The sequence below is a fragment of the Arthrobacter sp. ov407 genome (assembly GCF_900102895.1).
Classification (GTDB): Bacteria; Actinomycetota; Actinomycetes; order Actinomycetales; family Micrococcaceae; genus Arthrobacter.
The window spans coordinates 112,061-166,632 of sequence record NZ_FNGD01000007.1 but is presented as its reverse complement, the minus strand read 5'-3'; the positions used below and the strand labels follow the sequence as shown (position 1 = coordinate 166,632).

61 protein-coding genes and 1 pseudogene (1 of these 62 cut by a window edge) are annotated in these 54,572 nt (G+C 64.5%); 29 read left to right on the top strand and 33 right to left on the bottom strand.

Annotation, left to right across the window (positions count from 1 at the left end; translation table 11 throughout):
- Window positions 1-850, top strand: partial view of an anthranilate phosphoribosyltransferase gene (gene trpD / locus BLS42_RS11080; RefSeq protein WP_090580903.1) — the 3' portion only. 212 nt of this gene lie to the left of the window's left edge; only the last 850 of its 1,062 coding nucleotides appear in the window; its start codon lies beyond the left edge, outside the window; it ends in the stop codon at window positions 848-850.
- 110 nt (window positions 851-960) lie between these two features.
- On the opposite strand, the gene BLS42_RS11075 is transcribed toward trpD, so the two are convergent.
- Both BLS42_RS11075 and BLS42_RS11070 read right to left on the bottom strand, forming a co-directional pair.
- A complete protein-coding gene (locus BLS42_RS11075; RefSeq protein WP_090580900.1) occupies window positions 961-1,242 on the bottom strand; it encodes an Lrp/AsnC family transcriptional regulator in 282 nt (93 codons plus the stop codon).
- Window positions 1,243-1,330: 88 nt separating this feature from the next.
- Entirely contained in the window at window positions 1,331-1,774 is a 444-nt protein-coding gene (locus BLS42_RS11070; protein WP_090580897.1) for a DUF3054 domain-containing protein, read from the bottom strand.
- Window positions 1,775-1,915: 141 nt separating this feature from the next.
- On the opposite strand from BLS42_RS11070, the gene BLS42_RS11065 reads away from it, so the two are divergent.
- The 3 genes from BLS42_RS11065 to BLS42_RS11060 all read left to right on the top strand — a co-directional run bounded on the left by BLS42_RS11065 (window position 1,916) and on the right by BLS42_RS11060 (window position 3,210).
- Window positions 1,916-2,392 carry a VOC family protein gene (locus BLS42_RS11065; protein ID WP_090580894.1) on the top strand — a complete coding sequence of 159 codons (477 nt, stop codon included), beginning with the start codon at window positions 1,916-1,918 and terminating at the stop codon, window positions 2,390-2,392.
- A 122-nt stretch (window positions 2,393-2,514) separates the two neighbouring features.
- Window positions 2,515-2,670, top strand: a complete 156-nt coding sequence (locus BLS42_RS20230; RefSeq protein WP_018773067.1) for a hypothetical protein — start codon at window positions 2,515-2,517, stop codon at window positions 2,668-2,670.
- A gap of 156 nt (window positions 2,671-2,826) precedes the next feature.
- Window positions 2,827-3,210: an SHOCT domain-containing protein gene (locus BLS42_RS11060; protein ID WP_371129557.1), complete on the top strand. Its 384-nt coding sequence runs from the start codon at window positions 2,827-2,829 to the stop codon at window positions 3,208-3,210.
- 6 nt (window positions 3,211-3,216) lie between these two features.
- On the opposite strand, the gene BLS42_RS11055 is transcribed toward BLS42_RS11060, so the two are convergent.
- The gene (locus BLS42_RS11055; protein WP_176803358.1) at window positions 3,217-3,603 is read right to left on the bottom strand and encodes a hypothetical protein; all 387 of its coding nucleotides are present in this window, start codon (window positions 3,601-3,603) and stop codon (window positions 3,217-3,219) included.
- Between the two features lie 142 nt (window positions 3,604-3,745).
- Between BLS42_RS11055 and BLS42_RS11050 the strand changes: the two genes are divergently transcribed.
- The 4 genes from BLS42_RS11050 (at window position 3,746) to BLS42_RS11035 (ending at window position 7,549) form a co-directional block, all read left to right on the top strand.
- Window positions 3,746-4,138, top strand: coding sequence for a VOC family protein (locus tag BLS42_RS11050; RefSeq protein ID WP_090580888.1), 393 nt, complete (start codon window positions 3,746-3,748; stop codon window positions 4,136-4,138).
- 111 nt (window positions 4,139-4,249) lie between these two features.
- Complete coding sequence (locus tag BLS42_RS11045) at window positions 4,250-5,440, top strand: Fic family protein (protein WP_090580885.1); 1,191 nt, start codon at window positions 4,250-4,252, stop codon at window positions 5,438-5,440.
- Between the two features lie 155 nt (window positions 5,441-5,595).
- The gene (locus BLS42_RS11040; RefSeq protein WP_218122102.1) at window positions 5,596-6,045 is read left to right on the top strand and encodes a cupredoxin domain-containing protein; all 450 of its coding nucleotides are present in this window, start codon (window positions 5,596-5,598) and stop codon (window positions 6,043-6,045) included.
- A gap of 130 nt (window positions 6,046-6,175) precedes the next feature.
- Complete coding sequence (locus tag BLS42_RS11035) at window positions 6,176-7,549, top strand: FAD-binding oxidoreductase (protein WP_090580881.1); 1,374 nt, start codon at window positions 6,176-6,178, stop codon at window positions 7,547-7,549.
- Window positions 7,550-7,565: 16 nt separating this feature from the next.
- Here BLS42_RS11035 and BLS42_RS11030 read toward each other — a convergent pair whose 3' ends face one another.
- Complete coding sequence (locus tag BLS42_RS11030; protein WP_090580878.1) at window positions 7,566-8,390, bottom strand: SDR family NAD(P)-dependent oxidoreductase; 825 nt, start codon at window positions 8,388-8,390, stop codon at window positions 7,566-7,568.
- A gap of 309 nt (window positions 8,391-8,699) precedes the next feature.
- Here BLS42_RS11030 and BLS42_RS11025 point away from each other — a divergent pair, with 309 nt between their 5' ends.
- Window positions 8,700-8,981: a DUF3311 domain-containing protein gene (locus BLS42_RS11025; protein ID WP_090580875.1), complete on the top strand. Its 282-nt coding sequence runs from the start codon at window positions 8,700-8,702 to the stop codon at window positions 8,979-8,981.
- Window positions 8,978-10,672 (top strand): monocarboxylate uptake permease MctP, encoded by a 1,695-nt coding sequence (mctP, locus tag BLS42_RS11020; protein ID WP_090580872.1) that lies wholly within the window; start codon window positions 8,978-8,980, stop codon window positions 10,670-10,672. Before BLS42_RS11025 ends, mctP begins: the two co-directional genes overlap by 4 nt.
- 81 nt (window positions 10,673-10,753) lie before the next feature.
- Here mctP and helR read toward each other — a convergent pair whose 3' ends face one another.
- Window positions 10,754-12,946, bottom strand: coding sequence for an RNA polymerase recycling motor ATPase HelR (gene helR, locus BLS42_RS11015; RefSeq protein WP_090580869.1), 2,193 nt, complete (start codon window positions 12,944-12,946; stop codon window positions 10,754-10,756).
- Between the two features lie 252 nt (window positions 12,947-13,198).
- Here helR and BLS42_RS11010 point away from each other — a divergent pair, with 252 nt between their 5' ends.
- Window positions 13,199-13,537 carry a YqfO family protein gene (locus BLS42_RS11010; RefSeq protein WP_090580867.1) on the top strand — a complete coding sequence of 113 codons (339 nt, stop codon included), beginning with the start codon at window positions 13,199-13,201 and terminating at the stop codon, window positions 13,535-13,537.
- A gap of 46 nt (window positions 13,538-13,583) precedes the next feature.
- Here BLS42_RS11010 and BLS42_RS11005 read toward each other — a convergent pair whose 3' ends face one another.
- The 8 genes from BLS42_RS11005 to BLS42_RS10970 form a co-directional block, all read right to left on the bottom strand.
- On the bottom strand, window positions 13,584-14,123 hold the full coding sequence (locus tag BLS42_RS11005) for a dihydrofolate reductase family protein (protein ID WP_090580864.1): 540 nt from the start codon (window positions 14,121-14,123) through the stop codon (window positions 13,584-13,586).
- A 33-nt stretch (window positions 14,124-14,156) separates the two neighbouring features.
- Complete coding sequence (locus tag BLS42_RS11000; protein WP_143019183.1) at window positions 14,157-14,663, bottom strand: DUF1772 domain-containing protein; 507 nt, start codon at window positions 14,661-14,663, stop codon at window positions 14,157-14,159.
- Window positions 14,664-14,802: 139 nt separating this feature from the next.
- The gene (locus BLS42_RS10995; RefSeq protein WP_090580859.1) at window positions 14,803-15,831 is read right to left on the bottom strand and encodes a S66 family peptidase; all 1,029 of its coding nucleotides are present in this window, start codon (window positions 15,829-15,831) and stop codon (window positions 14,803-14,805) included.
- Between the two features lie 29 nt (window positions 15,832-15,860).
- Entirely contained in the window at window positions 15,861-18,509 is a 2,649-nt protein-coding gene (locus BLS42_RS10990; protein WP_090580856.1) for a PEP/pyruvate-binding domain-containing protein, read from the bottom strand.
- Between the two features lie 147 nt (window positions 18,510-18,656).
- Window positions 18,657-19,004, bottom strand: a complete 348-nt coding sequence (locus tag BLS42_RS10985) for a hypothetical protein (RefSeq protein ID WP_090580853.1) — start codon at window positions 19,002-19,004, stop codon at window positions 18,657-18,659.
- A gap of 27 nt (window positions 19,005-19,031) precedes the next feature.
- Window positions 19,032-19,478 carry an Hsp20/alpha crystallin family protein gene (locus BLS42_RS10980; RefSeq protein ID WP_090580850.1) on the bottom strand — a complete coding sequence of 149 codons (447 nt, stop codon included), beginning with the start codon at window positions 19,476-19,478 and terminating at the stop codon, window positions 19,032-19,034.
- A gap of 310 nt (window positions 19,479-19,788) precedes the next feature.
- Window positions 19,789-20,055: a GlsB/YeaQ/YmgE family stress response membrane protein gene (locus tag BLS42_RS10975; protein ID WP_090580847.1), complete on the bottom strand. Its 267-nt coding sequence runs from the start codon at window positions 20,053-20,055 to the stop codon at window positions 19,789-19,791.
- A gap of 197 nt (window positions 20,056-20,252) precedes the next feature.
- A complete protein-coding gene (locus tag BLS42_RS10970) occupies window positions 20,253-20,741 on the bottom strand; it encodes a MarR family winged helix-turn-helix transcriptional regulator (RefSeq protein ID WP_090580844.1) in 489 nt (162 codons plus the stop codon).
- Between the two features lie 302 nt (window positions 20,742-21,043).
- Here BLS42_RS10970 and BLS42_RS10965 point away from each other — a divergent pair, with 302 nt between their 5' ends.
- The 4 genes from BLS42_RS10965 (at window position 21,044) to BLS42_RS10950 (ending at window position 24,139) form a co-directional block, all read left to right on the top strand.
- Window positions 21,044-21,874 (top strand): ATP synthase subunit B family protein, encoded by an 831-nt coding sequence (locus BLS42_RS10965; RefSeq protein WP_090580841.1) that lies wholly within the window; start codon window positions 21,044-21,046, stop codon window positions 21,872-21,874.
- Complete coding sequence (locus BLS42_RS10960; protein ID WP_090580838.1) at window positions 21,871-22,284, top strand: phage holin family protein; 414 nt, start codon at window positions 21,871-21,873, stop codon at window positions 22,282-22,284. The genes BLS42_RS10965 and BLS42_RS10960 overlap by 4 nt, the downstream gene beginning before the upstream one ends.
- Window positions 22,285-22,302: 18 nt before the next feature.
- Window positions 22,303-22,899 (top strand): DUF3618 domain-containing protein, encoded by a 597-nt coding sequence (locus BLS42_RS10955; protein WP_090580835.1) that lies wholly within the window; start codon window positions 22,303-22,305, stop codon window positions 22,897-22,899.
- A gap of 82 nt (window positions 22,900-22,981) precedes the next feature.
- Window positions 22,982-24,139, top strand: a complete 1,158-nt coding sequence (locus BLS42_RS10950) for a YihY/virulence factor BrkB family protein (RefSeq protein ID WP_090580832.1) — start codon at window positions 22,982-22,984, stop codon at window positions 24,137-24,139.
- Window positions 24,140-24,151: 12 nt separating this feature from the next.
- Here BLS42_RS10950 and BLS42_RS10945 read toward each other — a convergent pair whose 3' ends face one another.
- The 9 genes from BLS42_RS10945 to BLS42_RS10910 form a co-directional block, all read right to left on the bottom strand.
- Window positions 24,152-24,784, bottom strand: coding sequence for a CG0192-related protein (locus BLS42_RS10945; RefSeq protein WP_090580827.1), 633 nt, complete (start codon window positions 24,782-24,784; stop codon window positions 24,152-24,154).
- 65 nt (window positions 24,785-24,849) lie between these two features.
- Window positions 24,850-25,386 (bottom strand): P-loop NTPase family protein, encoded by a 537-nt coding sequence (locus BLS42_RS10940; protein ID WP_256336409.1) that lies wholly within the window; start codon window positions 25,384-25,386, stop codon window positions 24,850-24,852.
- A 75-nt stretch (window positions 25,387-25,461) separates the two neighbouring features.
- Entirely contained in the window at window positions 25,462-25,809 is a 348-nt protein-coding gene (locus BLS42_RS10935) for a DUF6510 family protein (RefSeq protein WP_218122101.1), read from the bottom strand.
- A complete protein-coding gene (locus BLS42_RS10930; protein WP_090580823.1) occupies window positions 25,806-26,543 on the bottom strand; it encodes an FAD-binding oxidoreductase in 738 nt (245 codons plus the stop codon). The genes BLS42_RS10935 and BLS42_RS10930 overlap by 4 nt, the downstream gene beginning before the upstream one ends.
- A 10-nt stretch (window positions 26,544-26,553) precedes the next feature.
- On the bottom strand, window positions 26,554-27,147 hold the full coding sequence (locus BLS42_RS10925; protein ID WP_090580820.1) for a sulfite oxidase-like oxidoreductase: 594 nt from the start codon (window positions 27,145-27,147) through the stop codon (window positions 26,554-26,556).
- A gap of 106 nt (window positions 27,148-27,253) precedes the next feature.
- Complete coding sequence (locus tag BLS42_RS20815; protein ID WP_090580817.1) at window positions 27,254-27,553, bottom strand: muconolactone Delta-isomerase family protein; 300 nt, start codon at window positions 27,551-27,553, stop codon at window positions 27,254-27,256.
- A 32-nt stretch (window positions 27,554-27,585) separates the two neighbouring features.
- Complete coding sequence (locus BLS42_RS10915) at window positions 27,586-28,953, bottom strand: dihydrolipoyl dehydrogenase family protein (protein ID WP_090580814.1); 1,368 nt, start codon at window positions 28,951-28,953, stop codon at window positions 27,586-27,588.
- The gene (locus BLS42_RS20225) at window positions 28,950-29,117 is read right to left on the bottom strand and encodes a hypothetical protein (protein WP_176803357.1); all 168 of its coding nucleotides are present in this window, start codon (window positions 29,115-29,117) and stop codon (window positions 28,950-28,952) included. Before BLS42_RS20225 ends, BLS42_RS10915 begins: the two co-directional genes overlap by 4 nt.
- A 26-nt stretch (window positions 29,118-29,143) precedes the next feature.
- Window positions 29,144-29,644, bottom strand: coding sequence for a VOC family protein (locus BLS42_RS10910; RefSeq protein WP_090580810.1), 501 nt, complete (start codon window positions 29,642-29,644; stop codon window positions 29,144-29,146).
- Between the two features lie 388 nt (window positions 29,645-30,032).
- On the opposite strand from BLS42_RS10910, the gene BLS42_RS10905 reads away from it, so the two are divergent.
- From BLS42_RS10905 to BLS42_RS10890, 4 genes are all read left to right on the top strand, one after another.
- Entirely contained in the window at window positions 30,033-30,974 is a 942-nt protein-coding gene (locus BLS42_RS10905) for a DUF5996 family protein (RefSeq protein ID WP_090580807.1), read from the top strand.
- Between the two features lie 133 nt (window positions 30,975-31,107).
- Window positions 31,108-31,455 carry a UBP-type zinc finger domain-containing protein gene (locus BLS42_RS10900; protein WP_090580805.1) on the top strand — a complete coding sequence of 116 codons (348 nt, stop codon included), beginning with the start codon at window positions 31,108-31,110 and terminating at the stop codon, window positions 31,453-31,455.
- An 86-nt stretch (window positions 31,456-31,541) separates the two neighbouring features.
- The gene (locus BLS42_RS10895; protein ID WP_256336405.1) at window positions 31,542-32,975 is read left to right on the top strand and encodes an MFS transporter; all 1,434 of its coding nucleotides are present in this window, start codon (window positions 31,542-31,544) and stop codon (window positions 32,973-32,975) included.
- A gap of 204 nt (window positions 32,976-33,179) precedes the next feature.
- Window positions 33,180-33,593: a MarR family transcriptional regulator gene (locus tag BLS42_RS10890; protein WP_256336421.1), complete on the top strand. Its 414-nt coding sequence runs from the start codon at window positions 33,180-33,182 to the stop codon at window positions 33,591-33,593.
- 201 nt (window positions 33,594-33,794) lie between these two features.
- On the opposite strand, the gene BLS42_RS10885 is transcribed toward BLS42_RS10890, so the two are convergent.
- Window positions 33,795-34,307, bottom strand: a complete 513-nt coding sequence (locus BLS42_RS10885) for an SRPBCC family protein (protein ID WP_176803356.1) — start codon at window positions 34,305-34,307, stop codon at window positions 33,795-33,797.
- Window positions 34,308-34,483: 176 nt separating this feature from the next.
- Window positions 34,484-35,332, bottom strand: coding sequence for an amino acid-binding protein (locus BLS42_RS10880; protein ID WP_090580794.1), 849 nt, complete (start codon window positions 35,330-35,332; stop codon window positions 34,484-34,486).
- A 212-nt stretch (window positions 35,333-35,544) separates the two neighbouring features.
- Here BLS42_RS10880 and BLS42_RS10875 point away from each other — a divergent pair, with 212 nt between their 5' ends.
- The 6 genes and pseudogenes from BLS42_RS10875 (at window position 35,545) to BLS42_RS10850 (ending at window position 41,364) form a co-directional block, all read left to right on the top strand.
- Window positions 35,545-36,735, top strand: coding sequence for a carboxylate-amine ligase (locus tag BLS42_RS10875; protein ID WP_090580791.1), 1,191 nt, complete (start codon window positions 35,545-35,547; stop codon window positions 36,733-36,735).
- Between the two features lie 427 nt (window positions 36,736-37,162).
- Window positions 37,163-37,627 (top strand): hypothetical protein, encoded by a 465-nt coding sequence (locus BLS42_RS10870; RefSeq protein WP_090580788.1) that lies wholly within the window; start codon window positions 37,163-37,165, stop codon window positions 37,625-37,627.
- Window positions 37,620-38,670, top strand: a pseudogene (locus tag BLS42_RS10865) (LLM class flavin-dependent oxidoreductase). The gene BLS42_RS10870 and the pseudogene BLS42_RS10865 overlap by 8 nt, the downstream one beginning before the upstream one ends.
- 259 nt (window positions 38,671-38,929) lie before the next feature.
- Complete coding sequence (locus tag BLS42_RS10860; RefSeq protein ID WP_090580785.1) at window positions 38,930-39,886, top strand: SDR family NAD(P)-dependent oxidoreductase; 957 nt, start codon at window positions 38,930-38,932, stop codon at window positions 39,884-39,886.
- A gap of 274 nt (window positions 39,887-40,160) precedes the next feature.
- A complete protein-coding gene (locus BLS42_RS10855; protein ID WP_090580782.1) occupies window positions 40,161-40,511 on the top strand; it encodes a DUF6616 family protein in 351 nt (116 codons plus the stop codon).
- 160 nt (window positions 40,512-40,671) lie between these two features.
- Window positions 40,672-41,364 (top strand): alpha/beta hydrolase, encoded by a 693-nt coding sequence (locus tag BLS42_RS10850; RefSeq protein WP_090580780.1) that lies wholly within the window; start codon window positions 40,672-40,674, stop codon window positions 41,362-41,364.
- Here BLS42_RS10850 and BLS42_RS10845 read toward each other — a convergent pair.
- Window positions 41,361-42,272: an NmrA family NAD(P)-binding protein gene (locus BLS42_RS10845; RefSeq protein ID WP_090581178.1), complete on the bottom strand. Its 912-nt coding sequence runs from the start codon at window positions 42,270-42,272 to the stop codon at window positions 41,361-41,363. The two genes, BLS42_RS10850 and BLS42_RS10845, sit on opposite strands and share 4 nt — an antisense overlap.
- A 210-nt stretch (window positions 42,273-42,482) precedes the next feature.
- Entirely contained in the window at window positions 42,483-43,208 is a 726-nt protein-coding gene (locus BLS42_RS10840; RefSeq protein WP_090580777.1) for a class I SAM-dependent methyltransferase, read from the bottom strand.
- Window positions 43,209-43,424: 216 nt separating this feature from the next.
- Here BLS42_RS10840 and BLS42_RS10835 point away from each other — a divergent pair, with 216 nt between their 5' ends.
- Window positions 43,425-43,952, top strand: a complete 528-nt coding sequence (locus BLS42_RS10835; protein ID WP_218122100.1) for a P-loop nucleotide/nucleoside kinase family protein — start codon at window positions 43,425-43,427, stop codon at window positions 43,950-43,952.
- A 103-nt stretch (window positions 43,953-44,055) separates the two neighbouring features.
- Here BLS42_RS10835 and BLS42_RS10830 read toward each other — a convergent pair whose 3' ends face one another.
- On the bottom strand, window positions 44,056-44,433 hold the full coding sequence (locus BLS42_RS10830) for a VOC family protein (protein WP_090580774.1): 378 nt from the start codon (window positions 44,431-44,433) through the stop codon (window positions 44,056-44,058).
- A gap of 108 nt (window positions 44,434-44,541) precedes the next feature.
- Here BLS42_RS10830 and BLS42_RS10825 point away from each other — a divergent pair, with 108 nt between their 5' ends.
- Window positions 44,542-45,138: an SGNH/GDSL hydrolase family protein gene (locus BLS42_RS10825; protein WP_090580771.1), complete on the top strand. Its 597-nt coding sequence runs from the start codon at window positions 44,542-44,544 to the stop codon at window positions 45,136-45,138.
- A gap of 35 nt (window positions 45,139-45,173) precedes the next feature.
- Window positions 45,174-45,674: a hypothetical protein gene (locus tag BLS42_RS19985; protein ID WP_143019182.1), complete on the top strand. Its 501-nt coding sequence runs from the start codon at window positions 45,174-45,176 to the stop codon at window positions 45,672-45,674.
- A gap of 195 nt (window positions 45,675-45,869) precedes the next feature.
- On the opposite strand, the gene BLS42_RS10820 is transcribed toward BLS42_RS19985, so the two are convergent.
- Window positions 45,870-49,358: an FG-GAP-like repeat-containing protein gene (locus BLS42_RS10820; protein WP_176803354.1), complete on the bottom strand. Its 3,489-nt coding sequence runs from the start codon at window positions 49,356-49,358 to the stop codon at window positions 45,870-45,872.
- 460 nt (window positions 49,359-49,818) lie between these two features.
- Here BLS42_RS10820 and BLS42_RS10815 point away from each other — a divergent pair, with 460 nt between their 5' ends.
- Entirely contained in the window at window positions 49,819-50,397 is a 579-nt protein-coding gene (locus BLS42_RS10815; RefSeq protein WP_090580765.1) for a hypothetical protein, read from the top strand.
- A gap of 26 nt (window positions 50,398-50,423) precedes the next feature.
- Here the strand turns inward: BLS42_RS10815 and BLS42_RS10810 are convergent, their stop codons facing one another.
- From BLS42_RS10810 to BLS42_RS10790, 5 genes are all read right to left on the bottom strand, one after another.
- On the bottom strand, window positions 50,424-51,491 hold the full coding sequence (locus BLS42_RS10810; RefSeq protein ID WP_090580762.1) for a hypothetical protein: 1,068 nt from the start codon (window positions 51,489-51,491) through the stop codon (window positions 50,424-50,426).
- A 145-nt stretch (window positions 51,492-51,636) separates the two neighbouring features.
- Window positions 51,637-51,957 carry a hypothetical protein gene (locus BLS42_RS10805; protein WP_090580759.1) on the bottom strand — a complete coding sequence of 107 codons (321 nt, stop codon included), beginning with the start codon at window positions 51,955-51,957 and terminating at the stop codon, window positions 51,637-51,639.
- Window positions 51,958-52,035: 78 nt separating this feature from the next.
- Window positions 52,036-52,986 carry a hypothetical protein gene (locus tag BLS42_RS10800; protein ID WP_090580757.1) on the bottom strand — a complete coding sequence of 317 codons (951 nt, stop codon included), beginning with the start codon at window positions 52,984-52,986 and terminating at the stop codon, window positions 52,036-52,038.
- A gap of 99 nt (window positions 52,987-53,085) precedes the next feature.
- Window positions 53,086-54,087 carry a hypothetical protein gene (locus BLS42_RS10795; RefSeq protein WP_090580754.1) on the bottom strand — a complete coding sequence of 334 codons (1,002 nt, stop codon included), beginning with the start codon at window positions 54,085-54,087 and terminating at the stop codon, window positions 53,086-53,088.
- Complete coding sequence (locus BLS42_RS10790) at window positions 54,084-54,422, bottom strand: PadR family transcriptional regulator (protein WP_256336404.1); 339 nt, start codon at window positions 54,420-54,422, stop codon at window positions 54,084-54,086. The genes BLS42_RS10795 and BLS42_RS10790 overlap by 4 nt, the downstream gene beginning before the upstream one ends.
- Between the last annotated feature and the right edge of the window lie 150 nt (window positions 54,423-54,572).

Sequence of the window (54,572 nt, the reverse complement as noted above, 5' to 3'; positions counted from 1 at the left end):
AGCGATGATCTCCAACGCCAACCCCATTGACATTGCCGGTGAGAAGCTGGACATCGTCGGCACCGGTGGCGATCAGCAGAACACGGTCAACATCTCCACGATGGCCGCCCTTATCGCCGCCGGCGCGGGTGCCAGGGTAGTCAAGCACGGCAACCGAGCGTCGTCGTCCTCTTCCGGATCCGCCGATGTCCTGGAGGCCCTAGGCGTCAGACTGGATCTTCCGATTCCCCGGGTGGCGCTCAACGCCGAGGAGGCGGGAATCACGTTTTGCTTCGCCCAGGTGTTCCACCCCTCGATGCGGCATGCCGCCGTCGCCCGCCGCGAGCTCGGCGTTCCGACGGCGTTCAACTTCCTGGGCCCCATGGTCAACCCGGCACATGTCCAGGCCTCGGCCGTGGGCGTCGCCAACGAGCAGATGGCCCCCCTGGTGGCCGGAGTGCTGGCCAAGCGCGGCAGTCGCGGCTTGGTTTTCCGCGGAAATGACGGCCTGGATGAGCTCACCACGACCGGCCCGTCGCGGGTGTGGGAGATCCGCAATGGTGAGGTCACCGAAGAGATGTTTGATCCGCGCGGCCTCGGCATCCGGACGGCCACGCTGGAGGAACTGCGCGGCGGTGACGCGGTGGCCAATGCCGCCGTCGTCCGGGCTGTCCTTGGCGGCGCGCCGGGGCCGGCCCGCGATGCGGCGTTGCTCAACGCCGCGGCCGGGCTGGTGGCGTTCGACCTCGACGCTGTGGGTCCGCTGGCGGAGCGCATGGCCGGCGCGTTCAAGCGCGCCGAGCAGTCCATTGAATCCGGTGCCGCGGCCGCGGTGCTGGACAGGTGGGTCGCCCTGTCGCAAACCGCCTAAAAGCGCCGCCTGACTGGCGCACCAGGCACATAACGCACGGACCAAGAAGGACGGACCCGGCAGAATCTGCCGGGTCCGTCCTTCATGTTGCTAGTGTGACTGGTTGCCCGCTACTGCTCGAAACCGAGGGCAAAGGCCGCGTCGAGGTCGTGCTGTGAGTACGCGCGGAAGGCGATCTGCGTGGTGGTGTGGGCCACGCCCCGGACCTTCGAGAGTTTGTCCGCGATGACTTCCGCCAGGTCTTCATGCTTGGCCACCCGGGCGATGGCGATCAGGTCCCACTCGCCCGTGACGGAATAGACTTCGCTGATGCCGGCGATGGCCGAGATTTCCTCGGCGGTCTCCGGGATGCGTGAAGCGTCTGTCTTGATCAGGACGAATGCGGTGACCACGTGTGAGCCTTTCCGGATCGGTTGCGCCGTTTGCGGGCCTGTCGGCGGCCCTTGCCCGGGCGCTGCCATCTTCTGCAAGCCTAGTGCATCAGCCCTGGCGGCGGCGTGAACGCACCCGCCGCACGCCCGCGGCCACGAGGCGATAACCCAGGAGGAAAACGCCCAGGCTCAGCAGGGCCACGATGATGAACGGCAGCACCACCGTCTGCCCGGTGACGGCTCGCAGAATCATGCCGACGCCGACGGTTCCGAGCCAGACGGCGACCCCGGCGGGCCACACCCGCAGGGGGCCATGCCACAGGCGGAGGGCGAGCCATGCCAGCGCCGCGCCCGCCAGGAACGGCCACGCCGTCGCAAAGACGCCGCTGATAATGTCCCCGCGCTGGTGCGCGTCGCGCCCAATCGCCGCGAAAAGCAGAATCAGGAGTGCATCCGCGGCGGCGGCCAGGACGGCGGTCTGCGCGGGCCGGAAGCCGGTACTTGAAGCGTCCTGGGCGGAGGGACGGGGGAGTTTGGGGGTCGGGGAAGGCATATAGCCAAGCCTAGTCCCGTCCGGATAGGCCGGGCTGCGGAAGTCGTTGTGTGCGGAATCACGGTGGGGCTAGGCTCGGTCCCACGCCACTGATCGCCGCCGGAGCCAGCCGGTGGCACGGGCGAACGCAAGGGGAGCGCTGTGAGCGAAAAAATCACCACCTGCCTGTGGTTCGACAGCCAGGCCGAGGAAGCCGCCGAGTACTACGTCTCCATCTTCGACGGCGGCAAAATCGTCGACGTCGCTCGGTACGGCGAGGGCGGTCCGGGGCCGGCCGGCCAGGCGATCACCGTCCGCTTCCAGCTTGACGGGCGAACTTTCACGGCGTTGAACGGGGGACCGGCCTTCACCTTCACGGAGGCTGTGTCGTTTGTCATCGACTGTGCGTCGCAAGAAGAAGTGGACCGGTACTGGTCGGCCCTGACCGACGGCGGCCAGGAAAGCCAGTGCGGTTGGCTCAAGGACCGGTACGGGGTCTCGTGGCAGGTTGTGCCGTCCGTGTTGGGGCAACTGATCGGTGGCCCCGACCCCGACGGCGCCCAGCGCGCCATGCAGGCCATGCTCGCAATGCGCAAGCTAGACATCGCCGCCCTTCAGGCCGCTTACGACGGCGCGTGACGCTCCAGCGCCGGTTGCCTGGCGCTCCTGGGGACCCGCGCGGTGGAACGGGCCGGGCCCGCCCGCTGACCCGGTCGGCGTGGCCCCCGGGCTCAGGGACGGTCCGCACATATGATCGTGGAATGAGTAGCGACGCCGTTCCGGAGGCTGTTGTCCCGGTGCAGCTGGATCCTCAGCTGGACGGCCAGCTGAGCATTAACGACATCCTGCTCGAGCTCGGCCAAGCTCCCGTGGTGCATCCTTCCCCGGACGCAGCCAGTGAGCTGCACTTCTTCTAGGCCCGTCCCTTCTGGCAGCAGCCGCATCACGGGCGGCATTGGGGCTCCACCTCGGTATATACAGGCCCTTTGGTCCTAACGACGGGTATCCCGGAGGGCTAGTTTGGCGCGTAAGGGATGCCAGCAGGGCTTCCTCGGAACGAAAGGATGGCTCCCGTGGAGCAATTCTGGAACGTCATTTGGCTGTTCTTTTGGAGTTTCGCGTTCGTCGCCTACCTGTTCGCACTTTTTGCAGTTATCACCGACGTTTTCCGGGACCACGAGCTCAGCGGCTGGCTCAAGGCCGTGTGGATTATTTTCCTGGTCTTCGTGCCTTTCCTCACGGTTTTTGTGTACCTGATCGCGCGGGGCCGCAGCATGGCCGAGCGCCAGTCCAAGAGTGCACAACAGGCCCAAGCCGCCACCAACGAGTACATCCGCTCCGTGGCCACAGCATCCCCCACCCAAGAAATCGCAAAGGCCAAGGAGCTCCTTGACGCCGGCACGCTGACCCAGAGCGAGTTCGACGCTGTCAAGGCCAAAGCGCTGAGTCAGGCCTGACCGGCATCAGTGGAGTGCAAGGACCAGGTAGGTGGCTGCGAGGGCCAGTGTGGTGGGAGTCATGACAAGGCGTTCGGGCTTGCTGCGGGAGATTCCGTTCATGAGGACGCCGAGCGCGAAGTATGCCGTCATCACCCACACAGTGATTGAAGTAAAGGATTCACTGACCAACGGAGGGACAAAGCCGGTCTTGGCCAGCGCGGCGTAAGCGAAGAGGGCATAAATGCCTATGGATACCGCGCTTCCGATTCTGAGTTTGGCAGGGAGGACACGGTGTTGTCCGCCCCACGCCAGCCTGCCGAGCGGAGCTCCGGCGATAAGTGCGACCTGGAAGACGGTCAGGCCGGCCAGCAGTGCGCAGGCGAATATTGCGAAAAGCTGATCTATTGCCATCAAAAACCAGTCCCCTGTCCAGTCCCAAGCATCTCTTGCGGCAAAACTAACACCCCAACAGAAGATCGAAGGGACGCCGTCCCCAAATCCACGACTGATCCTCGGCCTGTGCGCACGAGGAAACCGGGGTACCCTGAGGCGCATGGAGATGCGCCTCGAGGTCGTGCAGGTACCCGTCAGTGATGTGGACAAGGCCAAGTCGTTCTACACAGACCGGCTCGGGTTCGTCCTGGACCACGACGTGGAATACATACCGGGCATCAGGGTCGTCCAGCTCACGCCGCCCGGCTCCGCCGCGTCCATTGTCATCGGCACGGGAATGACGAGCATGCCGCCAGGCAGTCTGGAAGGCCTGCAGCTCGTGGTCCCGGACATGGCATCCACACGGGCTGAGCTACTCCGGCGGGGCGCAGAGATCAGCGACGTCCAAGACATCGGTGGAATCGCCTTCGCCTATTTCAAGGACCCGGACGGCAACCGCTGGGTCATACAGGAAGCTACGCCGCCGGACGTCAGGGAAGCCTTTCAGCGCTAGGCGCAGCCGCTGTCGCGCGGGTGCAGGCTTTTCTCGCCAAGCATCGCGCTATTCATGTTTAACCCCTAAAATCTAAATAGTAGAGTGACTATTTAGACTTTAGGAGGATCCGTGACCCGTTGGCCCGCGCACGGCAGCAAGACGATGCCGTGGAAGTCGTCCGGGCGGCCGCCGCGCGAGGACCGGGAATTCACCGAGGTTGTGGTCTCGCTACCACCCATGATCGCCGGGAGCTGGTTCGATCCGGGCCGCGAAACAATCGTCGCCCTTGAAGAGGCCGCCGTTGCCATAGCGTCCCTGGACGTCACTGCCGGAACCCGGATGGCCGCCATCAGCGGGTTCCTACTCCGCAGCGAGGCCGTCTCCTCCTCCAAAATCGAGCACGTCAACGCCAACCGTGACGATTACGCGCGGGCCATGATCGGGCTCAAGGCCAGTGATGACGCCCGCTCCATGGTGGCTGCAGCCGACGCCGTACAAGGGATGATCGACGACGCCGGGCGAACCGGGGAGATCCGGCTGGAGGCAATGCTGGGTGCCCATCACACGCTCATGAAAGACGACCCGATGGACGGCCCACACGCCGGCAAGTTCAGGGAGGTCCAGAACTGGATCGGCGGCAGCGACCATTCACCGCGCGGCGCGATCCACGTCCCGCCCCCACCGGAGCTCGTGCCGGACCTGATGGAGGACCTGATGGTCTTCTGCAACCGACGCGACGTACCCATCATGGCGCAGGCGGCGATCGCGCACGCCCACTTCGAATCCATCCACCCGTTCACCGACGGCAACGGCCGAATCGGCCGGGCCCTGATCGGCGCGATTTCCCGGCGTCGCGGGCTCACAAAGAACACGGTCACCCCGATCGCGTCTGCGATGGTCGCCGACGTCGACACGTATTTCAGCCTCGTCAACAACTACCGCTCGGGCGACGCCGATCCGTTCGTGCTCTACCTGGCCCGTTCCGCGGTCCGTGCCTCGGACGCCGCCCGGGAATCCGTGGCCGCACTCGATGCCCTGCCGGCGATGTGGCTGGAACTGGCCAGGCCACGCAGGGGATCCGCGGACGAGAAGATCATTCCGTGGCTGCTGGAGCGGCCCGTGTTCGAGGCCCACAGCGCTGCCCATATTGCCGGCGTCGCCGAAAGTTCCGTCTACGCCGCGCTGCAGAGGCTCTCCAATGCCGGGGTCATCACCCCGGTCACCCAGTCAAAGCGCAGCCGGGCCTGGGCGGCGACCGAAGTCCTCGACGAGGTGGACCGGCTCAACAACCGACTGGCCGCTGCCGGTAAGGCTGGCTGAGGGGCAACGACAGTGAGCACGCGCTGTTGGCCGGTGCTATTTGACGGTGCAATTTGGCAGTGTAATTTGACGGTGCTTTTTGATGGTGCTGGATGCAGAATGGAAGGAATCCGGGCTGATTCCGCAGCCCCCTCCAGCGTCGAGGACGGCACATCATGACGAGCAATAAGACACGGACTGCACTCGTGTTGGCGACGGTTTTGATCGGGCTGAGCGGCTGTGCCGGAGGCGGCGGAACACCGGCATCGGCCCCGGCCACGACGGCCGGGACCTCTCCCAGCATGTCCATGGAGCCGTCAGCCCCGGCGGGCTCCACGGCTTCAGGGTCGGGAAGCGGGGCGGCAAACGCCGCCGCCGCGACAATCACGATCAGCAACTTCGCCTACCAGATCCCTGGCTCGGTCGCTCCCGGTGCCGAGGTGAAGGTGACGAACATGGACACTGCCGAGCACACGGTGACCGCAGACCAGGATGCGACGCTCTTTGATGTCGAGGTCAAGGAAAACGGCGGTACGGCCACATTCAAGGCACCCTCCAAGCCGGGCACGTACCCGTTTCACTGCACGTACCACTCCAGCATGCACGGCTCACTGACGGTCAAATGAGGACGACGCCGTGCCGAGACACGTTTTGTCCGGCACGGCGCCAAGACGGTCAGAACCTGAATTCGATACCAGAGTGGATCAATAGGGCTGGGGCGTTCTTGGCGGTCTCGATCGAGAAAGGCGCCTTGCCGTGGCTATCCAGGACCCCTCACCGTGGCTTGACCCATCCGTCGTTGATGACTTGAGTTCGGCTCTTCGGGGCCGGCTGTTCCGTCCTGGAGAATTCGGCTACGACGAAGCCCGGAAGGTCTTCAACGCTATGATTGACCGCCGTCCAGACGTGATTGTCCGCCCCGCTGACGCCGAAGACATTCGCCGTGCGGTGACCTTCGCCCGGGAAAACGATCTTCCTGTATCCATTAAGGGCGGCGGTCACAATGTCGCAGGGAACGCCGTCGGCGCCCATGGGCTCATGCTGGATTGCTCTGGCATGAAGAACGTCCAGGTCGATGCCGAACGGCGGGTCGCCGTGGCTGGAGCGGGTGCGCTCCTGACCGATCTCGACGTCGCCACCCAGGCATATGGCCTAGCCACGCCGCTCGGAGTCGTCTCGGTTACCGGCATCGCCGGCTTGACTCTCGGAGGTGGCATTGGCTGGCTCAACGGCAAGCACGGGCTCGCCTGCGACAACGTGCTCGCCGCCGACGTCGTGACTTCGGATGGCAGGCAACTGACGGTGAGCCCCGAGCAACACGCAGACCTCTACTGGGCCATTCAGGGTGGGGGTGGAAACTTCGGCGTTGTTACCTCGTTCACCTATCGTTTGCATCCCGTCGGGCCGGTTCTTGCCGGAGCGCTCTCATTCCCCGCCGAACGGACGAGGGAGGTCCTGCGGTTTTACCCCGAATTCGCCGCCTCTTGTCCCGACGAGCTCTCGATGTCGGCCAGTCTGGGGTGCGACGCGTCGGGCCGCCCAGTTTTTGGCGTCGGCGTCTGCTGGAGCGGACAGCATGATGAGGCGGAGCTGGCTCTACGGCCGCTGCGCGATCTCGGCCCAGATGTGGACATGGTGGTGCCAACCGACTACGTCGCCCTGCAGAGTGCTGGCGACGCAGGCTTTCCGTTGGGCCAGAACCACTATTGGAAATCGAGCTTCTTCACCGACTTCACTTCCGACGCCATCGATATCCTGCTCCAGTATGCGACCGAGATGCCTTCAGCTGCGAGTGGCATCGCAATGCAGCAAATACACGGTGTGGCCGCTCGGGTCGACCCGGCGGCCACGGCATTTCCCCATCGTCGGTCACAGAGCGAGCTCCTCATCCTGGCCCAGTGGTCCGACCCGGCAGAGACGGAGCGCAACGTCGGCTGGGCCCGCGCCTTCTTCGAAGCGATGCAGCCCTTTGCCGCGGGCGGGGTGTACGTCAACGATCTGGGCCAAGAAGGGGAGGCCCGGGTGCGGGCAGCCTACGGCGCCAACTACGATCGGCTGGTCGCCGTCAAAGCCACATACGACCCAATGAACCTCTTCCGATCGAATCAGAACGTCCGCCCGGTCGCATAGGAAGTCCGCCGGGCGCTTACCCCTCAAAAGGGATGTCCGCGAGTGTCAGCGCCGGCGGCGAACTTCCGTCGATGTCCAGTACGCCAAATTCCTTCGCCACCGCAGCGGCGATAAGCACCTGGCCGGTCCGCGCCAGCAGGTTCGGATCGTGGAAGAGTGCGTTGATCACGCGGCCGATGAATTCAGGGCTTTCGCTGGTTGAGAGATCGAATGCGCCACTTTCCGCGGCTGCCAGGACCGACTCGGTTCGAACCAGACCGGGGTAGAGCGAGATGACCGGAACGGCGAACGGTTTCAGCTCGACGGCCATGTCGGATGTCATCTTGTCGGTCGCCGCTTTTGCGATGCCGTAGATCGTGTTGCCGAGGTGACGCTGCGCCGACCAGAAGCTGATGTTGATGATCAAGCCGCGGTGCCGCGGCGTCATCATGCGCGCCGCGTGTGCCGAACACACAAAGGCCGCGCGCACCCCGGCGTCCATCATGCCGGTCCAGCGATGCGCCGGCTGATCCCAAAACGGCGCAGGCCACGTGAATGCTCCGCCTTCGACCATCTTCTCGTAGCCGCCCCAGGCGCAATTGACGAGAAGATCGAGGCTGCCGCACTCGGACCGGATCACGTCAAACACGCGGGCCGTCTCTTCGTCTTTGAGATGGTCGCAGCGCACGCGCCGTAGCTCCCGCGGCAGGTCCGCCTGGTCGATCGAGCGGCCCGAGCCGTAAACCCGGAACCCCGCCGCCAGAAGGCCAAGCGCGATGCCCCGGCCGACGCCTCGGCTCGCACCGGTCACGAGCGCAACGTTGCCCGTGGGCGCTTCACTGCGTTCGCGTTCGTTGGTCATGCCAGCGGCCCCCGCTTGCGTTCCGTTCCGTGACCTCATGATAGGCCGGTGTCTGCGCCTTGGCTCCAAGTTCACGCACCGCGCTTCGCGCCGCGCAGCGATCCCCAACTTCGAGATCGTCGGGTGGCATCATGATCAACCCCCGGGCGCAAGACTGCCGCCAAAGACGGGTGCGATGGCCCTGTCGGAGACGAAGGCGGATGTCTATTCTGTTCTGTAAAAGACCGTTGCGACATACGGTCTACAGGCCGCCGGCACGTCCCGGGAAGCCCTCCCGCTCCGGGGGCCCGTCTCGATGAGGAGGCGTCGATGTCCAGTCCCGATGTGCCGACGCGCGGGCCGGCCAGACCCGGTCCATATGTCGTTACCGGATTCCTGTTGGCCATCGCCATAGTGATTCCGTTGTATGTGCCGGCGTATTCTGTCGATGAGCCGCGTTTGGCCGGTATGCCGTTCTTCTACTGGTACCAGATGATGTGGATTCCGATCACCTCGGCCCTGGTGGGGATCTCCTACTGGCTGGTCAGTAAGGAGGATCGCCGCCGGCGCGAATCCGTGCGCGGCGTGACCGGTGACCAGGAGGAGCGATGAGCGGGGCAGCCGTGTCGCTGGCCGCTCCGGACCGGCCTATTAGCTGGGTTCCACTGACCATTGTGATCATTCTCTTCGTCCTGGTGGCGGTCTTGGGGTTCGTAGCTGCGCGGTGGCGGCGGGGAGAGGGGACAGGGCTGCACAGCCTTGACGAGTGGGGCCTTGGGGGCCGCGGTTTTGGAACCTGGGTGACCTGGTTCCTGCTCGGCGGCGACCTGTATACGGCCTACACGTTCGTGGCCGTTCCGGCTGCAATGTGGGCCACTGGCGCCGTGAGCGGATTCTTCGCGGTGCCGTACACAATCGTTCTGTACCCGATCGTGTTCCTCCTGATGAGCCGGTTGTGGTCCGTCTCGCATCGGCATGGGTTTGTCACACCGGCCGACTTCGTTGGCGGCCGCTACGGCAGCAGGGCGCTGACCCTTGCCGTCGCAGTCACCGGCATCGTCGCGACGATGCCTTACATTGCACTTCAGCTGGTCGGTATCAAGGCCGTGCTCACGGTGCTGGGCCTGGGCAGTGCGGAGAACGTACTGCTGACCGACCTGCCGCTGATCATCGCGTTCGTGGTCCTGGCCGCTTATACGTACACCTCGGGCCTTCGGGCTCCGGCCCTGATCGCCGTTGTGAAGGATCTGCTGATCTACCTTGCGGTGATCGTCGCGGTCATTTACCTGCCGATCAAGTTTGGCGGCTGGGGCCCCATCTTCGACTCCGCCGAGGCGAAACTCGCTGCGGTCAACCCTGCCACCGGTAAACCCACTGGAGTCTTCATTCCGGGCGCGAACAGTTACTCGGCCTACTGGACGCTGGCTCTGGGCTCGGCCTTGGCGCTTTTCATGTACCCGCACTCGATCACGGGCGTCCTGGCGACCAAGAGCAGGAATACGATCCGGAAAAATGCCGCGGTGCTGCCGCTGTACTCGTTGATGCTGGGGTTCCTGGCTCTGCTGGGCTACGCGGCGATATACGCCGGCACCGACCCCATCGACCTGAACGGAACCGTCAACCCGCAGTTGGTGGTGCCGCAGCTGTTCCTGGATCAATTCCCGGCCTGGTTTGCCGGAATCGCCCTGGCCGCCATCGCCATCGGGGCTCTGGTCCCGGCCGCGATCATGTCGATAGCCGCGGCGAACCTGTTCACCCGCAACATTTACCGCGACCTGATTAAGCCCGACGCCACACCCCGGCAGGAAGCAAAGGTCTCCAAGATCGCGTCGCTTGTGGTGAAATTCGGTGCACTGATTTTCGTCATTGCCATGGACCAGTCGGCAGCAATTAACATGCAGCTCCTCGGCGGTATCTGGATCCTGCAGACCTTCCCGACGATCGTGGCAGGGCTCTACACCCGCTGGTTCCACCGGTGGGCACTTTTCGGCGGCTGGATAGCCGGAATCATCTATGGCACCATCGCGGCTTACAACGTGGTCAACCCGGTCACGAAAGCCTACTTTGGCGGCTCGATCGCGGCCATCCCCGGCACTGATATACAGGTCTACATCGCCGTTGTGGCGTTTGCGATAAACCTCGTGGTTGCCACCGGCCTATCTCTGCTCTTCCACGCAATGAAGCTCCCTGGTGGGAATGACATCACCCACAGCTCGGACTACGGCGCCGACGAGAAGGATCCGAAGGTCGCCCAGATCGAGCGCGAGTACCCGCTTGCCGAGCCAGGAGGATCCACTTTCTGATTCGCTTGAATCCTCGGCGCTGAAGTGGAACCCGACCGGAGTTAAGACGCCGTCGCGGGCATCAGGCGCAGCGAAGATCGATCACGATCGTTGGCCGGCGTCGGGGGTTGTGAGGATGACGAGTTGCCGGGTTGTCCGGGTCATCGCGACATAGCGGTCCACCGCTCCCTCGATGCCCGTGCCGAACGCCTCCGGGTCGACTAGGACAACCACGTCGAACTCGAGGCCCTTCGACAGCTCCGGGGTCAGCGACCTGACGCGGGATGTCGCCCGGACCGAGTCGTGGTCGATGCCGCCCGTGCCGATGACGCAGGCGGTCCCGTCGGCATGCGCGGCGAGCCAGGTGTCGAGGATCGAGCCCAGCTCCGACGTCGACCCGTAGACCACTGGGATGCCGCTGCTGCGGATAGACGTCGGCACGTTGGCGTCCGGGAGGGCCGCCCTGATGACCGGCTCGGCTTCCGCCATGACCTCCTCGGGCGTTCGGTAGTTGATGCTGAGGGTCGCCAGGTTTACGTTGGTAAGGCCGACCCGCCCGAGCCGTTCCAGCCACGACTCCGCGAACCCGTGCCTGGCCTGCGCACGATCCCCGACAACGGTGAAGCTCCGGGACGGGCAGCGGAGGAGCAGCATCTGCCACTCCGCGTCGGTCAGCTCCTGCGCCTCGTCCACGACGACGTGGGCGAACGGGCCGGCGAGCTCGTCCGGGTGGGCGCTCGGCGCAACATCCTCGTCGCCCAACTTGTCCTGCAGGTCCTCCCCGCGCAGCATTGACATCACCATCAGTTCGGAGTCGTCGGACGCGATCAGGTCTTCGACCACCCGGTCCATGAGCTCTCGCTCGGAGGCACCGGCGGCGTCCTGCCGACGCTTGCGTCGTGACGTCTCGGGGTCGCCGAGTCGTTGACGGGCCGCGTCCAGGAGCGGCAGGTCGGACACGGTCCAGGCCTGGGGTTCCTGGCGCTGCAGCTTCGTGACCTCGTCAGGGCGGAGCAAGGGGGCGCACATGCGCAGGTAGGCGGGCACCGACCAGAGGTCGCCGACAAGGTCGGTGTAGTTCAGCAGCGGCCACGCCCTGCTGAAAGCGCCGACCAACTCCGGGTTCTGCGCCAAGGCCCTGCGGAGTATGCCGTCGGGGATGTCGTCGCCGTCGTGTTTGTCCACAAGGATTGTGCGCAACTCCTCCCAGACCTCGTCGCGCGCCTCGTTGTGCGTGGTGCCGGGTTCTGGTGCTTCGAACGCCTCGGCCCAGTCCTCAACGCTGAGCCACAGGTCGGCGTACGGCGTCTCGACCTCCATCCCCTTCGTGGGCGGCTCCTCGTAAAACCTGACGGCTGGCTCGATCGCCTTAACCATGTCCGCGGACGACTTCAGGAAGGCCACGTTCGGGTCGGTCTCGATCGCTGCGGTGGCCCCCTCGGGGACGAGGTCCCGCAGGGTGCAGGTCCGCACGCCCTCCTCTCCGAGGCTGGGGAGGACGTCGGCGACGTAGGCCAGGTAGGGCCGGTGCGGTCCGATGAACAGCACACCGCTTTTGCTGTGGGCACCACGGTGACCAAGGCGGGGGTCGGAGTAGAGGAGGTAGGCGGAGCGGTGCAGGGCGACGACGGTTTTCCCCGTCCCTGGACCGCCGTCGACGACGAGAGCGCCACGGGATGCCGCGCGGATAATGGCGTCCTGGTCAGCCTGGATGGTGCCGAGCACGTCTTGCATCCGGGCTGAGCGGCTGCTGCCCAGGCTGGCGATGAAGGCGGAAAGGTCCTCGAGGGCGGCGTGCCCAACCAAGCCGTCCGGGGTGAACACCTCGTCCCAGTAGTCGGTGATTCGGCCGCGGGTCCAGCGATACCTGCGGCGGCTTGCCAGACCCATCGGGTTGGCGTGGGTTGCTCCGAAGAACGGCTCGGCGGCGGGGGTGCGCCAGTCGGTGAGCAGCCGGCGGCCCTCTCTGTCCGTGAGGCCAAGCCGTCCGACGTACACGGGCTCGGGGTTGTCTGCGCTGACCATGTGTCCGAGGCACAGGTCCAAACCGAAGCGGCGCAGGGCGCGCAGACGGGCGGTGAGCCGGCGGATCTCCACGTCCCGCTCCAGCGCCTCTTGGCCTAAGCGGCCGGACTCCTTGCGCGTGGCATCGAGACGGTCGGACAGGTCGGCGATCGTCTGCTCGAGGCTCTCCGCGATGGCCGCGAAGTGCTGCTCGTCGCCGGCGATCAGCGTCGGGTCGGCTTTGGGTGTGAGGTGGTCGGGAAGGTTGAACGCACTGGTGGTCAAGGGCACGTCATCAGCTCTTTTCTAGAGGTGTGCCGAACCAGGTGGTGATCGCTTCCCGCAGAGCAGGCGCGGCGGTCCCGGTGGGTTCGTTCGCCTCCCAATTCTGTGGCACGACCCGGGGCTTGCGGCAAGCCCCCCGGGGCCCTATAGATTGAAAGTAAGGAAGGAATGTGCCGCTTCCATTCCCCCTTTCCAGCCGCCGGCGTATGGCCCCGATACCCATCTGTGCGGCGTGGCAGACTTTCTGCCATGGAGCCAATGGATTGTCTGGTCATCTACGTCCCCACCGAAGCTGCGCACGCGGTCCGGCAGGCCATTGGCGAGGCCGGGGCAGGCAGGCTGGGCAACTACTCGCACTGCTCGTTCAGCCTCGAAGGCACCGGGCGCTTTACGCCGCTGCCGGGCGCGAACCCGACCATTGGCGCCGTCAATTCGCCCGAGGAGGTGCCGGAAACCCGGATCGAGGCGACTTACCCGCGCTCCCGGCGCAACGCCGTCGTCGACGCCGCGCTCTCCGCGCATCCGTACGAGACGCCGGCGTTCATGACCTTTCCGGTCGATGCCAGCCTGCCGGACCGGACGGGCTCCGGAGACTAGCGCAGACGGACAAGCGGAGGCCCCCGCCGCGGGAAGGGCTCAGGACTCAGGCCGGCGCCGGTGTCATCCGGAGTGCCAGCATCCCGCCTTCGAGGAGTTCAAGTTCGACGATGTGCAGCGTGTGCCGGGTTCCGGCTTCCGGCAGCATCTTCTTGCCTTGCCCGAGCACGATGGGGGACACCAGCAGAACGTACTCGTCGACGAGGTTCTCCTCCATGAGCGTCTTGACGAGCGTCGGGCTTCCCCAAACGATCACGTTCTCCCGCTCGCGAAGCGCGCGGACCCGGCCGGCTATGTCGTCGGCGATGATCGTGCTGTTGTTCCAGTCCGCGTGGTCCATGGAGGTCGACACGACGTACTTCGGCATGGCGTTGAACTTGTCGGCGGTGAAATCGCCCGACCGCGACGGCCAGGAGGCCGCGAAGCCATCATAGGTGACCCGGCCGAGCAGCATCGAGTCCGCCGCGGCCAGCACTTGTTCGTTGAATGCCACGGTGGCGTCGCTGAAGAACGGGCCCGACCAGAGCTGGGGCTCCTCGGCCACGTTGTCCAGGGTGGTAAACGCGGTGACGGTGAGCTTGCCCATGAAGATCTCCTTCAGGTCGGTGGCGCGTGGCTGTTATCCGCGGCTTCTGAGCCGGAGTGTTCGTGCCTGGTGGATGGTGGCCAGAGCAACAGCGCTGGCTGTGAGTCTGAAGGCGTGGACCCTGTACCACCGCTTCAGCAGCGGTTTGCGGTCCGCCTCACTGAGCGGTTCTGGGCTGAAGAACAGGGCGGGGTTGATGGACCGGAGCAGATACGCGGTGGCGGCAGCACCCGACGTCGAGCTGGCGGCAGCGACTATCAGCCATGGCCTGCTGTCGGCACGATTCCAGCCTGCCACGAGGGCAGCGATGGCCGCTGGCGCGTTGATCGGGGCGATCGGGGCGTAGTAGCGGCCGGGGCTGCCCGCTCCAAAGGGCGAGCGGGGGAGTTCGCGGCTTGCTTCCGCGGCCGCGACGCGGTGAGGGACCTTGACGAGGGCCTCGTAAAGATTGCCGAAGAACCAATGCGCATGGCTGAACTCCGCCACGCCTAAGAGCCGATCCGTGATCAATTCCCTGCGGCCTGAGGAAGTCTGTCCCATGCCCACAATCTACCGCCGATGCTAATCGCCGGCCATGCAGTCCAGCTCAACGGTCGGCCGGACTCCGCTGATTCCCTAGGATGCATCGCAGCACATCATCGAATCCGGGCACACACGACGAGTACAAAGCCTGTCCGGGTTATGGCACCAGATGCTGAGTTATGCGGCCATGTCCGCTGACCAGTTCAACCTCGGCCAAAGCTCCGTTCACGAGTGGCATCTGAGGGGGCTGGTGCCCGGTGTCGAAGTCGAGAATTACCGGAATACCGAGGTCGGCGAGGGCCCGCTCGACAGCCTCGCTCTGGGTCAGATCTGGAACATCAGGAGCGGTGGTGCGCCCAATGAGCACACCGGATGCGCGGTCAAACCAACCGGACAAGCGCAGCGCCCACAGGGTGCGGAGCACTGTTGCGGCGTCGGAATCGGAGACTTCGAGATAGACGATCACTCCCTCCGGGGCGTGCCGCTGAGCAAATCCGGACACGTCCCCGTAGCGAGAGCCGGCAAGCAGCGAAACCGTCTCCAGGCACCCGCCGATGAGGCGACCGCGCATTTTTACATCGTCGTCGCCATTCAGAGCTCGCCAGACGGTCGGTGCCTCATAGGCAGCGTCCCGGCCGAGTGGTTCCTCTTCCCACGTACCCCACGGGCGCGACCGTCGATGCGGCGCTGCCGTCTGGGTGAAAGACGCCCCGACAGGCAGAGATGCCACGTCCGTCCACCGGTGGAACTCAGTCGGCAGTTCCCAGGGCTCGTCCATGAGGTTAGCGCCGTGGAGGGCTGCGACACCTGTAGTGATGGTCAGGGGCAGGAGGAGCGTGGAAATGTCCGACCAGCCGACGAACCACTTCGGATCTTCCGCGAGAGCAGCCCAGTCAGTCCGATCGACGAGCTCGATCGCCAGCTCGCCTCCCCACGGAGGGAGAACGGCGCGAGCCGGACCTGCGAAGGTAGCCATAAGCTCAGCCTGACGCGCGGACGCGGGACCAGGAACGAGTCCGTCCCGCCGGGCGAAATCTCCGACTTCGACGATGAACCCCGACGCCCGCAGGTCCCGTACGGCATCGTCGAGTCGGGCGTGCAATGAAGTTGGAACGCCCATCGATGGAGCGGGCACGTCGATTCGATCTCCGGCAGCAAGGGGTCGCGGGTATCGCAGTCCGGTCATCTGGAAACCCTAGCAACGACGGGACAGGCTTACGGGACCTCGATCGTGACGGTGCCGGCGTCCCCGTCCACGCGGATCCGCTGGCCGCTGGTAAGCCGCTGGGTGGCCACCCCGGTACCAAGCACGGCCGGGATGCCGTACTCGCGGGCAACGATCGAACTGTGGCTCAACGGACCGCCGACGTCGGTGACCACGGCGGAGGCCATCGCGAACAGCGAGGTCCATGCTGGAGTGGTGATGCGGGCGACCAGGACGTCGCCCGGCACCATCAGGGCGAAATCCTGGGGCCCTCTCAGGACGCGGGCCGGAGCGGCGACCCGGCCCGCGCTGGCGCCGACGCCTTTGATGATGTCGCCGGGCTGGTCCTGTGAGCCGGCGGGCATCATTTTCCCGAAAGCCCCCTCCATCCACCGGCTTTCCGGGAGGAGTTGCGGGGCGGCGGCCCTGGCTTGCCCCCGCCAGAGCATCTTGCGCGCCTCGACGGCGTCGGCGCGGACGGCCCGGTCGGCCCCGGTAATTGCCACTGCCGCCGGTGCGCCCGGCGCGGCGAGGCCGAACTCGACGGCGCTTTGCAACTCCTGGCGGCGCAGCCAGAACACGTCGGCGGGGTCCGCGATGACGGCGGAGTCAACCAGCCGTCGTCCCAATTCGAGCAGCATCCGCCGCAGCAGCGGCCAGGCCAGACCGACGTCGGCCAGGGCGTCCTCGCGGATCGGGGCGGCGTTCTGAGCCCACCGGAGCACCCGAAGGAACGCTGCCTTGCGCTTCGGTCCGAGCCGGGTGATCGTTTGGTTGGTTTGGTCCTCCCTGCGCTCGGCCGACAGCCGCTGGCGCTCATGAGGGTCATTGCCCTGTCCCCGCAGGTAAAACTTCAATGTCTCCAGCAGGGTTGAGGGATCGTCGGCCGGCACCGGGCTGACGAAGTCCAGGTTGTAGACCGCATGGCCGAACCGGTCGAGGTGGTCCTGGAAGCGGGAATGCCATTGTTGCCAGAGCGCCTGGTCCACACCGGCCGGCGGGATCCCGGTGCGCTGCGACTCGACCAGTGCCAATGTGGGTTCGTTGAGGATCGCGGGGGCCAGCCCCGCATCCTCCCGGGCCCAGGCCGCGAGGTCGTACAGCGACTTCTCCGCCCGGATGGGTTCGCTGTCGTAGCCGAGGAGGAACGTCTGGGCGGGGGGATCTCCGTTGCGCCGTACGAACCTGTCGTAATAAGTCCGGAAGGAGATTTCGCTTGTCGCGGCGATGGGAATGATTGACTGCACGGCCGTGTAGTAAACGGTACCGGCGTCGAGCAACGCCTGCATGCCCTCGAAGAGTTTCTGTCCGGAGAGCTCCTCGACCGGCGTCGCCGACCAGTCCTTGATCACCTGCTCATAGCGGGGATGCGAATATTCCCGCCAGCCGGCCACTCCCATATGCGCCTTGCCGCGCACCAGCGCCCGCACCGCGGTTAGCGACTTGCCCATTACCCGCCACATTCCCGAAGTGCGGTAGTAGTAATAGGCGTAGCCGTTAATGGTGGGCAGTCCCACGTCGTCAGCGCGGATGACGTCCTTGCCGACAGCCTCGGCCATCAGGGCTCGCAGCGAACGCGACACCGAGCCGTCAATGAGGTCGGCGAACAGCGGCGAGAGCGGGTCGGGCAACTGTTCCACGATGCTGGCCCGAAAGTACATCCCCTTCGGGTAGGGCACTGTCCAGACGTCCGGGGTGTCAGCCGCCGGTTCAGGAAGTGCCGTGATCGGCCGGGACTGCAGGATGAAGAACTCGCTGCCGGCCCGCGCCCACTCGATGTCCTGCGGCGCCCCGAAGTGGTCGGCAATCCGTGTCCCATAGCCGGCCAGCGCGGCCGCTGCCTGGTTGTCCAGGACGGGCTGACGACGGCGCGCCGCCGGCACCGGCTGCTCCCGCGTGCCGTGGTCCGCATAGACAGTCATGACCTCCTTGTCAGCCGTGCGGCGCGACAGCACCCGGCCCGTGCCTGCCTCAACGACGACGTCATCCGTGGTCACCGTTCCGCTGACCACGGACTCGCCCAGGCCCCACGCGGCACTGATCACGGTCTGGTCGCGGCGCCCGTTGGCCGGATTGGCGGTGAACATGACCCCCGCTGCCTCGGCCGCGACCATCTGCTGGACCACCACCGCGAGGCGTACCCCGTCCGGGCCGATGCCCTCACGGGCCCGGTAGGCCATGGCACGCGCGGTCCAAAGGGAAGCCCAGCAATCGGTCACGGCCGCGGCCAAAGCCTCCGTCCCGCGGACGTTTAGGTAGGTTTCCTGTTGCCCGGCGAAGCTGGCCGAGGCGAGGTCCTCGGCTGTGGCAGAGGAGCGCACTGCCACGGCGGTATCCCCATTGCCGAGGCGCCCGTAGGCAGCGCCGAGTTCTGTTGCGATCACGGCCGGCATGGTGCCGCCGGTGAACAGGGCGCGGATCCGCTTCGAGGCATCCTCGTAGTCTTGTGGCGCCGCCTGCGGCGACAGAGCGGCCAGCTCACGGATGCCGGCCTCGAGCTGGTTGGCAGCCACAAAATCCGCATAGGCTGCGGTGTTCAGCACAAACCCCGGAGGGACCGGCAGCCCGGCCTGGATGAGGCCGCCCAGCCCGACGCCCTTGCCGCCGGCCACGGCGATGTCGCCTTGTCCCACATCGGCGAAGTTGTTGATGTAGGTCATGACCGTGCGTCCTTTCTGCCCGGCGCCGGGGTGCCTTGACTGAGCCTGATTCCCAACATACTGGCACTGCCGCAGGCAAGTGGCCATAGTTGCACCGGGGGACCGGAGTCCCCGTGAGAGACGCCCAAGGGTCAGACGGGCCCGGGTTTAGTCCTTGTCGAGTTCGTCGAGGAGGGACTTAGCCGCTTTGGCGATGTCGTTGTGGTCGTTCTGGGCGGCCCTGCTCTCGATGGCTAGAATCGCGCAGCGGTGAAGTCGCCGAAAGTCCCCAAAGGGAAAGCTGTAACGTCCCTTGGTGTCGTGTGTTTTCGCCGTGTCTTCGCCCAGATGCCACGTGCCGTACTCGGTGTAGCCGTGCTTGTCGATGAACGCGTTTTCCTGGTCGGCGTCGGGGGCATGCTCGCTCCAGTCGTCCCGGGTATCCCGGGCGATCCTTGCGTCCTTGATCAGCTGCCGGGCATGACGTAGCGCTGCGTTGTTGATCTTGATTGTCATCGAGTTGTTTCCGCTCTGTCGTGCGGGTTAGGTCACGAAGTTCTCGGGTGCTTCTGGTGACTGGGTTCCACCCCGGGAGACGTGGACTTTCGTGGTGGACGTTCCGGACTGCTCCGGCAGCTGGGCGCGAATTTCGAGGACACCGTCGATGTAGCTGGCCTCGACGGTGTCAGGGTTTGCCCCGCGAGGCAGCGGGACGCTTCGTGAATATTCGCCGTAGCGCACTTCGCTCCGGTAGCCCGGCTGATCCTTGTGGGCAGGTTCGCTGCGCCGGGCAGCAATGTGCAGAGCGTCGTCGGTGACGGTGATATCGATGTCCTTGTCGGGATCGATGCCGGGGATATCGGTTCGGACGACCAACGTGGTTCCGTCCCGGTATTCCTCGACTCTGAGCCAGGTATCTGTTTCACCTTGCAGGAAGCGCCGGACTGGTTCGGGCACGTCGATGCCGGAGCGGCGGAACAAGTTTTCCATGTCTATCTCCTTGCTCATCTTGAGTCTCTGGTCCGAGGCGGCCGACGCGCGCGGAACGGCGACTCCAGCAACTTCGGTGGTGTGCGGGGGACGCCCCTCAGCGAGGCGCGCCCCCTTCTGCTTCCCGGTCGAGGTGCGAGAGTCGGCGTCGGCGGCGTTTACTTGCGACGGCGGCGCTGGCGCCGGCCATCCGGGGGTACGGTTTGGTAAGACCCCGTTACCGGGGTCTTACCAAACCAGCCCGCAGCGGTCTAACAGAAATCGCAGACCGCCCACACGGGAAAATCAGGCATCCAAGGCACCGAGCTCGCTATGCCCTGGTTCTGCGGCCGGCAATGGCGCCATAGATCAGGAGCACTATGACGGCCCCGAGGATGGAGAGAAGCCAGGTCCGCAGATCGAAGAAGTCGGCGAGGCCTCCGCCGAAGATCAACGAACCTATCCAGCCTCCGAGGATGGCGCCCACGACGCCAACAACGAGTGTGATCACCCAGCCGCCTCCCTGCCGGCCGGGAAGGACCGCCTTGGCGATAGCTCCTGCGATAAGGCCGAGAATGAGGAACGCAAGAATTCCCATTGCTGTACTTCCTTTCGGTAGACCGGTCGTAGAATGCGGCCGTAAACGCGATTTAATCAGCATGCGTAGTGTCGTGCAATACCCGGTTTCGCGGCCTGCTGTTGCGGCCGTTCCTTCGCCGGTCTTGCCTGCAATGGAAGCGGCCGCTGGCCGTGCGTGTCAGGGATGGAGGCCGGGCGGGATCCAACCGCGGGAGGCTAGTTCATTGAAGCTGCGGGGCCAGGACTTGGCGCCGGACGGGCGCTGGCGTTTGGTCTTCCCGGTCGTGGAGTCTGGAAGAAATCCACAAACCGGGCGAGTTGTTCTGACAGGGTCTCCCACCCGTCGAAGTCTGCAGGTACGGCCGCGCGCTCAGCCTGAGAGGCCGCTTGCAGTGCGGCGTTTCCGGACTCGGTAATTTGGACCTGAAATTGGCGCCGGTCGGCGGGGTTTCGTGTCCTCGTGACCAGCCCGCCGTCCTCCAGGCGGGCGAGGACGCGACCGAGCGTCTGGCTCTGAACATGAACCTTTGCGGCGAGCTGCTCCTGGTACAAGGGGCGGGGCGCCACGGCTTCCAAAGCGATGACGGCGGCACGCGTCAATCCCAACGGCGCCAGGGCGTCGTCGTGGAGGCGTTGGACCAGGCGGGCCGCTGCGGTCAGTAGCCGGTATCCGTCGCGGGCGTGGGGCTCAGGGGCGAGGATCACTAAGAGCACCTTCCTGATTGGCGGGGTAACGAAATCACGTTGTCAGGGACGGCGCCAAATGGGCCGACATCCACCTCCACAGTAAGCATGCCGTGCATCCATTTTGCAAGCATGCTTACTATTTTCCTGCGCGGAGGCAGCCCCACGCGCGGTTCGCAATGAGTCCCTGTCCGACTTTCGGCCAAGGCCTTGCGGAACAGATAGGCAGTGTGCTTACTATTTAGTTAGTAACCGTGCTTACTAATTTCATCCGGTACCGCCAGCCACGATCCCAAGCGGACCATTCCTGAAAGAGAGCAACGATGACAGAAAACCCATGGGCCCAGGCAACACCCCAAGCTTCCACGGACCAGTACGCCGGCGTTGGCGTGGTGCCCCCTCAAGGCGCTGGCTCCAAACAGGAGGCAGCCAAGGAGGAAGCAGCGGACGTAAAGCGCCAGGCCACAGACGCTGCCCAGAACGTGGCGGAAACGGCCAAGACGGAGGCAGCCAACGTCGCCGCCGAGGTCAAGACCAATGCCCGGGACCTGCTGCACCAGGCCAAGTCTGATCTCACCGAGCAGGCAGGAACCCAGCAGCAGAAGGTCGCTGAGGGCATGAGATCTGTCGCCAGCGAACTGCATTCCATGGCCGCTGCCTCCGATCAGCCTGGCGTGGCCAGCGACCTCGTCCGCCAAGCCGCCGAACGGTCCTCCGCTGTTGCGTCCTGGCTCGACGCGCGGGACCCGGGTTCGCTGCTGACCGAGGTAAAGTCCTTTGCCCGCCAGCGCCCGGGCACCTTCCTCTTGCTCGCGGCCGGGGCAGGTGTGCTGGCCGGGCGTCTCAGCCGCAGCCTGAGCGCTGGGGCTCCCGAGACGACGGGCACCACCGCTACCTGGACGTCCGCCGGCGGCCGGATCCCCGACACCGGGGTAGCGGTTCCGCCGCCGCCGGTGCAGATGCCGGCGCCGCAAACCACGACGGCGGGCTTCGCGGACACCTACCCGCCGAATCCGCTGGACTCCGATTTGGGCACGGCCGACCCACTCCGCGACGCCGGGCCGGGCCGTAGGGCCTCAGAGTCCGTGGTCGGCGAGCCCCTGCAGCCGGTTGATCCGCTGCGCGATGATCCCTTTGACGGCGGCCGTCGATGAGCAGCGAAATTCCTCCCACCCCGGCCCAAGCGAAGGCTGAAACCCCTTCCTTGGGCGACCTTCTGGGTGAGGTCACACGGGACATGTCCACCCTGATGCGGCAGGAAGTGGAGCTGGCCAAGGTCGAACTCAAGCAGTCAGCCACCAGGGCCGGCAAAGGCACCGGCCTGCTGGCTGGGGCCGGCGTCGCGGGCCACTTCGTGCTCTTGTTCCTCTCTTTGGCGCTCTGGTGGGCGCTGGCTACCGTGCTCGGTTTGGGTTGGTCCGCTGTTGTTGTCGCCGTCATTTGGGCGATCGTCGCCGCCGTCCTGGCAGCCATGGGCCGCAAGGAGATCAACGCGATCAAGGGCATGCCGAGGACCGCCGAGACCCTGCAGGAAATCCCGCCCACACTTAAACCCAACTCTTAGATCCAGCGAGGTAACACGATGAGTGAAAACCCGGATGTCATCCGAGCAGATATTGAAGCAACCCGTGCCCGCCTGGGCACCAACGTCGATGCAGTGGCGGACAAGGTTACGCCGTCGCACGTCGTCCAGCGACAGACGGACAAGGTCAAGGACGCCGTCTTCGGAGTGAAGGAGAAGGTCATGGGAGCCGCCGACCACACCGCCGGCAACGTCCACTCAGCCGCCGGAAGCGCAGGCGCGCACCTCGGCGACGCCGGTGCCGCGATCGGCGCCGCCCCCGCGCAGGTCAAGAGCAAAACCCAGGGGAACCCGCTCGCTGCCGGGCTGATCGCTTTCGGCGCCGGCCTGCTGGTCTCGTCCCTGATTCCGGCCAGTCAGAAGGAGCGTGAAGCCGCTGATGCCCTCAAGTCGGCCGCCGAGCCACTCACGACGGAGCTGACGGACGCCGCGAAGCACGTGGCCGAGGGGCTCAAGGAGCCTGCCCAGGAGGCCATGGAGAACGTCAAGGCCACCGCCGCGGACGCCACTGATCACGTCAAGGCCGAGGGCCAGGGCGCCGTGGCCGATGTGAAGGATCGGACCGCCGAAGCCAAGGACAACGTTCAGCAGGCCTGAGGCCGCATCTGAATTCGGCCGGCTGCCCTCGCCGATGCGCTGGGCGGCCGGCCACTTCGCTTAACCCCAAGAAGGATTTTCCATGGCCAAGAACCTTGCCAAGGGAGAAAATGACTCCATGACCGATGCCGAAACGGACCAGAGCAGCACCGCCAAGGCCCGTACGGCGCCCGCTCCGGACGACTCCCGCAAACCGGACAGCCCCGCCGACGTCACCAAGCCCTCTTGGAAGTACATCGTCAAGAAGACCCTGCGTGAATTCACGAAGGACCAGTGCCCGGATCTCGCCGCAGCCCTGACCTACTACTCGGTCCTCTCCATCTTTCCGGCGCTGCTGGCCCTCGTGTCGTTGCTGGGCATTTTCGGGCAGGCCCAGAAGACCACTTCCGCGCTCCTGGAGATTGTCCAGCGCTTCGCGCCCGGTGACACAGTGACCGCCATCCGCCAGCCCGTCGAGCAGCTCAGCAGTTCCTCCGCCGCCGGACTCACCCTCGTGATCGGCATCCTCACCGCCCTCTGGTCCGCCTCCGGCTATGTCGGGGCGTTTGGCCGGGCAATGAACCGGATCTACGAAATCGACGAGGGCCGGCCGTTCATCAAACTTCGGGGCACTATGCTCGTCGTCACGATTGCCACCGTGCTGATCGTCCTCGTGCTTTCAGCCATGCTCGTCCTGAGCGGGCCGGTGGCCGAGTCCGTCGGCAACGCGATCGGCCTGGGCGGGGCCGTCCTGACGGCGTGGAACATTCTCAAATGGCCGGTGATCCTGTTGCTCGTGATCCTGGCGATCGCCATCCTCTACTACGCCACCCCGAACGTGAAACAGCCCAAGTTCCGCTGGATGAGCCTGGGATCCGCAATAGCCCTGGTGATCTTCCTGCTTGCGTCCCTGGCCTTCGCCTTCTACGTGGCCAACTACAACAGCTACGAGAAGACCTATGGTGCGATCGGCGGCGTCATCATCTCGCTGCTCTGGCTCTGGATCCTGAACATGTCGCTGCTGTTCGGCGCCGAGTTCGACGCCGAGATGGAACGTGGCCGGCAGCTCCAGGCCGGCATCGAGGCCGAAGAGACCATCCAGCTGCCGCCACGGGACACGAAACAGAGCGACAAGCTCCAGGCCCGCGAAGAGGACGACATCCGCCGCGGGCGGGAACTGCGGGAACAGCACGCGGACCAGCCCGAACAGCAGGAGGACAACGACCATCGCAGTGATACCGATGGAGTGGACCGCACCTAACTCACGAAAATGTCAGGCTTCCCTTATGGCGGCCAGCTTGACGTTGCCCTTTTGCCCTTCCCAGGTGCCGGTCAACGTGAGCGCACCGACTGGTTGCTCAGTAAGGTCCAGCCGCCGGAGAACGAGTAAGTGGAGGCCGGCAGTCTCGATGGCCGTGCCGGCGTCGGTGGTGCGTGGTGTGGCCGAAGAGACGTCAGGAACTGCATCGTGTATCGGTCCGGTGCTGTGCACGAAGACCGACTGGGCCAGGTGTTCTAGATTTCCCCCTTTTTGGAGGTATTGCTCTGCCTGCGGCCGGCCGAGCATGATGCTCGCCGCCAATGCCGCCACGTAGATGGGATCGGCGCAGGCATCGTAAACCCACCTCAGGCCGAGAACCGAGTGCTGCATCGTTCCGACTAGCCATGGTTCCGCGCCGGCCAAGGGCTGGGCCCTGTACGTGAGGGGAACTTGAACGGCGGAGCTGCCCACAGACACGATCATCGTTTCTATGCCCACCTCGCCTGCGGGGTCGTCGAACCGATAGGAGCCTACTTTGCGCAGTCCTGCCGTGCCGGGCTCCGTAAACCATGGCTGGCGGGGCAGCCACTCTTCGAGAAGTTCAAGTTTCGTTGGCTGCAATTCTGCCTGATGAATGATCGCCATGACTGCAGTCTAACCGCGAGGTAGCCTTCAAATTGTTGACGACGGATCGGTAATGATTCGTGAGGTCACTGCGTGAACGAGGTCGTCCACCGGCCGGGAGCTGTCCAGTCGAAGGACGGGGCAGGACAGCGTTGCCAGCCACTGTTCGTGTCGACGAAGGTTTCTGCCCGCGAAATCTGGGTCGTCATATCCTCGCGCCCAGGACAAGAACTCCTCATGGGCCGTCTTGTCGATCCCGCCGGTCCTTGCCCATTCGAGCAGCCTGACTTTCTCCCTCCCCGCAGCCTCGACATGCGCGGCTCCGGATCGAGCGTGAGGAGCACCACCGCATCAATCTTCTTGGTGAGTTCCTCACCCCAGCCCATAATGGAACCCGAAAGGACCCACGCACTCCGCGGCAGGAAGACTTCGCGCATCATCGCGATGCGCTCGGCAGGCGCCCGCTTCTCCCGGTACGGCGGTGATGTCGGCTGCCAGAAGTAATCGTCGACGTCCGCGTGGGGCACTGCCCACCGGTTGGCGATCGCCCGGCCGAGGGTTGTCGTTCCAGATCCACTGGCGCCCATGATGAACAGGCGGCAAGGATTGAGGGTGTTCAGCATCGCAGCAGAATACCGCCTCGCAGCTCGCGTCCCGCGGTCTTGAGCACGGCGCGGTGCGGGTGCCAGAGCCGTGCCTTAGCTCTCCCGGTCGATCTGAAGGTAGCTGAGTCCACTGACATCGAGCCAGAATTTGGTCGGAGTCTCTACAAGACGCAGCAGGACGCCCCCGCAGGAACTGCAGCGCACAACAATTCCCGGGGCGTCGGCATAGACCGCTGCTTCCCCGAAGACCCGGACAGCGCCACAGTTCTTGCAGCGACCGATCGCTGCGATGATGTCGATGCGGAACAATTCCCACAGCGGTCCTGCTGCCGCGTTCCCGTCAAGATGAGGGATTGGATTGCCTGCAGTTCCGGCGACGTCCTGGTCCTCGAGGCGCGGGTCCTCAGCACCCGGGGAAGCGGAGCCGTTGTTGCCAGTCACCGTATTCCTCCCGTTCCGCCGAAGCGTTCGGTTTTGATCGAGGTGGTCGGATAGCCCGCCAGCACCATCCACTCTGCGACCGTTTCGACAAACATCGTCTGACCGCAGATGAAAATGTCGGGGGCAACGTCCGCCGGCAGGATGTTTGCCAGCAGTGTTTCAGCGGTGAGTCGCTGCGGGGCGCTTGGCCAGCCCTCCGGAACTTTGCGTGTATAGAAATAGTCGACGGTCAGCTTGGGAGATTCCTGGCTTAAAGTGAGCAGCTCCTCCCGATAGAACCCTGTCTCGGGCGATTTGAGCGAGTACAGCAACCGGAACTGGGAAGGAGTCTCGGATGCCTCGTGGGCGCGGATCATGGACATGAGCGGGACGACGCCGGATCCTCCGGCGATCAGCTGAACCGGGTTGGGATCGGTCGGACGCCAGAGGAACCAGCCGCCGACGGGGCCCCGGATCTCCAACTGGTCTCCGACCATCAGATCTCTGACCAGATAGGGGGAGACCTCCCCGTTGGCCAATTCGTCGACCGTGATCTCCAGGATTTCGTCCATGCCGGCTGTCGCCACGGAGTAGGACCTCACTGCCGTATAGCCGTCGTCCGCCGTGAGCCGGACGTCGATGTGCTGGCCGGCAAGGTTGCCGTTCAGACCGTCCACGCGCAGCCCGATGGTTCTGGACGATTCCGTTTCGGGAACGCCGCTGACCACTTCGGCGACGCGCCATAGCGTGCTCATCTGTCCTGCCTCATGAGTAGCGCTCCTCGCGCCACGGGTCGCCGTAGATGTGGTACCCGTTAGATTCCCAGAAGCCGGGAGCATCGTGTGGCATCAGCTCGATGCCATTGATCCACTTTGCACTCTTCCAAAAGTACAAGTGGGGCACCAGCAGGCGGGCAGGGCCGCCGTGGGCCCGTTCCAGTGGCTCACCGTCGAATTCCCAGGCCACCCATGCCTGGCCGTCCAGCAGGTCCTGCAACGGGACGTTGGTCGTATAGCCGCCGTAGGAGTGAGCCGTAGTGAACTCGGACGTTGTTTCCACGTCCGCGAACAAGGTGTCCAGGGACACCCCGCGCCACGAGGTGCCCAGCTTGGACCAGCTGGTCACGCAGTGAATATCGGTCCGGATATCAACCTGCGGCAGCGCCAGGAACTCATCCCAAGACCAGGCGCGGCGCTGCCCGGTCTCCGTTGTAATGAAGAATTCCCAGTCAGCCGTGGCGATATAGGGTGCAGGGCCCGCCGTCAGCACGGGAAAGCTTGCCGTCTCGTATTGGCCGGGTGGTAACGCTGGATTGCCGGTGCGCCGTTTTCCATGAAAACCAGACGAAATGATTCCCATCTTGTACCTCCGATGCGGAGCTCCGCCGGTCGAATGTAATCGGTGCCCCAACGATATGGCAACGGCGGGACAGAGACCAGACATACAAACATTCTCCGGTCGGCACTCAGGACGTCTTACTTGCTGGGTCGTTCGGGTGCGGCCGCAGGGGAATGATTTCGACGGTCATCCATACGTGCAAAGGAAGGCTTGCGAGGACGCCCATCAGCTCGCTCTCATTTTCTGCACTCCAAAGGCCAAGGCTTCGCCACTCACCCGGCGCCGCCGGGGGCTTCCACAGCCGGAGAAGATGACCTTCGGTTGCTAGTTCTGCCGCTCTGATCGCTTCCCGCGATCTGGTCTCGTCCACGGTCGCGTCCGGTGTTCCGTCGGGGACGGTTGTGACTAGGTGGGTAAGGAACTCCATTTCCCGCTTCTTTCTTCTTTCATGCCAAAAAATCATTGCCCCGCCGTTTGTGGTCCCGCTTCTATGAGCTTGGCCGCGATTTGTCCGCGGAGGGCTTTGAGCGCAGCGATGTAAATCTCCGAGAATGTCGGGAACGGTTGGATGGTGTCGCTCAGGACATCGATGGGGACACGGGCCCGGATCGCCAGTGTCGCCTGCTGCAGCCACTCGCCCGCTTCCGGACCGAGCGCGTACGCGCCGGTCAGCCGGTCGCCGTCGCTAAGGAGCGTGAGGAAGCCGTTGCTTTCGGCGTAGGCGCGCGTGTAGGTTGCAGTCTTTGACACCTGGGAGACCGGCACCGTCGCGCTGAAGCGGCCGTCGGCAGCGCCCACCGCCGCGGCCTGCGGGTCCGTATAGGTGACCCGCGGGACGGCCTCATAGTTGGCCTCCCGCGGCTCCCCGAGGATGTTCGCGGCGACGACATCGCCCTGATACTTCCCCACGTGGGTCAGCGGCCAGATGCCGGTGACATCGCCGATCGCCCACAGACCCTCCGCCACGCGCAGGCGCGCATCGACAGGTACTCCGTGGGCATCCGGCTCGACGCCGACACCTTCCAGGCCGATCCCGCGGACCCGTGGGCGCCGCCCCGTGGCGACGAGCAGCCGCTCGCCTCGCAGCTCGCGCCCGTCGTCGAACTCCACCACGAAGTCCTCACCCTCGCGCCGCGCCGCGGACGCGCGTGCGGACAGGACGAGCTCGATGCTTTCGCGGCGCAAGACCTCGCCGAGGGCCTCGCCCAGCGGTGCCGGCTCCCGGCCGAGGACATGCGTGGACATATCCGCCAGTGCCACCTCGCCGCCGAGCCGGCGCACCGCCTGGGCCATTTCGACGCCGACCGGGCCGCCGCCGAGGATGAGCAACCGGCGGGGGATGGCCTTCATGGAGGTCGCCTCGCGACTCGTCCAGACACCCTCGAGCCCGCTCAGGCCCGGCACCGGGGGCACGACCGGTTCGGCACCGTTGGCGAGGACGACATGGCGGGCGGTGTGGCGCACGCCGTCGACCTCGACGACGCCCGGACCGGCGAGCCGTCCGGTGCCGCGCAGCAGGTCGATGCCTTGATCGGCCAGCCAGCGTTCCTGTCCGGCATCGGAGTAGTCCGAGACCATGAAATCGCGCCAGGCCAGCGCCGCCTCGACATCGACCTGGGCGCTGGCGGCGGCCTCACGTGCCGCATGGACCGCCTCGCCGGGCCGCAACAGCGTCTTGGACGGGATGCAGGCCCAGTACGAGCACTCGCCGCCGACCAGTTCACGTTCCACGACGGCCACGCGCAGGCCGCCCTCGGCGAGCGCGCCCGCGCAGTGTTCGCCCGGCGAGCCGGCGCCGATCACGATCACGTCGTAGTCGCTGTTCATGTCGGCAACTCCTCCCCGGCGTGCTCGCGCACCATGTAGAGCGCGTACCAGTCAGGCCAGTCCGGGTCATCCTGGCCCGTGAGCTCTTCGTGCTTGCCGTGTGCTTTCGCGGCCCGCCTGAGCGCTTCCGCAAGGTCGCCCGCGGACTCGTAAATGGTGGCCATCGAAATCTCCTTTCAGCGTGGGGGCTTCAGCGGCCCGGAAGCCTGGTCTTGATCTCCTGGAGGATCCAGCCGTTGCCGTCCGGGTCGCTGAAAGAGGCGAACGAGCCGTAGTCCCTGTGTCCAGGAGCCGGGCCGTCCAGGCGTCCCTCGGTCCCGGCGTGATGGAAGACGCCCGTGACGTCGTGGAATGTCTCGCTGACTTCGACCCCGCGCGAGATGAGATCTGCTCGGGCCGTGTCAATGTCGTACACCGCTAGGTGCAGGCCCTGCGCCGAGCCGGGCGGCGCCGAGGCAACGCCCTCGCCAAAGATGATCGAGCAGCCGGAACCTGGCGGCGTCAGTTGCATCAGCCGGTAGCCGACCTCGACGGCGACTTCGGCGTCGAGCCGCCAGCCCAGCGACTGGTAGAAACTCTTGGCCCGGTCGACGTCCGAAACCGGCACGACGACGACCTCGAGCCTGAACTCCCCGGGCTTCACGGGCGCGCTGGCGGTAGCGCTTGTGCTGTTCGTGTCGACACTATTCATCTCGGCCTCCCCTAAGTCGGGCGCGCCAGAAAAGGGCGACACCAGACTCCTGGACCCCGAAACGCGGACATAACGCCGCCCAACGTGCCGACGCTGCGGGCCGCGCAGCGGGTTCGCCGCAAGCTCTTCCTGGTCGCCCCCCGGTCGGTCTGCGGACCGGGGACGCTGCCCTCGGAACCCCACATTTGTCCGCTCCGGGGCGAAAGTCAAGGATAAATTGCCGTCCCCTCCGGTCACCCTTGCTGGCCTCCCGGCGTCGGCGTAGGCTCGCCCGCAGGAGCGGCGGTGCCACTGCGTGCCGGCAACTGGGCACCCTTCCACGGATGGAACAAGCGGGTACGGCCGGACTGAAATCGTTGAGTCGGTATACGGCACGGAGGGACCTGCGATGGACGGGGCTGAAGTTGCTGGCGCTGACAGTGGGTGGCCCGAACTCTGGGTCGATGACTGGATCCAAACCCGGGACACTGTGCACATGTGGACTCAGATTGTCGGCAAGATCCGCATGGCGCTCACTCCGCTGCTGAACCACTGGTGGCACGTAACGCTGTACGTCACGCCGCGCGGACTGTCGACGTCGAAAATCCCCTACGGGGGCGGGGCCTTCGACATCGAATTCGACTTCTGTGACCACCAGTTGCAGTTCCGCTCCAGCGATGGCACCGCCTCGAGCATCGTCCTCGAACCCATGTCTGTGGCCGCGTTCCATGCGGAAGTGTTTGAGACCCTCGCCAGGCTCGGCATCCAGGCATCCATCCGTGCGGTCCCGAACGAGGTGGAACCGGCCATACCCTTCGCCGAGGACCATCAGCACGCCTCCTACGACCCGGACGCCATCCGGACTTTCTGGCAGCAACTAATCCAGGCGGACCGAGTCCTGAAAGTATTCAGCTCCCACTTCAGGGGCAAGGCCAGTCCGGTCCATCTCTTCTGGGGGTCCATGGACCTGGCCTACGCACGCTTCTCCGGACGGGTGGCGCCCACTCACCCCGGCGGGGTCCCGAACTGCGCCGACTGGGTCATGGTGGAGGGCTACTCCCACGAGCTGAGCAGTTGCGGGTTCTGGCCCGGCGTGGGGGAGGAGGGGGCCTTCTATGCGTACACGTACCCCGAGCCGCCAGGCTACGCCGAGTATGTGAACGAAGCCGACGGCGTCGTATATCGCCAAAGTGACAGGCTGTACGTCTTGCCCTATGAAACCGTCCGCTCGGCGCCGGACCCCGACAGCAAGTTGTTGCGGTTCCTTCACTCCACCTACGAGGCGGCTGCGGTGACAGGACATTGGGACCGCGCAAGCCTTGAGGCGGATCCTGACCGTTGGCGGCGGTGACGCGACACCCCAGCAGCCGGGGCCAGGTACTTCGACGGGGTATCCGCACGGGGCCCTCTTCCTTCGCTGGGATTGTCTCGAAGAGTAGGGTAGTGGGTGACTTGAGGGGCACTCCGATCCGAGGGGAAGCCACATGAACGCCATAACTGGAATCGAAGTGTCGATCCCACCGAGCGGGACCGGTTGCGTTGAATGCCTGGCCGGCGGCGGGTGGTGGCTGCATCTGCGCCGGTGCGCCCAGTGCGGTCACATCGGGTGCTGCGACACCTCGCCGGCCCAGCACGCCACCGCGCATGCGCAATCGACGGGTCACCCGATCGTTCGCAGCTTCGAACCTGGCGAAAACTGGTTCTTCCACTATCCAAGCTCCTCATTTATCGACGGGCCGGACCTTGAACCGCCGGCACACCACCCACTGGATCAGACTGTCCCGGGCCCGGCCTCGCACGTGCCCAGGGACTGGCAACGCCACCTGCACTGACGACGGGACGGTTGCCGGGTTCTGCCGTGCGTGAGAGAGCCCGGGATAGGGTCGGGCCACCGCGGGTGCGGGTGTTAACTGAGAGGGTGAGTTCCCTACCGTCGGCGCGTACGCAGAGGCTCGTGCTCTGGATCGCGATTCTCGCGTCTTTCGTCTCGTTTCTCGACAGCAGCGTCATCAACGTAGCGCTGCCGGCCATTTCCCGTGATTTGGGCGGCGGACTTACGACGCAGCAATGGGTTGTGGATGCTTACCTGATCACGCTGGGTTCACTGATCCTGGTCGCCGGTTCGCTCTCTGACTTGCTGGGCCGCGTTGTGGTTCTCCGGGCAGGACTGATCGGGTTCGGCGCGACGTCAGTCATGTGTGCGCTGGCACCCACAACGGAGGTGCTGATCCTGGCGAGGGCGCTCCAAGGCGTCACGGCCGCCCTGCTGGTGCCCAGTTCCCTGGCCCTGATCACGTCAAATTTCGAAGAGGCCCCCCGGGCGAAGGCGATCGGCCAGTGGACAGCCGGGACAACCGTGGCTTTCATCGCGGGCCCCCTGCTCGGCGGAGTGCTCGTCGATTCGGTGGGCTGGCGTTGGGTCTTCGGAATCAACGTCCTGCCCATTGCTGTGACCTTGTACCTGTTGGGCGTGCTGCGGGCCAAGGATGTTCGCGAGGAGGGCGTGCGCATCGACTACCCGGGCGCCGTGCTCTGTGTGCTCGGGTTGGCGGGCCCGGTGTACGCACTGATCGAACAAGGCAACTATGGCTGGGGGAGCCCGCTCATTCTGATGCCCTTCGTCCTCGGCATCCTGTGCCTCGCCGGGTTCATTTGGCGGGAAATGACCGCGCAACAGCCGCTCCTGCCCCTCAGCCTCTTCTCCGTCCGAAACTTTGCCGTCGGCAATGTGGCTACGGCCTTCGTCTACGCCGCGCTGTCGATCGGGGGATTCATCATCGTGCTTTTCCTGCAGCAGGTTGCCGGCTATCCGGCGACGTTGGCCGCTCTGGCCTTGCTTCCTGTCAGCATCGTCAACATCCTCTTGGCGTCGTGGTTCGGCTCATTGGCCGGGCGGTTCGGGCCGAGGTGGTTCATGGCATTCGGGCCGGCTCTCGCCGGATGTGGCTACCTCCTGATGCTCGCGGCTGAAATCCCGGTCAACTATTGGACCCAGCTGATGCCCGGGATTCTCCTGTTCGCAGTAGGGCTCTCGGCGACCGTTGCACCGCTCACCGCCGCCATTCTCGGTTCGGTTTCGGAACAGCAGGCCGGCATCGGCTCGGCAGTGAACAACGCCGTCAGCAGGGTTGCCGGTCTGATCGGCATCGCGCTGGTGGGCCTCGTCGTGGGCGGCAAACTTGATCTCGACGGATTTCACCGGGTGGTGACCGTGACGGCGGTGCTTCTCATCTTTGGGGGCATTGTTTCCGCTGTCGGTATCCAGAATCCGCGCAAGCGGCCGGCAGGCCGGGCAAGACAGAAAGCCCCTCAAAGCACGCGGAGCTACCGGATTTTCAGACCTGGCCGATAGAGGTTCGGAAGTCCAAAGCCATCAGGCCGGGCCCGGGCCGAGCCGCTGATGCGGCACCCGTGTTTCCGTGGCCCAGCTGATCCGGGGAGCACCGATGCGCCCGCGAGGCGACCATACCTGGGGATGAAGCCCTGGAATCTAGCGTCGGGCTCCGCCGCGGACCTTGCCCGGGCATGAGGCTCCTGCGACGATGGCAAGGTGAACATGCCCATGGGCTACTGGGTCAGGCGCCTGGATGCGTCGCTGCAGGCACAACTCGATTCCACGCTGGCCCGTGTCCACCTGTCCAGAAGGCAGTGGCAGGTCCTGGATACGTTGAGCGCCGCCCCCGTCACGCCGGCAGAGATACGGGATGCTCTGCGCCCTTTCAACGCAGCCGACGGCGGCGGCGGGCAGGAGCGAGACCTCGCCGCGCTGGTTCGACGCGGGCTCGTGCTCCTTCTGGATGATCGCCTCGCGCTGACCGAGGCCGGCTCGGCACTGCGCTCGGAGGCAGCCGGGCTGGTCGAAGCTGCCCGGCGTGAGCTCACGGCAGGAATCGGAGCGGATGAGTACTCCATAGCTGTCAGCGTCCTGGAACGCATGAGCAACAACGCCGACCGGCTCGCCTCGCGTTAGGTGGGATTAGGAATAGCGCAGATAGCGGCCCTGGAGTCTGGCCCGCCCCCGGTGCTGATCTGGCGGTTGCCGAGTTCATCCAGCTATAGCCTGTCCGCAGCAAAACCGGAGGCGGTCCCGTTCGGCCCTGTTAAGGCGACGGCAGTCGCAGGATGCAGTCGCCTGTACCGGGTAGTGTGCATTCGCGCCAAACTCCTGCCTTCAGCGGGTTGTCCCGGTCCGCTGCATTGGCTTGGTCGTGGCATCTGGTGCGGCAGTGGATGTCCCGCCGGAAAAGATCGCCCCTTCGAGGTGGAAGCTGAGCAGTTCGGCACGGAATTTTACTGCGGCGACGTAACCGTTCAGCGCCGGCTCGGCACCGGGCAACGTCTTCCGGACCAGGCTTCGGAGCGGGCCGCTGGCAGTCTCCCGCACAGCCAGGTGCGTGAACCCCGTGTGGTCACTGACGGTGAAAGTGCGTACTACCTTGAGCAGTCCCAGGGGCAGGCCGCCACTCCAAGTCACAAGGCGGCCCGGGACCTGATGGACCAGCAGACGGAAGGTCCTCTTGCCGCCATCCCGCGTCCGGACCCTTATCCTGCCGCCGGCGCTGATCACACCGCTGACTTCGCTGACCCCAGAATCCCAGACGGGGTAGTTGCCCGCGTCAGTAATGATGTCCCACACCGTGCCGGCGCCGGCAAGGATAAGGGCTTCCGCCTCGGACGATTCCATGCCTTCAAGATTAACTGGCGGTCTCGAGGGCATAACCAAAAGATTCCTTTGTGTCGTGTGATCCCCCTGACACGTCCGGAGACACCGGTGAACCCTTCCCGTCCCCGGATGAAGGTACCGCGACTAATGGTTCGTGGTACCGGCTGAATCGCACGGCGCGCTGCCCGGCAGGGTGCTTAGTCGATCACTGAAGCGACCAGGCGTCGCCGCGAAAACTCAGCCAACTCAGCCAGTTCGGCAAGTCGGTGGGCACGTGAGGACTCGGCCTCGGTAAACGGCGCCTGCGGTCGGGAAAATACCAGAGGGCCAAGTAGCGGTGACGGTATTTTCAGGACGATTGCAGCACTGGCGGCGGGGTTTGCGCCGCTGTGATCGGGGACGAGTTCCGCGCCAAGCATCTCAGCGACCGCGAGTTGAAGTTCGTCCGGATTCTCCGCCACCCTGACGGCCAGACTCAGGGCTTTTGTCGGCCCATCAGCCAGGGCAAGGGCCGTCGTCGGCCAGGCACTCACTTCGCGACCCCCGCTGGCACCGACGGCGGTGAGCAGCTCAGTCTGGGTCGTGTGCTCCGGTGCGGCAACGATTAGTTCTGTCAGGACTCCTTCCCTGGCAGGATGGCGCTGAAGACCGAGAATGTCCGCTTTCACACCGGCCGCACCGCGGGCCAACTTCCCCTGCGCACCTGGCCCGTCATCGATAACGGCGCGGATTCGCCACAGGGCCGCCGTCGCATGCAGACGCCGCCGGTGGTTCAGTGCCGGGGCATGTAGCCAATCCCGCAGCGCCCGTCGGACGGAGGGCTCGGCTACCCAGATCACCAGCGCCGTCGCGGTCAAAGTCAGCACCAGCACTTTCTGGACGTAGGGCAGTCCCGTGTTCACCACCGCGGCGTGAACCACCAGCTCAATGGGCAACATGACGGCCACATTGGCCAGTGTCAGACGGATTTTCTGAGGATGGGGCAGTTGCCCGCACACTTCACAGGCCAACACGGAGGCTGAGGTGCCCCGGGCACGTTGTTTCATGCCTCCATGGTCGCGGATGGACCTTGCGGAGAGGTGGCGGCAGTACCAACAGCGAATCAACTCTGGACCGGTTCTGCTCGGCAATGGCCCCTCTCGATGGCGAGGCCGCCGTCGGGCTCCTGCTGACCACCCAGGCGTGACCATGGCCGCCTTTGCCCGCGGCCAGTGACCCGTGGTCTTTCGCTGTCGCTTTCGTCGGTCACACTTAGCACGTGCGTACTTTTGGTGTTGAAGAAGAATTCCTGATCGTGGATCCCGACAGCGGGTACCCTCTGCCCCTGGCCGGAGAGGTGCTTCGCCTGCATGATCCTGCCTTCCCGGCGGTGAACCACCTGGCACCCGTCCAGATGCTGGCCGCCGAGCTTCAGCAGGAACAGCTCGAAGCCATCACGCACCCGCATGCCAGCCTGAGCGGACTCTCGGCCGAGATACGGGCGGGTCGGGCGTATGCCGACTCGCTGGCCCGGATGGCGGGCGCGAGGATCGCCGCCCTGGCCACGTCTCCGCTGCCAGCCACACCGCAGGCCACCCGCAACGTTCGTTATGACGCCTTGATGGAGAAATTCGCTCTGACGGCCCGCGAGCAGCTGACCTGCGGATACCATGTCCACGTTTCCGTGGGCTCCGATGAGGAAGGTGTCGCGGTCCTGGACCGGATCAGAGCCTGGCTGCCGCCGCTCATGGCACTGAGCTCAAATTCCCCGTTCTGGAACGGCACAGACAGCGGATACGCCAGCTTCCGAACCCAGGCGTGGAATCGGTGGTCCTCAGCCGGGCCCACAGAGGTCTTCGGTTCGGCACAGGCCTACCAGTCGCTGGTGGAAGGTCTGTCGGGCACAGGGGTCGTCACCAGCCCGGATTTTGACGCCCGTCTGTCCATCCGTCACCCGACCGTTGAGGTCCGGGTGGCCGATGTTTGTCTTGATGCCCGCGACGCCGCGCTGATTGCCGCGCTGGTGCGGGCACTGGTGGAGACGGCCGCCCGGGAATGGGAAGCCGGACAGTCACCGGACATGGTTCCCGCCGCAATCCTGCGTCAGGGAGCCTGGCGCGCCAGCCGCTGGGGCACTGAGGGGGAGCTCCTGCATCCGGTAACGCATCGGCCAGACACCGCCAGAAACGTCTTCGACGCGCTCCACGGCCATGTCCGAGAGGCCCTGGACGATACCGGCGATGCCGCCTACGTCACGGAGTCACTGCAGAGGATCCTTGTTCAGGGCACGGGGGCCAGCCGGCAGCGGCAAGCGTTCGAGCGCAAGGGCAGGCTCGCCGACGTCGTCGCCCTCGCCACCGGCCTCACTCACCAGGAACCCGCCGACTACTCCGGCCTCAGCGAACCTTTCCTTGAAGGGGACGGAGAAACTGCTAGCCCAAGCACGGATTTGGCCGCACTCTCCGTTTAGCCCTGGCGTGGGGTGCCATCTCCGGCGACATGCACCTTCATGGAACCGAAGGCCCGGGCCCGACCCAGCAGGAACACCGGGACCCCGCCCGTCGTCGCGCGGCCAGGAAGCGCCGGCTCTCCGCGCCGACCAGGCAGCGAGTCCTCGACAAGCCGCTTGAGCAGGGCATCCACCTCATCGGGCCCGGAATTTTCGTGTATGCCTACCAGTTAACTCCATAGGTATTTGCAATCGCAAGTACCTGGAGCGGTGAGGAGGACCGTCTCATGAGTGAAGTCCAGCTCGGCCGGCCCCCACACCGTGCTGGGCTTCGCCGGCGCACGCCACTGGCTCACTGCCGCGATCGAGAGGTCCGCGGCACGAGGGGAGCGCATGACGGCCTGGCCCGGGCCGGAACTATCACCAGATTTCATGAAAGGAGTCGACCATGAGGCTCAATCACATCCCCCTGCGCCTGACCACAGGAGCATTCATCCTGAATACCGGTTTGGGCAAACGCAAGCTGGACAAGGACAGCGCGGCGGGGCTTCAGGCCATGGCAGCCAGGGTTATTCCGCCGGTCAGCAGAATCGACGCCGAGAGGTTCGGCAAAATGCTCAGCTACGCGGAGATGACGCTCGGTGCGGCCTTGCTGACACCCTTCCTGCCCAGTCGCCTGGCCGGGATCGGTCTCGGGATCTTCTCCGGGTCGCTGTTCGCGATGTACCTGAGGACGCCCGGCATGACCTTGGAGGACGGCATCCGGCCCAGCCCGCAGGGAACCGGGCTGGCAAAGGACATCTGGATGCTCGGCATCGCCGCGGCCCTCGTACTGGACCGCAAGACCACACGTGGAGATGCAACCCGGCAAACCCTGGCTATTCTGGGCCGAGAGCGGCTCAACAATGACTGAACACGCGGTGGTCCCCGGGGCCGTCACCCTCGGGCTCGATACCTTTGGTGATGTCCACACCGACAGCTCCGGGGCGCGGCATTCGGACGCCCAGACCATCCGGAACCTCGTCGACGAGGGCGTGCTCGCCGAGGAGACCGGCGTGGACTACTTCGGGATCGGCGAACACCATACCGAAAGCTTTCCCCTCTCAGCGGGCGACGTCGTTCTCGCCGCGATCGCAGCCCGCACCTCACGCATCCACCTTGGATCCGCAGTCACGGTCATCAGTTCCGATGACCCCGTCCGGGTTTTCCAGCGCTATTCAACCTTGGACTCACTCTCCAGCGGCCGCGCCGAGGTCATCCTCGGACGAGGATCAAGCACCGAGTCCTTCCCGCTGTTCGGGTACGACCTCCGAAACTATGACGAACTTTTTGAAGAAAAGGTAACCTGTTCGCCGAGCTTCTCAAGGAAAGGCCCGTCACCTGGAGCGGCAATACCCGGGCAGCCCTGCAGGGACAGACCGTTTATCCCCGCACGGAATCTGGGCACCTCTCCACCTGGATCGGCGTCGGCGGCAGCCCGGAATCGGTGGTGCGCGCCGCACGCTACGGCTTCTCCCTCATGATTGCCATCATCGGCGGCGAAACTGCACGCTTTGCACCGTTCGCGGGACTGTTCCATCGGGCCCTGGCTGAGTTCGGCCATCCCGAGCGCCCCGTCGGTGTGCACTCGCCCGGGCACGTTGCCGCCACCGATGAACGCGCGATCGAAGAATTCTGGCCCCACTACGAAACCGCGTTCGCTGAAGCCGCCCGGGTGCGCGGATTCAGGCCGCCGACGATGCAGAGCTTCCTCCGGGACGTCGGCCCGGGGGAGCACTCCATGTGGGCTCGCCTGAGACCGTGGCCCGAAAGATCGCCGAGACGCTCAAGACACTCGGGGCGAGCCGCTTCGACCTGAAGTACGGCATGCCCGGAGTGCCCCAGAGCCAAATAGTGACGAGCATCGAGCTCTTCGGCTCCCGCGTGGCTCCGCTGGTGCGCGACATGATGGCGTAGATAGCGGCGCAGCCGAACAGTCCAGGGCAGCGGATCCGTAACATCCGCACTGCATCGAGCAGGCCGCGAGGGGCATCGGCGCGGCACCGGCAGAGGCTCCCTTCTCGTCCTTGCCGCGCGTAGCCTTGGATTGTGGGCCACCGGGTATTCGCGACCCTCTCCGGGGGGGGGGGGGGGGGGGGGGGGGGGGGGGGGGGGGGGGGGGGGGGGGGGGGGGGCAACAGATGCCCCGAGAACCGCACTGAAAAGGGTTCCCGTCATGACTAGAATCACCACGAAATTCAATGCCACCACCACGGCCGATGAAGTCATCGCCGGCGTGGATCTCTCGGGAAAGCACGCCATCGTCACCGGCGGGGCTTCCGGAATTGGTGTCGAGACGGCCCGTTCGCTCGCCCGCGCCGGCGCCGAGGTGACGATCGCCGTCAGGAACCTCGACGCGGGGGTGGAGGTGGCCAGGGACATCATGGACTCCACCGGGAACCCGGCCGTCTACGTGGCAGCGCTCGACTTGCTCGATCTGGGCAGCGTGAACGCGTTCGCCGTTTCCTGGACTGTTCCGCTGGACCTGCTGATCAACAACGCCGGGGTCATGGCGATCCCTGAGTTGCGGCGCACCTCCAATGGCTGGGAGGAGCAGTTCGCGACCAATCACCTTGGGCACTTCGCGCTCACCCTCGGGCTGCATGATGCGCTGGCTTCGCCAGGCAAGGCTCGCATCGTTTCGCTGAGCTCCAGTGGCCACCTGGCCTCCCCGGTTGTCTTTGATGACATCAACTTCGAACGTCGTGCCTACGATCCCTGGGCAGCGTACGGGCAGTCGAAGACCGCGAATGCGCTGTTTGCTGTGGAGTCGACCCGGCGCTGGTCTGGGGACGGCATCTTTGCCAACTCGGTCATGCCAGGGGGCATCGAGACTAATTTGGGACGGCACGCCTCGCAGGAGCAAATCGAACAGTGGAAGGCACTGCCAGGGATGAAGACCACGCAGCAGGGCGCCTCCACCACGCTTGTCGCGGCCGTTGCGCCCGAGTTCGAAGGGATCGGCGGACGCTACCTCGAAGATGCCAACGAAGCGCAGATCATTGCCAACGACGCCAAACCCGGCGCCCTGACTGTCGGCGCCGGTGTCCGGGAATGGGCGCTGGACCCGGCCGCCGCCGAGCAGCTCTGGGAGGTCTCACTCGCAATGCTTGCCGACGCGCGGACGCACTAGCCGGTCCGTCGGAGCCGTGAGCACCAGGGGACAGGTCACGGGACGCGCCCTGTGGTGAGGTGCACGCCGTCGACTTCATGCCGGCGGAAGTTCGGCCGTGGCTGTTGGCAGTGGGCTGTCAATCATCGTTGCTTGAGTGCTTGCCGTCGCCCGGCTCGGGTTCGCCGTGGGCCAGATCCCTGGGAAAGTTCACCATTTGACCCTTGTCGAGCAGGGTGCGCACCCCTAGCGTGACCCTTGCACGTCAACTGCCGCACGGATTGGGAGGGAAGCTATGTACGTCGTAGTAGAGACCTGGACAGCGAAGCGGGAGTTCCTCGCGGCCCCGGTCAAATTTAGGGAAGAACTCTTCGCCGGGATCAAAGCGGCGATGGCCGAGATGGCTCAGGCGGGAATCGTCACGCTGGGTTGGGGATCTGTCGACCGATCGGCCGACCACAGCGCGGACTACGACTGGTTCGCGGTGTGGCAGGCGCCGAACGCCGAACTCGCGGGCGCCTTCCTGCAAGGCGTCGAGCGTTCCGGTTGGTACACCTGGTTCGATCAGGTGAACGTGCTCGGAGAACTCCGCACCGTCGACGCCGTCGCAGCGGAACACGTCGCTTTGGAGGAGGACGCTCGCTGATGAGGGCCGCTGTGCCCGCGGCGGTCGTTGGATTTGGTGATGGTTTGCGGCCCGGCCGGGCTGGAGACTTCGGTGCATTCCCCGGTCAGTGGACTCTGGCGGCGGGAAGCGGCCCGGGCTAGCATCCGGCTATTACTCCCTTACGAAACAGGAGAATCCCATGTCCGAAGAATCAGTAAAAAACGTCGTGCTCGTGCACGGCGGCTTCGTCGACGGATCAGGCTGGCAGGGCGTGTACGACCTGCTGACCGCGGAGGGCTACAGCGTCAAGGTCGTCCAGAACCCGACGGTGTCCCTGGAAGACGACGTCGCCGTTACCAAGCGGGCGATTGCTGACTGCGAGGGCCCCGTGGTGCTTGTCGGTCACTCCTACGGGGGCGCGGTCGTCACCGAAGCCGGCACTGACGAGAAGGTCGCTGCCCTCGTCTACATCGCCGGGTTCGTCCCCGACTCGGGCGAATCCGTGAACACCCTCATCGCCGATCCGCCGCCCGGCGCGCCGGTCCCGCCCATCCTTCCGCCCCAGGACGGGTTCCTCTTCCTGGACCGCGAGAAGTTTGCCGCTTCATTCGCGGCGGATGTGCCGCCCGGGCAGGCGGCCTTCATGGCTGACTCGCAGGTCCCCTGGGGCGTCGGCGCACTCCAAGGGGCCGTCACCAGGCCCGCCTGGCGGGACCTGCCCAGCTGGTACTTGATCACCACAGAGGACCGGATGATTCCGCCGGCCGCGCAGCAGGCGATGTCGGCACGGGCCGGTTCATCGGTCACCGAGGTTGCCGCAAGCCACTCCGTGTACGTCTCCCAGCCGCAGGCCGTGGCTTCACTGATCAAGGAGGCGGCGCAGCGCGGCTAGCGGTGCTGCTCCAGGACGTCCCGGACGGTCGTCCATTTCCGGCTGCCGTACCGGTCGTTGTCGATGTAACGCAGATTCGCGTCGCCGCTGAACATGCTGGCGAAGTACTGCATGCCCTGCCACGGCGGGAACGGCTCGTCAGTCGCCGGCATGAGGACTCTGACTGCCCGGCTCATAGCAGTCAGGGAACCGACGCTGCCGGCGTAGAGGAGCCGGAATTGTGTGCCCGTCAAGTCGGTCATCGTGGATGCCAGGGTCCTTGCCGTGACCTGGTCCCCGGCGACCTGGAGGACACGGGGCGCCCGCTCGTCGAGGGCGGCGGCGGCGGTGTAGGTGGCCGTGTCGTCTTTAGTGGTGAAGTCGAGCACCTGGTCGGGGTCGGACCAGAAGAGCACACGGTGCCGGGAGAACAGGATCATTGGTGCCTGCCCGGATAGCATGTCGGTGAAGGCGCCGCTAAGGATCGATGTGGCCCGGACTTCGGTTGCGTCCAATCTCTGTGCGAAGTCTCTGCGGAGCTGCAAGTTCCGGTTGCTTCGGGGCCGGATACCACGGTAATCGATGGAGAAATCGGACGGGATGAAACGCGGCACGCCCGCCGCTACCGCTGCCTCCAGCAAGCGCGACTGCGCACCTAACATCGCGCCGTCGAGACCGTTGACCGCGGAGACCACGCAGTCAACATCCGTGCAGGCCCTTCGGAGGCTGTCCGGATCGTCGTAATCGGACTGGATCACCTCGACGCCCTGGGCGCGTAGCTGTGCAATCCGTGCTGTTCCGGTCTCTTGTCGTGTCAGGACCCGAACGGTGGCCCCCAGGGCGACCAGATTCCGCAGGATCCGGCCGCCGAGATCGCCGGAGGCCCCGGCGAGAAGGACGGTGCCCGGAGGGGGTGTCGTCGCGGTCATGGATTGCACCTCAAGTGATGTCTGGTGGAAAGGCGATTGTCGGCTAAAGACTACCAACGGTGGGGCAGACGCGATTCCAGGGTTTGACGCAACGACGCGCCCGGTCCAAGAAGTTCCGCTGATCAGTCACAGGTCGTTGACGCTGTGCACTGGACCAGGAAACGGCCGTAGATGGGACTTCAGCATGGGCATGCGTTTGGGGCGCTGCGCCTATCGCATGCCACTCTGGGCGGCAGGCCGGCTGACGTGATGGAGCAAATATCCGTAGGACAGCCGGCGACGATCTGGATTGGCGTTCAACCACGGCTGTGCTGTGCCATCCGGGAACTCCATGGAGACGACAGCGCGAAGGTCTTGGGGTGTGTTGAACTCCCAAGTGCTCATTACGGCGGAGGTACGTGCTCCTTGGGCTAACCACCAGCCGCGAACATAGTCTTCATGGCCCTGGGTTTCTGCGGCGGAACTGGCAGCCAGGAGTTCTGCGAAATCGCCGTTGACTTGGTCGTTGTCAATAACGACCAAAGTGCCGCCGGGTCGCAGGATCCGCATGACTTCTGACAGCCCCGCCGAGCAGTCGTTATCCGGAGTTGGAAAGAAATAGGCGAATCGGGCGTGGACTACGTCAACCGATGCATCGCCGAGAGGGATATGTTCAGCGGACCCATGCAGCACACGTGCCGCCGGCGTTCGTGAACGCGCCCTGTCCAAGAGGTCGACGTCGGGTTCAACACCAAGAACTTCCCGGGCGTGAGTCGCGTACCGCGGAAGCCAGAATCCCGTTCCACATCCAAGGTCGAGTAGGGTCTTCCCTGCCCAGGGTGCGACGGCGTTCAGTGCGTCCCAAACGATGTCGTCGCGGTCCATGGCCGCATTTTCCAGCTCATACAAGTCAGGGTTCTTGCCCTGATTCCAGGCCTTAACAAAATCTGCCAACATTGCCCCATCCTTGCACGGGACCAGAGGGCGGATCCCGCGGACGCATCGCGATCGCTCAAAAACCGCCCGAGAAAGCGTCCGACCGCAACACTCAAACTCAATCCACGGAAGCCGTACGCCGCTCAGGAGCGCCGTTTGGCGGTCTCCGCTGACCCGGAGGCGTCGACACGGGGCCAGCCGCTGCACGGACTTCGTTCCCGAACCGACAATGGAACCATGGCGAAATCCCTGATTTTGATAAATGGTCTCCCTGGTTCGGGGAAAACCACGCTCAGTCGACAACTCGGTCAGGCCTTGTCCTTGCCCGTCATTTCTAAGGACAAGCTGAAGGAAGCACTTGCAGACATCGCATTGGGAAATGTCGGAAGCGGCAGACTCGGGCAGATCGCGTCCGAAACGATGTGGCAACTGGCGGCCGCGATCCCGGGAACCGCCATCGTGGAATCGTGGTGGTACCGGCCACGCGACCTGGAGTACGTGGCCAAAGGTATCGCTCAATCGGGAAGCCCGGAAGTAGTAGAGATTTGGTGCGAGATCGACCCGGAATTGGCCAGGGAGCGGTATGAAATTCGTCTGAGGCATGAGATTCATACGATGGCGCCCGCGGCAGCGGCGGCGGCCTGGGCCGACTGGACGGAAAATGCAGTTCCTTTATCGGTTGGCCCAACGCTCTCGGTGGACACATCGGAACCTGTTCACACCGCCGGGCTGCGAGCACGACTGGCTCTGTTGATGGGCTCCTAATCGAATCTTGGGTCGACCCCAACACGTTCCGCGTTGGGGGACGGAAGAGGTTTCCGGTCCCAGTACGCCTGCTTCGAAGCAATCACCGTCCAGGTGTTTCCACCTATTCTTGAGCGACGTCCTGGACGGATCGGGACAGCAGACAGAACTCGTTGCCCTCGGGATCACCTAGTACCACCCAACTGACGTCCGGCCCCTGGCCCACGTTTCTGCGCTGTGCGCCAAGGGCGAGCAAGCGCTCGAGCTCCTCGGTAGTGGATGCGCCGTCAGCCCTGAGGTCGAAATGCAGCCGGTTCTTGACGGTTTTGCCCTCGGGCACCGCGACCACATCGATGGAAGGCCAGGAATTGTCCTGCGGCGCGATGCTGATGACGTCGTTGTCCCCTTCGATAACTTGCCAGCCGAGGACGGCGCACCAGAAGTCGGCCACCACCTGTGGCTGGATCGCGTCGATGGTTATGACAGCTAATTGGCTGGGCATGGCACCACGATAGCCCAGGAGATTTGGAATTGGTGGCTAAATCGCTGCTTGAATTGCGGACCGTGGACTTGACAAAGACGTGGACGCGAGGGGTGGTAGGGTCCTGGAATGACTTTGCGACTTGGGGTGTACGGGGACAGCATTTCGACAGGTTGGCGGGGGATTTCCCATGTCGACAAGCGGTGGACATCGATCGTCTGCACGAATTACGGGCTGGAGGAGCACAACTTCGCCGTCAACGGCCTGGGGTTTCTTACCAAGCGGGACACCGACCTGTTCGAAAAGCATCCGCTGGAGATGGTCATCGACGCGGAACCACACATCGCGCTGATTGCGCTCGGGGCCAACGACCTCATTCAGCTGCCCGAGAACGACGACAAGCTCCGCCGGACCATGGTCGAGGACATGTCCAGGCTGCGCGATTCACTCCCGGACTCCCAGGTGCTCGTCGTCGAACCCTACTGGCCCTTCCGGGAAGAGCCACCGCGGATCCGCCGGGTCTTCGATCTCCATGCCGAGTGTGCAGAGGAAACGGGCCTGCCATTCCTGTTGGGCCAATACGGCGTCTTCGCCGCCGATCCTACCCCGTTCTTCTACCCGGAACCGGATCAGATACACCCGAACGATCTCGGCCACGCCAAGCTGGCCGAGGTCATGACTGAGGCACTTGAGCCATACGTGGCCAGAGTCCGGGCTGCCGCCTAAGTCCTGATAGTGGCGTGGGTTTCCGACATATTGCCGTGCCGAAGTTTGTTGGCAGCGCTGCTGTCGTTGTTTCCTTCGTGCTCGCGGCCAGTGCATGTACCTCAGAAAGCCCATCGACGGCTTCCTCTGCGCCATCAACGGCCATGGCTCAATGCGCCTCGCCCTCCCGAATCCTAGAGAGCGGCGTCAACGGTACCGAAGTTGAAGGTTCGTCTAAGGACGGGATCACGCTGTACGGCCAGGTCCAATCGGAAGGATTTCTTCTGGCCTCTGAAGCTGAAAAGAAGATTGTTTGGCGCATCAGCGGTTCTGGCCGGCCAGCCGTGGAGGTGACCCGACCCGGCGGCGAAGAATCGCGTCTGGCCTGGGGTCTTGAATTCCACTCGTCAAGCAACTACGCCCGCCCGGGTGATGAATACGGTTCCGCTTTAGTTCTTGACGAGCCCGGATGCTGGAATATCCATTTCTCTAGAGAGTCCGGAACGGCTGATGTGTGGCTGCAGGTAGACACGCGGCCAGCTGGGCCGATGCCATGATCGATGCCTCATCGACCCAGGAATCCCCGATCTCCTGGCGAACCTGGAACGATGCACGGCAAAAGGGGGCTCACTAGCGTCCGCTCGCCGGGGCGTCCGCGGTTGGAAGAGCGGGGGGATGGTGAGGGGTAGGAAGGAATGCCACCGCCTGAGCCCGCTGCTTCGAAAATGCCGACTTCGGATTGCCATGCAGGTCTACATCAGCGGGGCGTAGTCCTTGCCAAGGTTGACGCGCGGGAGCCAGCCGCCTTTCCCGCTGCCGGGGTAAAGCCAGAGGGTGTTGGCCTTATCGCGAGCGAGAACGTCGGCCTTACCGTCACCGTTGAAGTCACCCGCCCCGAAGACCGCGGTCATGATGTTCCACCCGGCACCGAGTCTGATGCGGGGGAGCCAGCCGCCTTTTCCGTTGCCCGGATAAAGCCAGAGCACGCCGGTCGTGTCGCGGGCCAGGAGGTCAGACCTTCCATCGCCGTTGAAGTCACGCGGGGACGTCAGTGCGGTCATGGAGTTCCACCCTGCGCCGATTCTGATGCGGGGGAGCCAGCCGCCTTTTCCGTTGCCGGGGTAGAGCCACAGCACACCGGTCGTGTCGCGAGCGAGCACATCTGCTCGGCCGTGGCCCTTGAAATCACCGACACCGACGATTGCAGTCATCGTGTTCCACCCGGAACCGAGCTTGATGCGGGGGAGCAGCGGGCCGTCGCCCTTCCCGGGGTATAGCCACAGCGCGCCGGTAGAGTCCCGGGCAAGGATGTCTGTCTTCGCATCGCCGGTGAAGTCGCCGGGGAAGACCACGGCGTTCATGCGGGCCCAGCCCGGGGACAGGATGCTGACTGAGGAGCTGGTCCCTTTTGTGCTTCCGCCCAGCACGGCAAGTGTGCCGTCGTCATAGCGGAACAGGAGGTCGGAGATGCCGTCGCCATTGAAATCGCGCCATGCGCCGCGTGTCATGGACGGAACGGTCGAGGCCGTCACGACGGTGATGGTTAGCGCCGATGCGGTGGCATCCGGGGCGGTCCCGGTACTGGCTGTCACACTGAACGTCGACGTTCCAGCCACGGTTGGTTTACCCGAGAGTGTCCCGGTGCGACTATCCAGGGTCAACCCTGCCGGAAGTGAGCCGGAGGAGACACTGTAGGCCGGTGGCGGTGTGATTCCTGCATTGAAGTGATAGGCGTAGGGGACACCGACGGTTGCTGCCGCCGGAAGGGCGACGCCCATCGCCGGGCCGAGTTTGACGATTGAGACAGTCTCTCCGCCTGAATTCGTCACCAGCGCCGTGGACCCGTCGGGGGCGACGGCAACGCCTGACGGGCTCGTTCCAGTCGGAAAGGTGCCCAGGCTTCTGCCGGATGCCACGTCGACGACCGAAAGTTCGTTGCTTCCTGTGCTGGCTACGAGGGCGCGTGTGCCAGAAGCGGTGAGCGCTACGCCTGCAGGGCGCGAGCCGACTTGGACGGTGCTGACCTGGGTGGTGGCGAGGTGAACGACCGAGATGCTGTTGGTTCCCCCACAGCTGACGAGGGCATTCAGGCCGTCCGGAGTTACGACGACGCTTCGCGGGCCCCCACTGACGGGCATGGTCTTGACCACCCGATCTGTGGCGGTCTCGATCACGGACACCGTGTCATCGGAGAAGTTGGTCACGATTGCCTGCGTTCCGTCCGGTGTGATTGAGACGGCCACAGGTTCCACTCCAACAGGAATGACCGCCCCCACGGATGCGGATCCGACATCGATGACAGCCACAGTTCCTTCTCCGGCGTTGGTCACGTACGCCTTTGCGCCGTCGGGGGTGAACGCCACCGCCGACGCACCCCAGCCCGACCCGACCGCTATGGTGGCGGCGAGTGCGCCGGTTGCCGTGTTAATGACGGAAACAGTGTTGTCGCCGCTGTTTGTCACGAAGGCCTGGGCGCCGTCGGGGCTAATTGCCACGCCCCGGGGACTGTTGCCCACGGGCAGAGTCGTGCGGACGGTTCCGTTTTCGGGATCGACCACAGACAGGGTGTTACTGCCTTCGTTGGCGACGTAGGCGGCAGTCCCGTCAGGGCTAAGGGCGACTCCGGCCGGATGCAGCCCGGTGCCAACGCCGGCCGGAAAAGAGTTCGACGAGCCGAGCTGTAACGGCGGAACCGAATAGCCCCGCGTGCCGTCACTGAGGCGCTTACTCACTCCGACCCCCCACCCCCACACGGACCGGTCAGCTCTAATGGCGTAAGCCGATTCGTCGCCTGGTAAGAGGGCGACTACATTGCTCAGACCGGGAATACGGATTGGCAAGGTAACAGTTCCCACGGCGCCCGTGCCGAATTCGCCCACTCCGCCCTCGCCCCAGCCCCAGACGGTGCCGTCGACTGTGAGCGCGTAGATGGCACGGCCAAAGGTGTTCGACGAAATCGACTGAACATCTGTAAGCCCCGGAATCGGTTGCGGTGTGGAGGATCGGGCCGCCGTGGTTCCAGTCCCGAGCACTCCGAAGGAGTTGTTCCCCCAGGCCCAGGCCGTGCCGTCCTTCTTCACCGCGAACGCGGTGCCGGAGCCGGAGCCGCCGTCAATAGTGCTGACGCTTTGAATATCGGAAAGACCAGCGATGGGCGCAAAATGCTGGAACGCTGGGTCGTTATCAGACCCGCCTGAGTAACCCCTCTGCCCGCTGCTGTTTGATCCGGCGGACCACAGGGTTCCGTCGAACTTGAGCGCGTACACAGTCTTGGCGTACCGGCTGGCCACCATCGTACGAACGCCCGAAATGTGGGGGATTGCCACGGCCGGGAGGGGATCTATGCCACTGGACCAACCGCCCCATTTCCAGAGTGTGCCATCGATCTTGTAGGCGATGAAGATGCCGTCTCCGCACGGGGCGATCGATTTCACGCCGACAAGCCCTGCGACCTGCACGGGTGTCGAGGAACTGATAAACGTGGCGTTGCCCAACTGGCCAAGGTCGTTTTGCCCCCAAGCATGGACTGTTCCGTCCGACTTGACCGCAAATATAGAATTGCGGTCGACCGCCAACGTTCTCACCCCGGTGAGTCCGGTCACCTGTCGGGGGGAAGAGCTGGGAAGCGTGGTTCCGATACCAAGCTCTCCGTAGGCATTAGTGCCCCACGACCAGACCGTCCCGTCCGCTTTCAGCGCCAACTGGGCACCATAGGTCGTGGTGCTTATGGACACCACGCCGTTCAGACCCGGTATCTCGGTGGGACTGAGCACTTGTGTTGGGCTGAAGGTTCCGTTGCCCAGGGATCCGTATGTGTTGTTGCCCCAGGCCAAGGCGGTGCCGTCGTCTCTGACCGCGTAATCAGCGTATTGCCCCTCTGTTATCGACCGCACGCCGGTCATCAAAAGCGGGAGCGCGGCTTTAGGGGCCGCCTGCACGGCCAGGGCTGTCGTGAACATCGAGGACGCACCTTGGGAATCAGTGAGCGTAATCATGGGATGGCTTGTCCCATTAACCTTCGGAATCCCAGCCAGCACCCCAGTCTTCGGATCGAGTGTGACCCCCTCCGGGAGGACGCCGCCCGCGAGGGACCACGAATACGGGCCGGAACCGCCGTTCGCGGCCAGAGCAGCGTGATACTGCTGCCCGACAACGGCGTCCGGCACCGCAGTGGTGCTGATGTCTGGCGTGTCGACGGAACTGGTGGTTGCCGCCGTCGTCGGCGAGCCTGTGATGGGCATCGCTGCCTCTGACGGCACCGCCGTCAAACTGCCGGAGGAAACGACGAGACCGCCGCAAAGAACCACCGTCAAAATCGCGCGATTCATCGGGACAGAACCAACCCCCACGGGACCACTTTCATCAGAAGAATTCAGGTCCAGGGGGAGAATGCAAGTTCAGTCGCCCCCAACACACTGACTTGCTGAGAGAAACGTAAACCCCAAAGAGTGCTCGCACAAGCAACTATCTATAAATATATTTCACACAGGCCAGGCTATGCGCAGGAGATCAAGGCTCAAATGGGCATTGAATTTGCATTTGTGTTCCGGGCACTGGCGGGCAGCACCTCACTTAGCGCGGCGATTCACACGTTTACCCTGAACGGGCCTGCGAGCTGCTGCCGTTGGGGGTTGCTACAGCAAGCCAAGGTCATTACACAATCGAAAACGAGATCCGATTTGGATATGGCATGCTTCAGCTGTGAAGAAAAGCAGCGCCGTCGAAGATGTGCTCCGCCGGGCCGTGGAGGGCAAAAGTCACGTCGTCATCAAGCGTGGCACCAAGAAAGCGGACCAAATCCGGGGCTACGTTCTAGCGATTGACCAAACCTGGATGCTCGTGGTCAAGACAAGGGACGGAGGCTACCTGGACGGCTTCACGGTGCTGCGCGTCTCCGACGTAACGAAGGTGCGAGAAGACAGTTCCTTCGAGGCACGGTTCTTGCGGCATATGGATCAGTGGCCACCCGCCGGACCATCCGCACCCATCGATCTGTCCGGACCTCAGACGATCATCACCAGCGCAGCTGCCCTTCAGACTCTAGTCACCTTGTACACGGAGCAGCAGTGGCCGGACGAGTGCTATATCGGAGCCCCGGTGGACTGGGAAAAGAAGCGTGTCTGGCTATTGGAAGTCGACGGGCAAGCTCGCTGGGAACGTGACATGAGCTCGTATCGGTTGAAGCAAATCACTCGAATCGAGTTTGGCGGCGACTACGAGAAAGCCCTGATCGCCGTTGCCGGTCCGCTTCCGCCTCGCACCGAGCCCGCCGCAAATTAACGTCACTCGCTCAAAGCGACATACGGCTAGTGTGGCACGCGGGTCCAGCGGTCGCCGTGCGAGGCCCGTTGCCAAGCATGCCCGGGACCTTCGGATTCGCGTGCGACGTCCGTGAGCCAGATCGTACTGTCTGGGTCCCATCCTGCGATGACTGTTGCCGTTTGGGCATCGACCTGGAGTGCTCGCGTGGCGCCGTTGAGGTAACCAAGGACTGTCAGGTGTACGGCGTCCCAGTCGCTCGCGACATGCTCCCAATCCGGGATCAGCCATCGGCCCTGGCGCCCGGTCGCGCGGTACCAGTCGTGTCGGCGGGATGCACTGACTTCAAGGGGGAACCTGCGGCACAGCGTTACCCAGTCAGTTGCCGTACGGATTTCAAGGGTCCGGCCCGCTCCCCGAACCGGAACCGTGGTCGCATGCTCCCACCCTAGGGAGTCTTCAACGAGGCTCAGGCCGGCCGGGACTTGCCCAACGGTGTGGACCAGCCCGTGCGGGATCGACCACCAGATTCCGGAGACGTTAGCGCGAGGGTCATTGGGGAGATCGCGCGCAGCCCGTTCTTCCGCGGCCCGTTCCTTGCGGCCCCACTCCGTCAGTGTTTGTCGGGGATTCTTCGGCAGGGGAGCCGGGTCGTTTGCTGATCGCCAGTCGATGGCCCACTGCTCAACCCGGCGGGGCTGCCAGTACCACTGGATGCCGGGTGCTGCCATGAGCTGTTGAGCCACCGGGACCAGGGCCGCGGTGATGACCGGCAGTCCCGCGAGCACGTCCTCTCCATCGGGCTCCTGCCAATATCTTGCAGAGTCCACCGACCGCTCGAGGGCCGCCTGCATCCGTTCATCGTAGAGGCCGGCGAAGTCCAGAGAAGCGAGCCTGGCCGCGAGTTCCTCTGGTGACGGAGCGGAGTGTGGAGTCGCAATGTCACCGGACGATTCAGCGGTCAGCAGGGCCCTCGATGTCCGCCTCCCACTATCGAGTTCGTACGCCAACCAGAATGCCGCAGTTTTGACATCCGGATCCAGCTGCATCGCCAGCTCGAGACATAGACGGCGCCCGCGAGGCCCGTGCAGAAGCAGATCCATACTTGGCGTCATTGGATCATCCTTGCACCATCGAACGCAGACCGGTGGTCCGCTGGTAGCCATGCAGGAGGCCGATGCCGAGAGTCATGAGAAGGGTCAGACTGAGGGCGACGGTTGTTGCAACGTCCACGTTTTTCCTCGAAGTTCGGGTTGGCGGCTACCTGGCCGGTGGCGAGTATTCCGGGTGGTATCGCCGGATTTCTTCGGTGGTCTTGCCTGCGGCGAGCATCCGCTCGATCGGCATGAGTGCCCGGACTTCTTCATCGGATGACCTGGTGCTGTTCCATGGACCCATGGTCCGGTAACAGAAGTCATTCGGATCGTTGAGTTTGGCCGTGTTGTAGCACTCCGGGTGGTCAGGTCCGGAGGATGGGCCCGCATGGTCCGTGCCGGCCGGTTGGACACCGGAGGCAGCGCACAGGGCCATCAGCGACCCCAGGGCCGCGGCTACGACTGCAGTTTTGATTCTTTTCGTCATGGTTCCCCCGTGGTTCGACGTTTGTGTGGCTTGTCGGTGGATGGATTCGCCTCGCGGCGGGTAAGTCACGTTGCGGTGCTACTGCTTGAGGAGTGTGGTGGCGGTGTCGGACAGGCGCCGCACATCGGGTTCCAGTTCGTTGAGTTTGTCCTTGTTGGCGGCGTACGCGTCGCGTTCAGGGGCCGTCATGATCCTCTTGTGCTCGTCGCGGACGCCGGCGCTGCGGGAGCAACTGTAGACCGAGGCTGCCAGGTCCGATTCTTCCGGGGTGGGTATGTAGCGGTTTTCCGGGATGCCAGGGATGATTTCAATGCCCGAGGTTTTCTTAGGGGAGGGTCCTCCTTCTTCCGGCCGTTCGAGGGACCCGCGCTTGACATTGAGACTCATGCCGAAGAACTCGTTTCCCGCTGTGACCGGGGCGCCCCTGTCCTGGAGACATTTCAGGAGGGCCGGTCCGACCTTTTCGGCGGCCGGAACCGCGACGGCCGCGCTGGAAGAGTGCATGCCGTACCCGATTTGCTGGTACTCAAGGAATGTCTGAAAAGCATCCTTGTCCAGCTGCTCCCAGGCGAGCTTGGCGCACGTCTCGGAGACGCCCTCATAAGTCTTTTCATGCGGGATGACTTTGTCCGGCCGGGCGGGGATTGAGCGGCCAAACCCCCGGTTCCGGGCGTCGGCTTCGGATTCGAAGAAGATGTCATCTGGGTTGTAGGTGATTTGCTCCCGGGTCCGGCTCGTTACCCGGTCCTTGGGAATGAATCTGCGCAGCTCCGGGAACCCGTTGTCGGCAATGCACGTGAGCCTGAGGGTGTCCTGGGCCAACTGGATCCGGTCCAACTCCTCGGCCATGTATCCGGCGAGAGGTTCTCCTCCGGCCGCGGAGCTGTCCCGTCCGTTGGCGCCGGGCACCCCCTGGGAAGAGGCCAGCGCCATGCCTCCGCAACCGGTCAAGGTCAGGGCAATGGCGCAGCTGAGAATGATGCCGGTCTTGGTGCCGGCCGAGGTTGTGGCACGGGACTTGTATTTCATGGTTTCCCCCAAATATCCGTTGGTGCTGGATTGATGTTGTCGACGCGTGTCGACGGATTGTTGCTTTGGATGTGCCGTCGATGCCGGTGTTGGATCGTGTCAGGCGGGCTGCGCCCCGGTCAGGAGGCTTTTGCGGTGCCATCTCCAGGTGAGGACGCCGGCGACCGGTGAGAGTAGGACCATCAGCACCGCTGCGGACGTGTAGACGTCGCCGGTAATCGTGACGGGCAGGAGCAGTTTCGCCACGATCGGAGAGGCAGCGACGGCGGCCATGACGGGCCAGTGCCTGCGGTGCGGCCGGACCGCCAGTGTGGCAGAGACTAAAAACAACCCGAGCCCGAGACCCCAGCTGATCGTCTGGGAGTCAATAGGGTAAACGCTGCGGGCGTTGTAGAAAAACAGTGCCCGGCCCGGAATCTGCTGCACCATCATGCACAACACAGCCGCCGCCGTCGCCGGGGCGCCAAAGAGAACGAACCGGAACCGATGCCCCGTGCGATTCGGGTTTCCGGCCAGCGCCAGTAGTGCGCAGGCAGCGGCGACTGCGGAGACAAGAACGGGCGCGGACATCACGCCCCAAAGCCAGCTATAGAGGGGTGCCAGGGCCGACACCGCGATGACGGCCCACAGGAGCCCGCGGCGCAGGCGAGGTCGCCGGGCCGCGGTCGCGAGGAAAACGGCGATCCAGGCGAGGTAGACCAACGACGTTAAGGTCACGAACGGCCCGAATTCGACCAGCCTCTCGGACACGCCGGCACCCGTCGGGCGCCAGATCAGGCTGCCCGGCCGGATCCACGGGCCCACCTCACCGAGAAAGAGCATCAGCGTGGCGAAGGAGCTCCCGACGACAGTCGCAGCAACCGCGATCCGGTCCCGCGCCGCCGGTGCGATGCGACCCGTGAGTGCCAATGCCCGGACGCCCAGCCCATTGCTGATGATGTTTACAAGCTCCCCAAAGCTTGCCTTCTGCCGGTGTTCAGCGTCGGCGATGTCCAAGAGGGTTCCCACCAGGGCTTCGCCGTGCTCTGCACGCCACCCCTTCGGGTAAGCCGCCTGCGCCCGCCGGTAGGTTTTCTCGAGTGCCGACCCTGCGGCGTTCATGCAGGAGCCCCGGACGCGCGGACCTGAAGATTGACCATGGCCCGGCGGGCGTTGGCCTCCAGGCGCGCCGCCTCCTCCTGCAAACGCTGCGCGCCAGGATCCGTCAACTCGAAATACCGGCGCAGCCGCCCGTCAACGATCTGCTCTCCCGCACTGGCCACGAGGCCTTCGTCCCGGAGCCGGTCAAGCACGGCGTACAAGGTGCCGGCCTTCAACTTCACCCGTCCTTCGGACAGGGCCTCCGTCTCCGCGATCAGGGCGTAACCATGTTTCGGGCCCCGGGCCAGAACCGAAAGGACCAGGAACGTCGGTTCACGCATCTCATGTTTGCTCACGGGAACAGCATATTCAATTAATCAGAATATACAACCACTCAGAGGTACCTTTCTCGCCATGGGTAGTGTCCAGGAGTCTAGGGGATCGGGGATTCTTGCCGTTGACGAACACCGCGCCGGCCCGGGCCAGCGCTACGAGATGGGGGTCGT

Coding starts and splice junctions, on each gene's coding strand:
- BLS42_RS11070 (WP_090580897.1), bottom strand. CDS start 1,774: ATGCCTTCCCCGACCCCCAAACTCCCCCGTCCCTCCGCCCAGGACGCT.
- BLS42_RS20230 (WP_018773067.1), top strand. CDS start 2,515: ATGAGTAGCGACGCCGTTCCGGAGGCTGTTGTCCCGGTGCAGCTGGAT.
- BLS42_RS11055 (WP_176803358.1), bottom strand. CDS start 3,603: ATGGCAATAGATCAGCTTTTCGCAATATTCGCCTGCGCACTGCTGGCC.
- BLS42_RS11050 (WP_090580888.1), top strand. CDS start 3,746: ATGGAGATGCGCCTCGAGGTCGTGCAGGTACCCGTCAGTGATGTGGAC.
- BLS42_RS11040 (WP_218122102.1), top strand. CDS start 5,596: ATGACGAGCAATAAGACACGGACTGCACTCGTGTTGGCGACGGTTTTG.
- BLS42_RS11030 (WP_090580878.1), bottom strand. CDS start 8,390: ATGACCAACGAACGCGAACGCAGTGAAGCGCCCACGGGCAACGTTGCG.
- BLS42_RS11025 (WP_090580875.1), top strand. CDS start 8,700: ATGTCCAGTCCCGATGTGCCGACGCGCGGGCCGGCCAGACCCGGTCCA.
- mctP (WP_090580872.1), top strand. CDS start 8,978: ATGAGCGGGGCAGCCGTGTCGCTGGCCGCTCCGGACCGGCCTATTAGC.
- BLS42_RS11010 (WP_090580867.1), top strand. CDS start 13,199: ATGGATTGTCTGGTCATCTACGTCCCCACCGAAGCTGCGCACGCGGTC.
- BLS42_RS11005 (WP_090580864.1), bottom strand. CDS start 14,123: ATGGGCAAGCTCACCGTCACCGCGTTTACCACCCTGGACAACGTGGCC.
- BLS42_RS11000 (WP_143019183.1), bottom strand. CDS start 14,663: ATGGGACAGACTTCCTCAGGCCGCAGGGAATTGATCACGGATCGGCTC.
- BLS42_RS10995 (WP_090580859.1), bottom strand. CDS start 15,831: ATGACCGGACTGCGATACCCGCGACCCCTTGCTGCCGGAGATCGAATC.
- BLS42_RS10990 (WP_090580856.1), bottom strand. CDS start 18,509: ATGACCTACATCAACAACTTCGCCGATGTGGGACAAGGCGACATCGCC.
- BLS42_RS10985 (WP_090580853.1), bottom strand. CDS start 19,004: ATGACAATCAAGATCAACAACGCAGCGCTACGTCATGCCCGGCAGCTG.
- BLS42_RS10980 (WP_090580850.1), bottom strand. CDS start 19,478: ATGGAAAACTTGTTCCGCCGCTCCGGCATCGACGTGCCCGAACCAGTC.
- BLS42_RS10975 (WP_090580847.1), bottom strand. CDS start 20,055: ATGGGAATTCTTGCGTTCCTCATTCTCGGCCTTATCGCAGGAGCTATC.
- BLS42_RS10965 (WP_090580841.1), top strand. CDS start 21,044: ATGACAGAAAACCCATGGGCCCAGGCAACACCCCAAGCTTCCACGGAC.
- BLS42_RS10960 (WP_090580838.1), top strand. CDS start 21,871: ATGAGCAGCGAAATTCCTCCCACCCCGGCCCAAGCGAAGGCTGAAACC.
- BLS42_RS10955 (WP_090580835.1), top strand. CDS start 22,303: ATGAGTGAAAACCCGGATGTCATCCGAGCAGATATTGAAGCAACCCGT.
- BLS42_RS10950 (WP_090580832.1), top strand. CDS start 22,982: ATGGCCAAGAACCTTGCCAAGGGAGAAAATGACTCCATGACCGATGCC.
- BLS42_RS10945 (WP_090580827.1), bottom strand. CDS start 24,784: ATGGCGATCATTCATCAGGCAGAATTGCAGCCAACGAAACTTGAACTT.
- BLS42_RS10940 (WP_256336409.1), bottom strand. CDS start 25,386: ATGCTGAACACCCTCAATCCTTGCCGCCTGTTCATCATGGGCGCCAGT.
- BLS42_RS10930 (WP_090580823.1), bottom strand. CDS start 26,543: ATGAGCACGCTATGGCGCGTCGCCGAAGTGGTCAGCGGCGTTCCCGAA.
- BLS42_RS10925 (WP_090580820.1), bottom strand. CDS start 27,147: ATGGGAATCATTTCGTCTGGTTTTCATGGAAAACGGCGCACCGGCAAT.
- BLS42_RS20815 (WP_090580817.1), bottom strand. CDS start 27,553: ATGGAGTTCCTTACCCACCTAGTCACAACCGTCCCCGACGGAACACCG.
- BLS42_RS10915 (WP_090580814.1), bottom strand. CDS start 28,953: ATGAACAGCGACTACGACGTGATCGTGATCGGCGCCGGCTCGCCGGGC.
- BLS42_RS20225 (WP_176803357.1), bottom strand. CDS start 29,117: ATGGCCACCATTTACGAGTCCGCGGGCGACCTTGCGGAAGCGCTCAGG.
- BLS42_RS10910 (WP_090580810.1), bottom strand. CDS start 29,644: ATGAATAGTGTCGACACGAACAGCACAAGCGCTACCGCCAGCGCGCCC.
- BLS42_RS10905 (WP_090580807.1), top strand. CDS start 30,033: ATGGACGGGGCTGAAGTTGCTGGCGCTGACAGTGGGTGGCCCGAACTC.
- BLS42_RS10900 (WP_090580805.1), top strand. CDS start 31,108: ATGAACGCCATAACTGGAATCGAAGTGTCGATCCCACCGAGCGGGACC.
- BLS42_RS10890 (WP_256336421.1), top strand. CDS start 33,180: ATGCCCATGGGCTACTGGGTCAGGCGCCTGGATGCGTCGCTGCAGGCA.
- BLS42_RS10885 (WP_176803356.1), bottom strand. CDS start 34,307: ATGGAATCGTCCGAGGCGGAAGCCCTTATCCTTGCCGGCGCCGGCACG.
- BLS42_RS10880 (WP_090580794.1), bottom strand. CDS start 35,332: ATGAAACAACGTGCCCGGGGCACCTCAGCCTCCGTGTTGGCCTGTGAA.
- BLS42_RS10870 (WP_090580788.1), top strand. CDS start 37,163: ATGAGGCTCAATCACATCCCCCTGCGCCTGACCACAGGAGCATTCATC.
- BLS42_RS10860 (WP_090580785.1), top strand. CDS start 38,930: ATGACTAGAATCACCACGAAATTCAATGCCACCACCACGGCCGATGAA.
- BLS42_RS10855 (WP_090580782.1), top strand. CDS start 40,161: ATGTACGTCGTAGTAGAGACCTGGACAGCGAAGCGGGAGTTCCTCGCG.
- BLS42_RS10850 (WP_090580780.1), top strand. CDS start 40,672: ATGTCCGAAGAATCAGTAAAAAACGTCGTGCTCGTGCACGGCGGCTTC.
- BLS42_RS10845 (WP_090581178.1), bottom strand. CDS start 42,272: ATGACCGCGACGACACCCCCTCCGGGCACCGTCCTTCTCGCCGGGGCC.
- BLS42_RS10840 (WP_090580777.1), bottom strand. CDS start 43,208: ATGTTGGCAGATTTTGTTAAGGCCTGGAATCAGGGCAAGAACCCTGAC.
- BLS42_RS10835 (WP_218122100.1), top strand. CDS start 43,425: ATGGCGAAATCCCTGATTTTGATAAATGGTCTCCCTGGTTCGGGGAAA.
- BLS42_RS10830 (WP_090580774.1), bottom strand. CDS start 44,433: ATGCCCAGCCAATTAGCTGTCATAACCATCGACGCGATCCAGCCACAG.
- BLS42_RS10825 (WP_090580771.1), top strand. CDS start 44,542: ATGACTTTGCGACTTGGGGTGTACGGGGACAGCATTTCGACAGGTTGG.
- BLS42_RS10820 (WP_176803354.1), bottom strand. CDS start 49,358: ATGCCCATCACAGGCTCGCCGACGACGGCGGCAACCACCAGTTCCGTC.
- BLS42_RS10810 (WP_090580762.1), bottom strand. CDS start 51,491: ATGACGCCAAGTATGGATCTGCTTCTGCACGGGCCTCGCGGGCGCCGT.
- BLS42_RS10805 (WP_090580759.1), bottom strand. CDS start 51,957: ATGACGAAAAGAATCAAAACTGCAGTCGTAGCCGCGGCCCTGGGGTCG.
- BLS42_RS10800 (WP_090580757.1), bottom strand. CDS start 52,986: ATGAAATACAAGTCCCGTGCCACAACCTCGGCCGGCACCAAGACCGGC.
- BLS42_RS10795 (WP_090580754.1), bottom strand. CDS start 54,087: ATGAACGCCGCAGGGTCGGCACTCGAGAAAACCTACCGGCGGGCGCAG.